Source organism: Pseudomonas sp. VEM90, assembly GCF_054611535.1.
In genome coordinates, this window is the sequence record NZ_JBTRAR010000031.1 from 1 (window position 1) to 57671 (window position 57671).

General features: G+C 63.2%; 47 protein-coding genes and 1 riboswitch (1 of these 48 running past the window's edge). Of the genes, 20 read left to right on the plus strand and 27 right to left on the minus strand.

From position 1 onward, the window contains the following. Positions 1–799 precede the first annotated feature (799 nt). Both ACYCCG_RS23585 and metH read right to left on the minus strand, forming a co-directional pair. Positions 800–1015 (minus strand): DUF2970 domain-containing protein, encoded by a 216-nt coding sequence (locus ACYCCG_RS23585; protein WP_004573790.1) that lies wholly within the window; start codon positions 1013–1015, stop codon positions 800–802. Positions 1016–1126: 111 nt separating this feature from the next. Further along, positions 1127–4834, minus strand: a complete 3708-nt coding sequence (gene metH, locus ACYCCG_RS23590; RefSeq protein ID WP_010953333.1) for a methionine synthase — start codon at positions 4832–4834, stop codon at positions 1127–1129. Between the two features lie 182 nt (positions 4835–5016). Here metH and ACYCCG_RS23595 point away from each other — a divergent pair, with 182 nt between their 5' ends. The 5 genes from ACYCCG_RS23595 (at position 5017) to ACYCCG_RS23615 (ending at position 10477) form a co-directional block, all read left to right on the plus strand. Continuing rightward, positions 5017–7317, plus strand: coding sequence for a fatty acid cis/trans isomerase (locus tag ACYCCG_RS23595; RefSeq protein WP_459671998.1), 2301 nt, complete (start codon positions 5017–5019; stop codon positions 7315–7317). A gap of 194 nt (positions 7318–7511) precedes the next feature. Continuing rightward, positions 7512–8546 (plus strand): acyltransferase family protein, encoded by a 1035-nt coding sequence (locus ACYCCG_RS23600; protein WP_209964938.1) that lies wholly within the window; start codon positions 7512–7514, stop codon positions 8544–8546. A gap of 58 nt (positions 8547–8604) precedes the next feature. Next, positions 8605–9189, plus strand: coding sequence for a Fe-S biogenesis protein NfuA (gene nfuA / locus ACYCCG_RS23605; RefSeq protein ID WP_003250416.1), 585 nt, complete (start codon positions 8605–8607; stop codon positions 9187–9189). Between the two features lie 196 nt (positions 9190–9385). Beyond that, on the plus strand, positions 9386–9994 hold the full coding sequence (locus ACYCCG_RS23610) for an SCO family protein (RefSeq protein ID WP_209964941.1): 609 nt from the start codon (positions 9386–9388) through the stop codon (positions 9992–9994). Next, positions 9995–10477 carry a copper chaperone PCu(A)C gene (locus ACYCCG_RS23615; protein ID WP_209964943.1) on the plus strand — a complete coding sequence of 161 codons (483 nt, stop codon included), beginning with the start codon at positions 9995–9997 and terminating at the stop codon, positions 10475–10477. Between the two features lie 50 nt (positions 10478–10527). On the opposite strand, the gene ACYCCG_RS23620 is transcribed toward ACYCCG_RS23615, so the two are convergent. From ACYCCG_RS23620 to ACYCCG_RS23655, 8 genes are all read right to left on the minus strand, one after another. Then, on the minus strand, positions 10528–10755 hold the full coding sequence (locus tag ACYCCG_RS23620; RefSeq protein WP_016393610.1) for a hypothetical protein: 228 nt from the start codon (positions 10753–10755) through the stop codon (positions 10528–10530). A 267-nt stretch (positions 10756–11022) separates the two neighbouring features. Further along, complete coding sequence (locus ACYCCG_RS23625) at positions 11023–11868, minus strand: AraC family transcriptional regulator (protein ID WP_176683898.1); 846 nt, start codon at positions 11866–11868, stop codon at positions 11023–11025. Then, a complete protein-coding gene (locus tag ACYCCG_RS23630; RefSeq protein WP_020193370.1) occupies positions 11865–12179 on the minus strand; it encodes an AzlD domain-containing protein in 315 nt (104 codons plus the stop codon). The genes ACYCCG_RS23625 and ACYCCG_RS23630 overlap by 4 nt, the downstream gene beginning before the upstream one ends. Continuing rightward, the gene (locus tag ACYCCG_RS23635; RefSeq protein WP_021782839.1) at positions 12176–12868 is read right to left on the minus strand and encodes an AzlC family ABC transporter permease; all 693 of its coding nucleotides are present in this window, start codon (positions 12866–12868) and stop codon (positions 12176–12178) included. The genes ACYCCG_RS23630 and ACYCCG_RS23635 overlap by 4 nt, the downstream gene beginning before the upstream one ends. A gap of 147 nt (positions 12869–13015) precedes the next feature. Next, the gene (locus ACYCCG_RS23640) at positions 13016–13711 is read right to left on the minus strand and encodes a sel1 repeat family protein (protein WP_176683896.1); all 696 of its coding nucleotides are present in this window, start codon (positions 13709–13711) and stop codon (positions 13016–13018) included. 138 nt (positions 13712–13849) lie between these two features. Next, positions 13850–14932 (minus strand): hypothetical protein, encoded by a 1083-nt coding sequence (locus ACYCCG_RS23645; protein ID WP_176683895.1) that lies wholly within the window; start codon positions 14930–14932, stop codon positions 13850–13852. Between the two features lie 39 nt (positions 14933–14971). Next, entirely contained in the window at positions 14972–15598 is a 627-nt protein-coding gene (locus ACYCCG_RS23650) for a LysE family translocator (protein WP_209964947.1), read from the minus strand. A gap of 2 nt (positions 15599–15600) precedes the next feature. After that, a complete protein-coding gene (locus ACYCCG_RS23655) occupies positions 15601–16389 on the minus strand; it encodes a YqcI/YcgG family protein (RefSeq protein ID WP_459671969.1) in 789 nt (262 codons plus the stop codon). A 160-nt stretch (positions 16390–16549) separates the two neighbouring features. Between ACYCCG_RS23655 and ACYCCG_RS23660 the strand changes: the two genes are divergently transcribed. Further along, positions 16550–17470: a LysR substrate-binding domain-containing protein gene (locus tag ACYCCG_RS23660; RefSeq protein ID WP_459671971.1), complete on the plus strand. Its 921-nt coding sequence runs from the start codon at positions 16550–16552 to the stop codon at positions 17468–17470. On the opposite strand, the gene ACYCCG_RS23665 is transcribed toward ACYCCG_RS23660, so the two are convergent. Further along, entirely contained in the window at positions 17451–18347 is an 897-nt protein-coding gene (locus ACYCCG_RS23665; RefSeq protein WP_176683987.1) for a LysR family transcriptional regulator, read from the minus strand. The genes ACYCCG_RS23660 and ACYCCG_RS23665 overlap by 20 nt on opposite strands. 117 nt (positions 18348–18464) lie before the next feature. Between ACYCCG_RS23665 and ACYCCG_RS23670 the strand changes: the two genes are divergently transcribed. From ACYCCG_RS23670 to ACYCCG_RS23705, 8 genes are all read left to right on the plus strand, one after another. After that, complete coding sequence (locus ACYCCG_RS23670; protein ID WP_252459282.1) at positions 18465–19655, plus strand: MFS transporter; 1191 nt, start codon at positions 18465–18467, stop codon at positions 19653–19655. Positions 19656–19721: 66 nt separating this feature from the next. Next, positions 19722–22082: a DNA polymerase II gene (locus tag ACYCCG_RS23675; protein WP_459671974.1), complete on the plus strand. Its 2361-nt coding sequence runs from the start codon at positions 19722–19724 to the stop codon at positions 22080–22082. 78 nt (positions 22083–22160) lie between these two features. Then, the gene (locus ACYCCG_RS23680) at positions 22161–26582 is read left to right on the plus strand and encodes an NEL-type E3 ubiquitin ligase domain-containing protein (RefSeq protein WP_252459284.1); all 4422 of its coding nucleotides are present in this window, start codon (positions 22161–22163) and stop codon (positions 26580–26582) included. A 97-nt stretch (positions 26583–26679) separates the two neighbouring features. Next, positions 26680–31173 carry an NEL-type E3 ubiquitin ligase domain-containing protein gene (locus ACYCCG_RS23685; RefSeq protein WP_459671976.1) on the plus strand — a complete coding sequence of 1498 codons (4494 nt, stop codon included), beginning with the start codon at positions 26680–26682 and terminating at the stop codon, positions 31171–31173. A 227-nt stretch (positions 31174–31400) separates the two neighbouring features. Then, positions 31401–31943: a DUF4174 domain-containing protein gene (locus tag ACYCCG_RS23690; protein ID WP_459671978.1), complete on the plus strand. Its 543-nt coding sequence runs from the start codon at positions 31401–31403 to the stop codon at positions 31941–31943. A gap of 174 nt (positions 31944–32117) precedes the next feature. Next, on the plus strand, positions 32118–32609 hold the full coding sequence (locus ACYCCG_RS23695; protein WP_176683886.1) for an HvfA family oxazolone/thioamide-modified RiPP metallophore: 492 nt from the start codon (positions 32118–32120) through the stop codon (positions 32607–32609). 74 nt (positions 32610–32683) lie between these two features. Then, positions 32684–33517, plus strand: a complete 834-nt coding sequence (locus ACYCCG_RS23700) for an HvfB family MNIO-type RiPP peptide maturase (RefSeq protein ID WP_209964957.1) — start codon at positions 32684–32686, stop codon at positions 33515–33517. Further along, entirely contained in the window at positions 33510–34205 is a 696-nt protein-coding gene (locus tag ACYCCG_RS23705) for an HvfC family RiPP maturation protein (protein WP_339535228.1), read from the plus strand. The genes ACYCCG_RS23700 and ACYCCG_RS23705 overlap by 8 nt, the downstream gene beginning before the upstream one ends. Positions 34206–34238: 33 nt before the next feature. Here the strand turns inward: ACYCCG_RS23705 and ACYCCG_RS23710 are convergent, their stop codons facing one another. The 4 genes from ACYCCG_RS23710 to ACYCCG_RS23725 all read right to left on the minus strand — a co-directional run bounded on the left by ACYCCG_RS23710 (position 34239) and on the right by ACYCCG_RS23725 (position 37552). Beyond that, positions 34239–34727, minus strand: a complete 489-nt coding sequence (locus tag ACYCCG_RS23710) for an HvfX family Cu-binding RiPP maturation protein (protein ID WP_021782826.1) — start codon at positions 34725–34727, stop codon at positions 34239–34241. Between the two features lie 14 nt (positions 34728–34741). Then, on the minus strand, positions 34742–35359 hold the full coding sequence (locus tag ACYCCG_RS23715; RefSeq protein ID WP_209964959.1) for a ferric reductase-like transmembrane domain-containing protein: 618 nt from the start codon (positions 35357–35359) through the stop codon (positions 34742–34744). Positions 35360–35528: 169 nt separating this feature from the next. Next, on the minus strand, positions 35529–36815 hold the full coding sequence (locus ACYCCG_RS23720) for an ATP-binding protein (RefSeq protein WP_209964961.1): 1287 nt from the start codon (positions 36813–36815) through the stop codon (positions 35529–35531). Further along, positions 36812–37552, minus strand: a complete 741-nt coding sequence (locus ACYCCG_RS23725) for a response regulator (RefSeq protein WP_003250463.1) — start codon at positions 37550–37552, stop codon at positions 36812–36814. Before ACYCCG_RS23725 ends, ACYCCG_RS23720 begins: the two co-directional genes overlap by 4 nt. 219 nt (positions 37553–37771) lie before the next feature. On the opposite strand from ACYCCG_RS23725, the gene ACYCCG_RS23730 reads away from it, so the two are divergent. Beyond that, positions 37772–38047, plus strand: coding sequence for a DUF2790 domain-containing protein (locus ACYCCG_RS23730; RefSeq protein WP_004573749.1), 276 nt, complete (start codon positions 37772–37774; stop codon positions 38045–38047). Between the two features lie 10 nt (positions 38048–38057). Beyond that, positions 38058–38573 carry a thioredoxin family protein gene (locus ACYCCG_RS23735; RefSeq protein WP_021782822.1) on the plus strand — a complete coding sequence of 172 codons (516 nt, stop codon included), beginning with the start codon at positions 38058–38060 and terminating at the stop codon, positions 38571–38573. 118 nt (positions 38574–38691) lie between these two features. On the opposite strand, the gene ACYCCG_RS23740 is transcribed toward ACYCCG_RS23735, so the two are convergent. Then, positions 38692–39540: a shikimate dehydrogenase gene (locus tag ACYCCG_RS23740; RefSeq protein ID WP_209964964.1), complete on the minus strand. Its 849-nt coding sequence runs from the start codon at positions 39538–39540 to the stop codon at positions 38692–38694. Then, positions 39537–39986 carry a type II 3-dehydroquinate dehydratase gene (gene aroQ, locus ACYCCG_RS23745; protein WP_003250469.1) on the minus strand — a complete coding sequence of 150 codons (450 nt, stop codon included), beginning with the start codon at positions 39984–39986 and terminating at the stop codon, positions 39537–39539. The genes ACYCCG_RS23740 and aroQ overlap by 4 nt, the downstream gene beginning before the upstream one ends. A gap of 263 nt (positions 39987–40249) precedes the next feature. Here aroQ and ACYCCG_RS23750 point away from each other — a divergent pair, with 263 nt between their 5' ends. Genes ACYCCG_RS23750 through ACYCCG_RS23760 form a run of 3 tightly spaced genes read left to right on the plus strand, consistent with a single transcriptional unit; the run spans position 40250 to position 45873 of the window. Further along, complete coding sequence (locus ACYCCG_RS23750) at positions 40250–41503, plus strand: TolC family protein (RefSeq protein ID WP_339444199.1); 1254 nt, start codon at positions 40250–40252, stop codon at positions 41501–41503. Then, positions 41496–42710, plus strand: coding sequence for an efflux RND transporter periplasmic adaptor subunit (locus tag ACYCCG_RS23755; protein ID WP_339444198.1), 1215 nt, complete (start codon positions 41496–41498; stop codon positions 42708–42710). Before ACYCCG_RS23750 ends, ACYCCG_RS23755 begins: the two co-directional genes overlap by 8 nt. A gap of 16 nt (positions 42711–42726) precedes the next feature. After that, positions 42727–45873 carry an efflux RND transporter permease subunit gene (locus tag ACYCCG_RS23760; RefSeq protein ID WP_459671981.1) on the plus strand — a complete coding sequence of 1049 codons (3147 nt, stop codon included), beginning with the start codon at positions 42727–42729 and terminating at the stop codon, positions 45871–45873. A gap of 32 nt (positions 45874–45905) precedes the next feature. Here ACYCCG_RS23760 and ACYCCG_RS23765 read toward each other — a convergent pair whose 3' ends face one another. The 4 genes from ACYCCG_RS23765 to ACYCCG_RS23780 all read right to left on the minus strand — a co-directional run bounded on the left by ACYCCG_RS23765 (position 45906) and on the right by ACYCCG_RS23780 (position 50470). Next, positions 45906–47243, minus strand: coding sequence for an MFS transporter (locus ACYCCG_RS23765; protein ID WP_021782816.1), 1338 nt, complete (start codon positions 47241–47243; stop codon positions 45906–45908). A 180-nt stretch (positions 47244–47423) separates the two neighbouring features. Beyond that, positions 47424–48200 carry a ParA family protein gene (locus ACYCCG_RS23770; RefSeq protein ID WP_209964969.1) on the minus strand — a complete coding sequence of 259 codons (777 nt, stop codon included), beginning with the start codon at positions 48198–48200 and terminating at the stop codon, positions 47424–47426. A gap of 160 nt (positions 48201–48360) precedes the next feature. After that, on the minus strand, positions 48361–49932 hold the full coding sequence (locus ACYCCG_RS23775) for a sensor domain-containing diguanylate cyclase (protein ID WP_339444193.1): 1572 nt from the start codon (positions 49930–49932) through the stop codon (positions 48361–48363). 58 nt (positions 49933–49990) lie between these two features. After that, on the minus strand, positions 49991–50470 hold the full coding sequence (locus ACYCCG_RS23780; RefSeq protein WP_209964971.1) for a hypothetical protein: 480 nt from the start codon (positions 50468–50470) through the stop codon (positions 49991–49993). Between the two features lie 133 nt (positions 50471–50603). Here ACYCCG_RS23780 and ACYCCG_RS23785 point away from each other — a divergent pair, with 133 nt between their 5' ends. Further along, positions 50604–51101, plus strand: coding sequence for a GNAT family N-acetyltransferase (locus tag ACYCCG_RS23785; RefSeq protein WP_176683872.1), 498 nt, complete (start codon positions 50604–50606; stop codon positions 51099–51101). 156 nt (positions 51102–51257) lie between these two features. On the opposite strand, the gene ACYCCG_RS23790 is transcribed toward ACYCCG_RS23785, so the two are convergent. The 6 genes from ACYCCG_RS23790 to ACYCCG_RS23815 form a co-directional block, all read right to left on the minus strand. After that, the gene (locus ACYCCG_RS23790; RefSeq protein ID WP_209964973.1) at positions 51258–51692 is read right to left on the minus strand and encodes a pseudoazurin; all 435 of its coding nucleotides are present in this window, start codon (positions 51690–51692) and stop codon (positions 51258–51260) included. A gap of 17 nt (positions 51693–51709) precedes the next feature. Continuing rightward, the gene (locus ACYCCG_RS23795) at positions 51710–52498 is read right to left on the minus strand and encodes an ABC transporter ATP-binding protein (RefSeq protein WP_209964976.1); all 789 of its coding nucleotides are present in this window, start codon (positions 52496–52498) and stop codon (positions 51710–51712) included. Continuing rightward, positions 52495–53511 carry a FecCD family ABC transporter permease gene (locus tag ACYCCG_RS23800; protein WP_209964977.1) on the minus strand — a complete coding sequence of 339 codons (1017 nt, stop codon included), beginning with the start codon at positions 53509–53511 and terminating at the stop codon, positions 52495–52497. The genes ACYCCG_RS23795 and ACYCCG_RS23800 overlap by 4 nt, the downstream gene beginning before the upstream one ends. After that, positions 53511–54521 (minus strand): ABC transporter substrate-binding protein, encoded by a 1011-nt coding sequence (locus tag ACYCCG_RS23805; protein ID WP_176683869.1) that lies wholly within the window; start codon positions 54519–54521, stop codon positions 53511–53513. Before ACYCCG_RS23805 ends, ACYCCG_RS23800 begins: the two co-directional genes overlap by 1 nt. A gap of 111 nt (positions 54522–54632) precedes the next feature. Then, positions 54633–54830, minus strand: a riboswitch (cobalamin riboswitch). A 28-nt stretch (positions 54831–54858) separates the two neighbouring features. After that, entirely contained in the window at positions 54859–56025 is a 1167-nt protein-coding gene (locus ACYCCG_RS23810) for a DUF1624 domain-containing protein (protein ID WP_176683868.1), read from the minus strand. A gap of 109 nt (positions 56026–56134) precedes the next feature. Further along, a protein-coding gene (locus tag ACYCCG_RS23815) for a TonB-dependent receptor (protein ID WP_459671983.1) crosses the window boundary here: on the minus strand, positions 56135–57671 show its 3' portion. 590 nt of this gene lie beyond the right edge of the window; only the last 1537 of its 2127 coding nucleotides appear in the window; the start codon falls outside the window, past its right edge — the gene reads right to left on this strand; the stop codon is at positions 56135–56137.

A 57671-nucleotide genomic window follows, 5' to 3' on the forward strand; every position in this document is an offset into this window, starting at 1 on the left:
GGAAGACAGGGAATCGTGTTTCGAACTATGCTTTTTCATGGTCTCGCCCTCGCTGCCGTTGGCTTCTTTGAACACCACCGTGGCACTGTGATGCCTCGGCGGGGGCGAGTCCATCGATTACACAGATTGGTGGTGGACACACATTGGTGATAGGGCGCATGCCGTCGTAGGAGCGGGTTTACCCGCGAAAGGGCCGGCCCTGCTGGCCAATCTCCACCCGCCGTTCACCGTTGCCGCCGCCACCGTATTCGCGGGTAAACCCGCTCCTACACAGATTGGTGGTGGACACACATTGGTGATAGGGCGCAGGCCGTCGTAGGAGCGGGTTTACCCGCGAAAGGGCCGGCCCTGCTGGCCAATTACCACCCGCCGTTCACCGTTGCCGCCGTGACCGTATTCGCGGGTAAACCCGCTCCTACACAGATTGGTGGTGGACACACATCGGGGGTTGGACACAGGCCGCCGTAGGAGCGGGTTCACCCGCGAAAGGGCCGGGCCTGCTGGCCAATTACCACCCGCCGTTCACCGTTGCCGCCGCGACCGTATTCGCGGGTAAACCCGCTCCTACACAGATCGGTGGTGGACACACATCGGGGGTTGGACACAGGCCGCCGTAGGAGCGGGTTCACCCGCGAAAGGGCCGGGCCTGCTGGCCAATTACCACCCGCCGTTCATCGTTGCTGCTGCCACCGTATTCGCGGGTAAACCCGCTCCTACACAGATTGGTGGTGGACACACATCTGGGGTTGGACACAGGCCGTCGTAGGAGCGGGTTTACCCGCGAAGAGGCCAGCACAGGTTAGCGGGTCAGGTGCAGGGCCAACTGCACCAGCCCGATCAATACCGCAATGAACACCAGGGTGAACAGCGCCCCCAGCGCAATGAAGTGGCTGGCCTTGCCGTGGGTGAAGTCGCGTGCGCGGTTTTTGCCGCTTTGCACGCCGAAGGCGGCAGCGAGGATGCTGTGCAGCATCTGCCAGAAGGTCGGGGGTTTGCCCTGGCTGGAATCGTCCATGGTGGCTCCTGGGGAAATCAGAGGCAATCAGGGACAGTGTAGGCAATGGTTGCGAGGTTGCCTGTGCCGGCCTCTTCACGGGTATACCCGCGAAGAAGCCAGCGCAGTCGTTTAGCTGTCATACCCCAGGTTAGGCGCCAGCCAGCGCTCGCTCACGCTGATGTCCTGGCCTTTGCGCGCGCTGTAACGTTCGATCTGGTCCTTGTCGACCTTGCCGACGGCAAAATACTTCGCCTGCGGGTGGGCGAAGTACCAGCCGCTGACCGCCGCCGCCGGGAACATCGCGAAGTGCTCGGTGAGGTATACCCCGCTCGGCCCGGTTTCACCGATGGCAGTGCCATCGAGCAGGCGGAACAGGGTTTCCTTTTCGGTGTGGTCGGGGCAGGCCGGGTAGCCCGGAGCAGGGCGGATGCCGCTGTACTGTTCCTTGATCAGCGCCTCGTTGTCCAGGTGCTCGTCGCGGGCATAGCCCCAGTGCTCTTTACGCACCTGCTCGTGCAGCCATTCGGCACAGGCTTCGGCCAGGCGGTCGGCCAGGGCCTTGACCATGATCGAGCTGTAGTCGTCGCCCTTGTCCTGGTAAGCCTTGGCTACTTCCTCGGCACCGATGCCGGCGGTGGTGATGAAACCACCTACGTAGTCGGTAACGCCGCTGTCTTTCGGTGCGACGAAGTCGGCCAGCGACCAGTTGGGCTTGCCGTCCGGCTTGATGGTCTGCTGGCGCAGGTGGTGCAGGGTGGCCAGTGCCTGGCCGTCTTCGCCGTAGACTTCGATGTCGTCATCGTCCACCTGGTTGGCCGGCCAGAAGCCGAATACCGCGCGGGCGCTGATCAGCTTCTCGTCGATCAGTTTGTCGAGCATCTCGCGGGCATCCTTGTACAGCGCCGTAGCGGCCTCGCCAACCACCTCGTCGGTGAGGATGCGCGGGAACTTGCCGGCCAGGTCCCAGGAGATGAAGAACGGCGTCCAGTCGATGTACTCGGCCAGGGTGCGCAAATCGATGTCCTCCAGCACCTTGACGCCGGTGAAGGAGGGCGCCGTTGGCTGGTAGCCGGCCCAGTCGTACTGCGGCTTGGCGGCGATCGCCTGGGCGTAGCTGAGGCGCTCGGTACGGGCGCTGCGGTTGGCGGTGCGCTCGCGCACGTCCACATATTCCAGGCGGGTCTTCTCGACAAAGCCCGGCTTCAGTTCTTTGGACAGCAATTGGGTGGCCACGCCGACCGCGCGCGAAGCGTCGGTGACGTAGATGACCGCGTCGTTGCTGTACTTGGGCTCGATCTTGACCGCCGTGTGCGCCTTGGAGGTGGTGGCGCCGCCGATCATCAGCGGCAGTTCGAAGCCCTGGCGCTGCATTTCGCGGGCAACGTGGACCATTTCGTCCAGCGACGGGGTAATCAGGCCGGACAGGCCGATGATGTCGCACTTCTGCTCGCGGGCCGTCTGCAGGATCTTCTCCGCCGGCACCATCACGCCAAGGTCGACGATGTCGTATCCGTTACAGCCCAGCACCACGCCGACAATGTTCTTGCCGATGTCGTGCACGTCGCCTTTTACCGTGGCCATCAGGATCTTGCCCTTGGCTTCCGGTTTGTCGCCTTTCTCGGCTTCGATGAACGGGATCAGGTGAGCAACGGCCTGTTTCATCACCCGGGCTGACTTGACCACCTGCGGCAGGAACATCTTGCCCGCACCGAACAGGTCGCCGACCACGTTCATGCCGTTCATCAGCGGGCCTTCGATCACTTCGATGGGGCGCGCGCACTGCTGGCGGCATGCTTCGGTGTCTTCGACGATGAACGCGGTAATGCCTTTTACCAGCGCGTGCTCCAGGCGTTTCTCCACCGGCAGCGAGCGCCACTCTTCGTTTTCCACTTCCTTGGTTGCGCCGCCGCCCTTGTAGTCGTCGGCGATGGCCAGCAGTGCATCGGTGCCATGCGGGGTGCGGTTGAGCACCACATCCTCGACCTTTTCACGCAGTTGGGCCGGGATCTCGTCGTAGATCTCCAGCTGACCGGCGTTGACGATACCCATGGTCAGGCCGTTCTGGATCGCGTGATACAGGAACACCGAGTGGATCGCCTCACGCACCGGGTTGTTGCCACGGAACGAGAACGACACGTTGGACACACCGCCCGAGCTCAGGGCGTGGGGCAGGTGGTCGCGGATATAGGCACAGGCTTCGATGAAGTCGACGGCGTAGTTGTTGTGTTCTTCGATACCGGTGGCGACGGCGAAGATGTTCGGGTCGAAGATGATGTCTTCTGGCGGGAAGCCCACTTCGTTGACCAGGATGTCATAGCTGCGCTGGCAGATTTCCTTCTTGCGCGCTGCAGTGTCGGCCTGGCCGACTTCGTCGAAGGCCATGACCACCACGGCAGCACCATAGCGCTTGCACAGGCGGGCGTGGTGCTTGAACTGCTCGACACCTTCCTTCATGGAAATGGAGTTGACGATGCCCTTGCCCTGGATGCACTTGAGACCGGCTTCGATCACTTCCCACTTGGACGAGTCGATCATGATCGGTACACGCGAGATGTCCGGTTCACCCGCGATCAGGTTGAGGAACCGGACCATGGCCGCCTGGGAGTCGAGCATCCCTTCGTCCATGTTGATGTCGATTACCTGGGCGCCGGCCTCGACCTGTTGCAGGGCGACTTCCAGGGCTTCGGTATAGTTCTCTTCGCGGATCAGCCGGGCGAACTTGGCGGAACCGGTGATATTGGTGCGCTCACCGACGTTGACGAACAGCGACTGGCGGTCGATGGTGAACGGCTCCAGGCCCGACAGGCGGCAGGCCTTGGCGATTTCCGGAATCTCGCGCGGCTTGTACTTGGCCACGGCTTCGGCAATGGCCTGGATGTGCCCCGGCGTGGTACCGCAGCAGCCGCCAATGATGTTGAGGAAGCCGCTGGCAGCGAATTCCTCGACCACCGCAGCCATCTCGGCCGGAGTTTCGTCGTACTCGCCGAAGGCATTCGGCAGGCCGGCATTGGGGTGGGCGGACACATGGGTATCGGCCTTGGTCGCCAGCTCTTCCAGGTACGGGCGCAGGTCCTTGGCGCCCAGGGCGCAGTTCAGGCCCACGGAAATCGGCTTGGCGTGACGCACCGAGTTCCAGAACGCTTCGGTAGTCTGGCCCGACAGGGTACGGCCGGAGGCGTCGGTGATGGTGCCGGAGATCATGATCGGCAGTTCGACGTTGTCGTCCTCGAACACTTGCTGCACGGCGAAGATTGCCGCCTTGGCGTTGAGGGTGTCGAAGATGGTCTCGATCAGGATCAGGTCGGCGCCGCCTTCGATCAGGCCGCGGGTGGCCTCGATGTAGTTTTCTACCAACTCGTCAAAGGTGACGTTGCGGAACCCTGGGTCATTGACGTCCGGGGAAATCGAGCAGGTCCGGCTGGTGGGGCCGAGCACGCCGGCGACGAAGCGCGGCTTGTCCGGCGTCTCCAGGGTCTTGGCATCGGCAACCTGGCGAGCGATGCGCGCGCCTTCGACGTTCAGCTCGTAAACCAGTGACTCCATGCCGTAGTCGGCCTGGGAAATCTGCGTGGCGTTGAAGGTGTTGGTTTCGAGAATATCGGCACCGGCATCCAGGTAGGCCTTCTCGATGGCGGCGATCACGTCCGGGCGGCTGAGCAGCAAAAGGTCGTTGTTTCCCTTCACATCGCTTGGCCAATCGGCAAAACGCGTGCCACGATAGTCGTGTTCCTCTAGACGGTAGCTTTGGATCATAGTACCCATGCCGCCGTCGAGGATCAGGATGCGCTCTTTGAGTGCGTTCTGGAGTGCTTGGAGACGAGCGCTGCGGTCGGACATAGGAACTACCTGGTCGGGCAAATATCAGAAGGTGCCGAATCATAACAAAGCTGCGCGGTTTTTAGGCATGTAGCCCATTTGCATGAAAACTGCTCATGTTGAGCGGGCGCTGACAGCGCAAAGCACCCAGGATGACCAGGCAACAAATCGTGATGGCTTTCAAGAACCAGGACTTTCCGCACATGGTGCATCGTATCCTTGCCGGCGCCTTTGCCCTGCTCATCAGCGGCGCGGCATTCGGGCAGGCCCCCCAGTCGAGCCCGGCTATCTCCTACACCCGGGACATTCAACCGATCTTTACCGAGAAGTGCGTGGCCTGCCACGCCTGCAACGACGCCGCCTGCCAGCTGAAGCTGGAAAGCCCTGAAGGCGCTGTACGCGGGGCCAGCAAGGTCCCGGTGTACCAGGGCGAGCGGAGCAAGGCGGTGCCCACCACGCGGCTTTTCTACGACGCACACAGCGAAGAGCAATGGCGCAAGAAAGGCTTCTACTCGGTGCTCGACAACCAGGGCGGTCAGGCCGCGCTGATGGCGCGCATGCTGGAGTTGGGCCACAAGACCCCGCTTACGCCCAACGCCAAGCTGCCCGAAGAGATCGTCCTGGGCCTGAGCCGCAACAATATGTGCCCGTTGCCCTATGAGTTCGACGCCTATGCCGGTGCACATCCCAAGGAGGGCATGCCGCTGGCGGTGACCGGGCTGACCGACGACGAATACACCACCATGCGCCGCTGGCTGGCGGCCGGTGCGCCGGTGGAGTACCAGCCGATCCAGCCGAGCGCGGCCGAAGCCAGGCAAATCGCAGAGTGGGAAGAACTGTTCAACCGCCCGGGTTCCACCGAGGCGCTGGTGGGTCGCTGGCTGTACGAGCACCTGTTCCTGGCGCACATCTACTTCGTTGGCGGCGAGCAGGGCCACTTCTTCCAGTGGGTGCGCTCGCGCACGCCAAGTGGCAAGCCGGTCGATATCATTGCCACCCGCCGCCCCAACGACCCACCGGGCACGGACTTCTACTACCGGTTGATCTCGGTGCAGGGTGTGATCGTGCACAAGACGCACATCACCTACCCGATGGGGCCGCAGAAACTCAAGCGCGTGAAGCAGCTGTTCTACGCCGGCGATTGGCATGCCACCGCGCTTCCGGGTTACGGCCCGCGCCACCGGTCCAACCCGTTTGAAACCTTCGAAGCGATCCCGGCAGTGGCGCGTTACCAGTTCATGCTGGATAACGCCGAGTACTTCGTGCGCACCTTCATCCGTGGCCCGGTGTGCCGCGGGCAGATTGCCACTGACGTGATCCGCGACAACTTCTGGGCGCTGTTCCAGGAGCCGGCCTTCGATCGCTACATCACCGATGCCGAGTACCGGGGCGAGGCCACGCCGTTGCTGGCCATGCCTGGCCAGATCGATGACGTGGGCAGTGTACTGAGCCTGTGGCACGCCTATCGGGACAAGCGCAACGACTACGAGAAACTGCGCCGTGAAGCCTATGCCGAAATGCCGGCACCGAGATGGTCGACGCTGTGGGCCGGTAACGACAATGCGCTGCTGAGCATCTTCCGCCACTTCGACAGCGCATCGGTGACCAAGGGCCTGGTGGGTGATGTGCCGCTGACCGTGTGGCTGTTCGACTACCCGTTGTTCGAGCGCACGTATTACCAGTTGGCGGTCAACTTCGATGTGTATGGCAACGTTTCGCACCAGTTGCAGACGCGCCTGTACTTCGACCTGATCCGCAATGGTGCCGAGGTCAACTTCCTGCGCCTGATGCCGGCCGACCAGCGCAAGGCGATCCTTGGTGACTGGTACCAGAACAGTGGCAAGGTGAAAATGTGGATGGATTATGAAGACATCGACACCGACACCCCGAGTGGCATCAAGCTCGACCCGCGCAACCCCAAACGCGACTTTGGCCTGAAGCTGCTGCAGCGCACCGGCAGCCTGAATGCCGCGCCGGACCCGATCAATCGCTGCCAGGGCGCGTTCTGCTCACGGCCGCAGATCAGCGAAGAGTTCCGCAATGCCGAGCAGTCGCTCAGCCGGCTGGTGTCGCGCCCGGCGGCCGGGCTGAAGGTGATCAACCAGTTGCCCGAGGCGACCATGCTGCGTATCGAAGGGCAGGACGGCCAGCGTCAGGTGTACAGCCTGCTGCGCAACCGCGCGCACAGCAACGTGGCGTTCCTGCTGGGTGAGGCTTACCGCTACCAGCCGGGGCTGGATACCCTGACCCTGTACCCGGGGGTGCTCACCAGCTACCCGAACTTCATCTTCAACATCCCGACCACGGATGTGCCGGAGTTCGTCGAGGACATGGAGTATGCAAAAGATGACGCGGCGAAGTTCGAGCGCATTGTCATGCGCTGGGGTGTGCGCCGCAGTCACCCGGCGTTCTGGCACTACTTCCACGACCTGAACAGCTATATCAAGGAGACCGAACCGGTCGAGGCGGGCGTGCTGGACATGAACCGCTACGAGAACCTCTGATCGGGTTGGCTGACTTTTCCGAGTACCTTGCGGTCGGAACGGGTGGGTGGTCTTGATCGATTGCAAAGGGGGCTGCTTTGCAGCCCTTCGCGGGTGAACCCGCTCCTACAACAGGTACGGCGCTGCTCTCAAGGCTGGCGCTGGCCTCTGCACTCGATACGGGCCTCAATGCACCGCCTAGCGCAGGGTATTCCATGCTGTATTCGCTTCAGGCACTGCGGGCGTTCGCCGCCTGGGTGGTGGTCTGCCACCATTTCATGCAGATCTTCTTCGACTTCCACGCCACCGGCCCCATCGGCCAACTGCTTGCAGACCGCGGCGCCGTAGGTGTCGACATCTTCTTCGTCATCAGCGGGCTGGTCATCTACCTGTCGACCCGCGACAAAGCCATCGAACCGCGCCAGTTCCTGCTCAATCGGGCGCTGCGCATCGTCCCGGCCTACTGGTTCTACACCGCCCTGATGGCCATGTTGCTGCTGGCATTCAGCCAATGGATGCCACATCAGGCGTTTGCCTGGCCGCACCTGTTCCTGTCGCTGCTGTTCATTCCGGCGGAAAACCCCGGTGGTTATGGCCTGTACCCAACCCTGAACGTGGGCTGGACGCTGAACTTCGAGATGTTCTTCTACCTGCTGTTCGGCCTGGCCTTCCTGGTACGCCAACGGCATCACCTGCTGTTGGTGACTGCCGCACTGTTGCTGGTCAGTGAGGGGCTGGGGCGCATGGGCGTGGTCAGCCGCTTCTACAACAACGACATCATCTACGAGTTTCTGCTGGGCATCGGTGTGGGCGTACTGTATCGCCGCGGACTGATCCGGCAGGGCAGGGTGTTGCCGCTGGCGTTGTTGGGGATGGCGGGCCTGGCGATCTACTATCTGGACGCGTCCCAGCGCTTGCTGTACTGGGGGGTGCCGAGCGCGATGATCGTCCTGGCCTTCGTGGCCATGGAGCCGCTGTTCCAGGGCAATCGGCTGCTCAAGGCCCTTGGCGACTGTTCGTACTCGGTGTACCTGATTCATGTGCTGGTGCTGTATGCCGGTTGGTTCGCCACCCAGCGGCTGCAGCTGAACCCGTTCCTGACATTTGCCCTGTGCGTGCCGTCCATTGGACTAATGTCGTGGTTCAGCTACCAGTGGCTGGAGCGTGGCCTGTACCGGCGAATGCAGGCCTGGCTGACGGCGCAACGGGGGCCGGCCCCGGAATATGCGCTTTCCCGAGTCAATTGCTAGGACTTTGTTCAAAGGCCGGGTTGGCGTACACTTGGCCGCAAGTCTGTGAGGAACCTACATGAGCGCTATAACCATTACCGACGCCGCCCATGACTACCTGGCCGATCTGCTCTCCAAGCAGAATACGCCCGGCATCGGCATTCGCATTTTCATCACCCAGCCGGGCACCCAGTACGCCGAAACGTGCATCGCCTACTGCAAGCCGGGCGAAGAGAAGCCTGACGACACCGCCGTGGGTCTGAAAAGCTTCACCGCGTACCTGGATGCAGTCAGCGTGCCGTTCCTGGAAGACGCGCTGGTCGACTACGCCACCGACCGCATGGGCGGCCAGCTGACCATCAAGGCGCCAAACGCCAAGGTGCCGATGGTCAACGAAGACAGCCCGATCAACGAGCGTATCAACTACTACCTGCAGACCGAGATCAACCCCGGCCTGGCCAGCCATGGTGGCCAGGTGAGCCTGGTGGACGTGGTCGATGACGGCATTGCCGTGCTGCAGTTCGGTGGGGGCTGCCAGGGTTGCGGTCAGGCCGATGTCACCCTGAAGGAAGGTATCGAGCGCACCCTGCTCGAGCGTATTCCGGAGCTGAAGGGCGTGCGCGACGTGACTGACCACAGCCAGAAAGAAAACGCCTACTACTGAGTTGAAGGCGGCTCCCTTAGCAACAAAGTGTTACGGTTTCAACCCCTGCGACAACAGGCCGCAGCCCGTATTCAAAGGGCTGCAGGCCATCCCCGCGTTGGTCGGGTAGAACCCCTCTGGGTGTCATGCCAGAATGCCCCGGTTTTTCGACCGGCCCGTCCCGAGGGCCGGCACCTTCCCTGTAAAGGATGGTTTCATGAATGATCTTTTGACCCGGCGTGCGGTTGTCGCCGGCATGGGCGTTCTCGGGCTTGGCCTGCTGGCAGGCTGCAGCCCGGCCCGGGGGCTCGAGTTCAAGTACGGCAAGAACATGAGCAACGAAATCCTCGGGCGCAAGTTCAGCCTCAAAGACCCGCAAGGTAACGTGCGCACCCTGTCGAGCTTCTACGGCAGCATGCCGATGGTCTTCTTCGGCTTCACCCAGTGCCCGGCCGTCTGCCCGACCACGCTGGCGCGTGCGGCGCAGATTCGCAAGCTGCTGAGGGGCCGCGACCGCGACCTGTTCCAGGTGGTGTTCATCACCCTGGACCCGGAGCGCGACACGCCCGAGGTGCTCGATGCCTACCTCAAGGCCTTCGACCCGACGTTCACCGCGCTGACCGGCACCCCCGAGGAAATTGCCGCTGTGGCCAAGGAGTTCAAGGTGTTCTACGAGAAGGTTCCGGCCGGAGACACCTACACCATTTCTCACTCGTCCACCAGCTACGTCTACGATACACGTGGCACCCTGCGCCTGAGCCTGGGCCATTCCTTGAACGCCAAGGAATGCGCCGAAGATCTGGTCACCCTGATGGAGATCTGCTGAATGTCGATGCAACCGATCAAACGCGGTTTGACTGCCCTGGTACTGATGGGGCTGGCGCTGCCGGCCCTGGCCCAGACCACCGTGAGTGATGCCTGGGTGCGTGCCAGCGTGCCGCACCAGCAGTCTACCGGTGCTTTCATGGTCCTGACTGCCAGCAGCGACAGCAAGCTGGTGGGCGTGGCTTCGCCCGTGGCCAAGACCGTGCAGGTGCACGAGATGACCATGAACGGTGACGTGATGGGCATGCGTGAGGTCAAGGCTGTCGAGTTGCCAGCCGGCAAGGCAGTGACCCTGGACCCGAATGGCCTGCATGTCATGCTGATGGGCCTGCACAATCAGGTGAAGGAAGGGGAGAAAGTGCCACTGACCCTGACCATCGAGGATGCCAAGGGCGCCAAGGAAACCCTGGAAGTTCAGGCACAAGTGCGTGCGCTCAACGCCGAAGCGGGTGGTGGGCATGATCACATGCACATGAACCACTGACAGATCAAAGGGCCGCGTTCAGCGGCCCTTTTCTTTTTCAACTGTGCCTTTCAGCTACGAAAGCGCGGCAGCGGTCTGTCGAGGGTCAGCGACGTCAGGGTCTTTCGAACCTGGGCCTCATCGGCCTCCAGTGCCTTCAGGCTAGCGCGGATCTTGCCGGCGGCGGGCACATCGCCCTGCCGGTCGATCCAGTCGGCAATCTCCTTGCAGGCACTGCTCAGACAGGCCTGGCGCTGGGTCATCAGCGACAGAAGGGTGGTGAGCTCTCTTTCGGACATGGCAGGATCCTCCGTTCAGCCTTGTCAGTGTAGCAGAGGGTTGGCCAGGCCCTTGCGACCTTTACAAGGCGCGCTGCGGCAGCTGCCAGTGGCTGCTCCCGCGGCTCAGTCACAACTCGTTACTTATAAACAGCATGTTTAAAGTTGATGCTCGTTCCGTGCGAGGGATTCAAGGCTCGGGATCTGAAAGTGCCTGTTGAAGTGCTCAACTGCACAATCTGGTAGCTGCTGGCGGGTCTGCATGCTCGAGAGGGCGCTGCCGCCCTTTCACGCGCGTAGGGCAGAGTGAACGCAGGCTTGCCGATACGCCCCCGGGGTCACCCCATAGGCTTGCTTGAACTGCCGGCTCAAATGGCTCTGGTCAGCAAAGCCGAGGTCGAACGCCACTTGCGAAGCGGCCAGGCCGTGCTTCAGCATTTCGCGGGCGCGGGCCAGGCGGCGTTGCTTCAGCCAGGCATGGGGTGGCAGTCCGGTGGCCTGGCGGAACACCCGGGCGAAGTGGAACGGCGACAGGTTGACTGCTGCCGCCAGCGTTTCCAGTGAGGGCGGGTCGGCCAGTTGGCTTTCCAGCAGTTCGCGGGCGCGGGCTACGGCCAGGGGTTCGTGGCCAGGGGCCGAAGGCTCGGCGCACTGCCCGTGCCGCTGGACCAGGGCCAGCACCGCCTGGCGCCAGGCCGTCTGCTGCTGCAAGGCGCTGGCGCTGGCTTCGGACAACTGATGCAGCTGGCTGAAGGCGATGGCCAGGGCCGGGTCATGGATCACGCTGTCCTTGAAGCTGGGCATGCCGTGGCGGCCCAGTTCCAGTTCGTCGAGCACACCGGTCACCCGCTCGTGCTCGGGATAGAAGCCGCGATAACGCCAGCCGGCTTCATGGGCCGTAGCGCCGGTATGCAGTTCGTCGGGGTTGATCAGCACCATGCTGCCGACCGGTGCCAGGTGCTCGCTGCCGCGGTGCCAGAAGCGCTGGGCGCCCGACTCGATCACGGTGAATACATAGCCCTCGTGCACATGCGGGGCAAAGCGCTGCTGATAGTAGCGAGCGTGCAGCATCTCGACGTCGCCAAGGGCTGGCGCCTGCCAGAGGTGTGTCTGCTCGGGCAAGGGCATGCTCATGCCAGCCAGCTGCGCAGAAGGAAGAAGATCAACATGCTCACCAGCATGCTCAGCAATACGCTGCGGGTCAACAGCACCAGGGCGATGGCCACAAGGGAGCCCAGCAGGTAGGGGTTGAGCAGGCTCAGGTTGAGCTGGTGGTCAGCCATGAAGATGATCGGGCCGCAGATGGCGGTGAGCATGCCTGGCACGGCAAAGCCGAGAAACTGCCGGGCATTCGAGCTCAGGCGCAAGGGCAGGCGTGGCTCCAGGAACGCGTAGCGGTTGAGGAACACGATGGCACCCATGGCGAAAATCAGGATCCAGGTCATGCGCGGGCTCCGGCAAATTTCTGGCAGATGAACCCGGCGCTCATGCCCAGCAGGCCTGCGACCACCAGGGCGGTTTCCCAGTGCCAGTAGCTGAACAGCACCGAACAGAACAGCGACACGGCTACGCACACTACGGTGGCCAGGTTGCGCACCAGCGGCGCGATCAGGGCGACGAAAGTGGCGACAATGGAGAAATCAAGGCCGAATTGGTCCAGGTGTGGAATGTTCTGGCCCAGCAGTATGCCGGCCAGGGTGAACAGGTTCCAGGCGATGTAGAAGGTAAGGCCCACCCCCAGGGCATACCAGCGGTTGAATTGCTGCTGGTCGTACTGGCTGGTCAGGGCGAAGAATTCGTCGGTCAGCAGAAAGCCCAGGCCGAGCCGCCAGCGCAAAGGCTGGCTGGACAGCACTGGGCGCATCGACAGGCCATACAGTAGGTGCTGCGAGGTCAGCAGCAGGGTGGTGAGCAGGATAGATGCCAGGTTGGCACCCCCTTTGAGCATGCCAATGGCCACCAACTGCGCGGCACCGGCGAAGACGATGGCTGACAGCCCTTGCCCTTGCCAGGCACTGAGGTTGGCCTCAATGGCCATGGAGCCGGCCAGCAGGCCCCAAGGGGCAACGGCCAGGGACAACGGGATAATAGCAATGGCGCCGTGAAGAAAGGCTTGGCGGGCGATGTGGGGCATGATGGCTGCATTACGGCTACGTGGCAGGCCAGCATGACAGACGGTGCAGGGGATGGCTTGAACGATCTTGCTGACCGACGTGTGTTCGCCCCAACCTCAGTGGCCACCTGACAACAGGGCCGCAAAGCGGCCCCGAATGAGCCTGGGTTATGGGCGGCTGGTCAGCAGCTGGTGCGCCGTTGCGCAGCCATTGATGTCTACGGCTTTCTGCAGCAGGCTCGTGCGGTGCTGTGGGTCGAGGTCGCCAAGCAGGCGGTACACCTCGGCCTGGTAGTCGCGCTGACGCCCCCACAACATTTCCAGGCCTTGTGGCCGGCTGCGGTTGCAGGCCAGGCGTGTGGCCGGTTGCGGGTAGTAGGGGGCGTACACGGTGGCCATGCTGGGGATGGCCTCCAGCGCTGTACGGTACTCGCTGCTGACGTTGTAGGGCCGGCACCAGGTGGCGATGGCTGGCGCCGGCGCGGCAAACCCCTGTTTGAGGCTGGCTTCGAGCAACGGGCAGGCGGCCTCCGGGATTTGCGCGGCGGGCAGGTACGTCATGTAGTACAACGCCAGGCGGTACTGTGCGACCGGGTGGCCAAGCGCTACCGATTTTTTCAGCAGGGCAACCGCTGTCGGCAAGGTGTGAGCCATGGCCTGGCCCTGGCGGCTAAGCTCAGGGTCACGCCCCACTGCTGTGCGCAGCGTGCTGGCAGCGTCGCTCTGGTCATCGGCCTGCTCCAGCAGCGGCAAGGCCTGCCGGTAGAGCAAGTCGGCATGAGGGTCGATGCGTACCTCCAGCGCTTGTGCGGCCAGCGGCATCAGCGCAGCCAATAGCGGGGGCAGGCGCCGCACAAGGCTCACAGGCAAACCCCATGGATGGCCAGGTACGGAAGGACGGCTTCGGTGTTCATGGCGGTCAAGCGTGCGCCTCGGGCAAATCGTAACGACGACGTATTCTAGCCACCCAAGGGGGGTTGCCGAAAGACCACCCGGCAACTGTCAGACGAGCTTGATCGGCGTGACCTTGCGCTGCGCATGTTTTTCCTGGGCCAGCCCAAGCTTGGCGGTGATCACCTTGGCCAAGGCATTGTTGCCCAGATCGTTCAGGTGCAGGCGGTCGATGAACAGGTCGGCGCTGAACACTGGCGAGCTGTCGAGCATGCAGTTCATGTCGTAGCAGGGCACCGGGTCGGCCTGGCTTTTGATGCGGCGGAAAAATGCCGAATGCAACTGTCTGTCGAATGCGCCCTCCAGCAGCCGGTCGAAGTTCGCCGGTTGTTGCTGCAGCGCGGTCAGCATGGCTTGCTCGCCGGCGGGCAGAGTATCCCGGCACCAGGGCAGCAAGGGTTGCAGGATGAAGGTGAGCGTGGCGTGGCTGTCTGCCAGGAGGCGGTCCCATTGGCGCAAGGTACGGCCGATGTTGTCGGCGGCACGGGCCAGTCGTTTTTCCGGGGGCGACAGTGGCCAACTGACCGGAGCTGCGACCACGGGAGGGGCCAGCGCCTGGCCGATGCGCCGCCACAGCGACTGCCGACGGGGTGGTGCGCAGGGCTGCAGGCCTTCGCTGAAACTGTTGAGAAAGGCCTGGTAGGCCTTGGCGTGCTGCGGGTCGTTGGTCCCCGCGAGGACCTCGCGCAGGGCTTCGTGGGCCAGGCTGTTGAGGCCGCTGAGCACCACCACATGGCCGAGCTGGCCAAGGCGGTGCTGGTGGGTCAGGAACATCATCAATTCCTGGCTGGCATTGAGCCCGCAGCCGGCCAGGCTCAGCCACACTTCGCCCGTGAGCATCGACAGGTGCGAGGCCACGGTGTGTTCGTCGGAGCTGGCGCCGATGCCCAGGGCTGTGGAGCCGCCGACCAGCAGGTTGATGCGCGACGCACCACCGTGCTCGGCCGCTGAAAAGCGCTTGCCGGCGCAATGGCTGTAACGCAAGCCAAGGGCATCGGTGTTGATGGTGCCGGAGCGGTAGCCGGTTTCGTGCACATGCAGGGTATAGGGTGCACGGCGACTGCCCAGCAGGAGAAAACGCTGGTAGTCCTGCTGCAGCGGCGAAGGAGACGGGCGCGTGTCAGTCGTGGTCATGGTCTCTCCTTCGCTGATGCCGGGTGCTTAGCAGCAGGTTCAGGCCGCCAGTTCCTTGAGGTTGTACAGCAGGCCGCCGCCGGCGATCAGCAGCAGGGCGACGCCCGAGGCCAGGCTGATGAGGCGGTTGCTGCGCTGCGAAGCGATCTTGCCGATGGCGAAGATGTACAGGCTGAGCACGGCGAAATCGATGGCCACCCACAGTAGCGACAGCACCACCATGCTCTTGCCGAACGATTCGGTGATCTGGATGAACTGCGGGAAGAAAGCGATGAAGAAAATGATGTCTTTCGGGTTGGAAATGCCCACCATGAAGCCTTGCATCAGCCCGCCGCGCCCAGCCTTGGGGGCCTCGCTCGTCGCGTCTGACGCGGGTGCCTGCAGGGCGTCCCTCAGCGTGCCGATGGCAATGTAGCCGATGAACAGGCAGCCCAGCAGGCTCATGGTGCTGAGCCATGCCTTGTCGATGGCGGCGCTGGTGAGGATGATCCAGGCTGCCGCGCCGATCAGCACCAGTGATGCCCAGTTGGTGCCGACGGCGGTGAACATGGCCTTGCGCGAGCCGGAGGCGGCCGCAGTGTTGACGATCAGTGCCACCACCGGGCCGGGAGTGGCGATCAGTAGCAGCACGGTGAGGGCGTAGGTGGCGGTGAGTGCGGTATTCACGGTCAGTTCTCGATCAGTATGTCGGGTGTCGCCTGGTGTGCGGCATGGGCGTGGAACGGGCAGCGTGACGGGTTGAGCGAGCCTGTCTCCTGCAGTTGATACTGCTTCCACTCGTAGTTGTCGGTATCGCCGAAAAAGCCAAGGGTGTCGGGCACAACGCCGTCGTTGTAGTGATGCACGCGTTCGCGAATGCGCTCGCGAATGCGCTTGCCACTCTCGGTGTTGGCGTTGGCCACTTCGTCGAAGTTCTCCCGCGGGTTGATGACGAAGGTGATGTGCTGCCCCAGATTGCGGCTTTTCATCTGCTGGTGGCCGGGGAAGTTCATATTGATGAACAGTGGCATGCCGGCATAGCAGAACGACCAGCCGGTATCGTCGGGATCGGTCGGGATGCTCTGAGGCCAAGGGTGTGGGTCGCGTGCGTGCACGCCGCGCAGTACCTTCCAGGCCAGGGCCTGCTGCTCGGCCAGGCTGCTGCCGGCTGCGGTTTCGAGAAACACCACCAAAGGGCTGCCGATGCGCTGCTTGGGGGCGATCGGTGCGACGGTGCGCACATAATTGGCCAGGCCCTGTGCGATATCATCGGCCAGTTGCTCGGCGCGGGCGAAGAGAATGTGGCAGGTTTCGCCGTTTACCGCCTTGCGGCCGAACAGGCAGGGGAATTCGGGGTTGGCGAGAATACTGCGAAAGTGTTCTATGGTTTTGAACGTCCAGTGTTGCATGTTGTAACCATGTTCAGCGGCGAGCTCCAGCGCATCCAGGCGATAGCAATTTCCATATCCCGTAAACATGATTTCCCCAGGCGTTGATTTAAGTGAACGTTCCAGTCACATGCAGGCAGGATCTTGGTTATGTTTGTTATTTACCTGCATTTTCCGAGACGCTCCTGTCGTTGTAAAACGCGTGGAACTATGACCTACTATTAGTCTTACTCATGCTCGGGACGCCGCCATGTCGGAACGGATTCAGGCCTTGCACGCGTTGCGTGCCTTCGAGGTGGCCTCTCGCTATGGCTCATTCACCCGTGCGGCTGAAGAGCTGGCCCTGACTCAGGGCGCCGTCAGCCACCACATCAAGACCCTCGAAGCCCTGTTCGGCTGCGACCTGTTCGAACGTCGGGGCCCCAAGCTGAGCCTGACCGAGCACGGCCGCCTGCTGGCGCAAGAGCTGAAGGTGGGCTTCAAGATCATCGAAAATGCCTGCGCACTGCTGCGTCAGGATCGCTACGGCCTGCGCCTGAAGGCGCCGTCCACGCTTACGGTGCGCTGGCTGCTGCGGGCGCTGGATGCGTTCAAGAAGGTCGAGGACAACTGCAGCGTGCAGCTATCCAGTGTGTGGATGGATATCGATAGCGTGGACTTCTATTCCGAGCCTTACGACTGCGCCATTCTCCTGGCCAGCGGGCGTTTTTCCGCCGATATCGAGAGCTTCAAGCTGTTCGATGAATGGCTGATCCCGGTATGTCATCCGGATTACATGTCGCAGGTGCAGCCGCAACTGTCCGACCTGCCCCGATGCGAGTTCCTGCACCCGTCACCCGACCGGCGTGACTGGCGGCGTTGGCTGGCGCGAATGGATGCGCTGGACATCAGCATCGACCAGGGGCAGGTGTTCGATACCCTCGACCAGGGCATATCGGCCGCCCAGCAAGGCTTGGGTATTTCAGTGGTCGATCTGGTACTGGCCAGCACCGACCTGGCCGCCGGGCGCCTGGTCACGCCTTTCAAGCATGCCGTGGCCACCGGCGACGGTTACTACATGACCTGGCTCAAGGCCAGCCCAAAAGCGCGGCAGATGCACAAGCTGCGTGACTTCCTGCTCGGCCAGGTACCGCCGCTGGCCTACAAGGACATCAACTACCTGTACGGTTGAACACCCGATCGAGCATGAAATCGATGAATACCCGCAACTTTGGCGGCATCTGCCGCCCGGACGGCCACAGCAGGTAGAAGCTGCCGCGCCGTTCCATGAAGTCGTCGAGGACACTGACCAGTGAGCCATTGCCCAGTTCACGACCCACGTTGAAGTCCGGCAGACAGGTAATGCCGCGGTGGTTCAAGGCAAAGCAGACGCGTGTTTCGACGTGGTTGCAGACCATCGAGATGGGGATGTCATAGGTTTGCTCGGGGTGCTCCTGGCGCAGCGGCCAGGTTTCCAGCTTGCCGTTGCTGGGGAAGCGATAATGCAGGCAGGTATGCGCCGCCAGGTCGCGTGGGTGCAAGGGTGTGCCACGTTCGCGCAGGTACTCGGGCGAGGCTACCAGACGGTGCTGAAAGTGCCCCAGGAATTTGGCGCTGAGCCGAGAGTCCGCCGGCTGCCCGCCGCGCATCACCACATCGAAGCCTTCGCCGACGATATCCACCATGCGGTCGGAGAAGTCCAGGTCCAGTTCAACCTGTGGGTACAGGGCCATGAACTCGGCAAGTGCCGGCATTACCAGTCTGGTCACCTGCGGCATGCTCACCCGCAGGCGCCCGCGTGGGGTTTCGCTGGCCTGCGACAGCTCCTGCTCGGTAGCTTCGATTTCGGCAAGGATGCGCCGGCTGCGTTCGAGGAACATCGTGCCCTCGGCGGTGAGGGTGATGCTGCGCGTGCTGCGGTGGAACAGGCGCACGCCCAGGCGGCTTTCCAGGCGCGCCACGCGCTTGCCCACTGCCGAGGCACTGATCCCCAGTGACTGGCTGGCGGCAACGAAGCTGCGTGTTTCGGCCACCCGATTGAAGACCACGAAGCCGCTGAGGCTGTCCATGTCCCACTCCTGATTACGGACGCTGATGTCCTGGGTTAGCGGCATTGTAACCGTCTTTTTCCGCAATGGCCTGGTCTTGCAGACTGTCCGCCTCGTTTCCCACTCAAGGCGTTTGCAATGTCCCAGACATCTTCCCCACCGTTGCTGGCCGCCAGCAACGAACGTCTGCCCGTTGGCGGGCTGCTGGCGCTGGCCATGACCGGTTTCATCGCCATTCTCAGCGAAACCCTGCCTGCGGGTCTGCTCGACCAGATTGCCGATGGTATGCACATCAGCCAGGCCATGGCTGGGCAATGGGTCACGGCGTATGCCTTGGGCTCGTTACTGACCGCCATCCCGTTGGTGACGTTGACCCAAGGCTGGTATCGGCGCCGGGCGCTGTTGCTGGCGATCATCGGCTTCGTGCTGTTCAACGGGCTGACGGCCTTGTCGAACTCCAACACGCTGACCCTGGTGCTGCGCTTTTTCACGGGGGCTGCGGCCGGCCTGGCATGGGGCCTGATCGCTGGCCATGCCCGGCGCATGGTGCCGGTGCCGTTGCAGGGCCGGGCCATGGCCCTGGCCATGCTCGGGCAGCCGATTGCCTTGTCGCTCGGCTTGCCGATTGCGACCTGGCTGGGGGCGGGGTTGGGCTGGCGTGCGACGTTCGTGGTCGTCACGCTGGTGGCGTCGCTGCTGGTGGTGTGGGTGTTGCGATCCGTACCGGACTACCCGGGGCAGGCTGCCGGCAAGCGCCCGGCGGCCATGCAGGTATTGCGCACGCCAGGGGTGTTGATCGTATTGCTGGTGATCCTCACCTGGATCCTTGGCCATAACATTCTCTACACCTATATCGTGCCGTTGCTGGCGGCAGCCGGCATGGCTGCGGACATTGGCCCTGTGCTGATGGTGTTTGGTCTGTCGGCGCTGGCCGGGATCGGCCTGGTAGGGCTGCTGGTCGACCGGCACCTGCGCAAGCTGGTGTTGCTGAGTCTGGCCGGTTTTGCCTTGGCCACGCTGGCATTGGGGCAGGCATCGTCGTGGCTTGTGTACTTGAGCATCGCCTTGTGGGGAATGACCTATGGTGGTGCCCCGACCCTGCTGCAGACAGCGTGCGCCGACGCCGCAGGCCCGGGTGGTGACGTAGCGCAGTCGATGCTGGTGACGGTGTGGAACTGCGCCATTGCCCTGGGCGGGATCATTGGCGGCTTGCTGCTGGCTGGGGCTGGCGTGGAGTGGTTTGGCGGGGTGGTGCTGATGTTGATCGCCTTGGCCTGGCTGCTGGCCGTGGCCGGGCGCAGGAGCGGTTTTGTGGCGGGGAGGCGCTAAAACACTCATGCCAGGCACGACACAGGTAGAATAACGCCATCTACAGACAATCCAGAGGTCGACGCAGTGGAGTTGCAGCAGGGTTTTGTCCTGACCCGGCACTGGCACGATACGCCGGAAGGCACCTGCGTGGAGTTCTGGCTGGCCACCGATGCCGGGCCGCGGCTGTTGCGGCTGGCGGCGCAGGAGTCGGTGGCTTTCATTCCTCAGGCGCAGGCCGAGCATGCCCGTGTGCTGCTGGCCAACGAAACCGGGACCCAGCTCAAGCCACTGCGTCTGAAGGACTTCGAGCATCGCCCGATGCTCGGCCTCTATACCCGCCAGCATCGCCAATTGATGCAACTGGAGCAGCGTCTGCGTACGGCCGGTATCGACGTGTTCGAGGCCGATATCCGGCCGCCGGAGCGTTACCTCATGGAGCGCTTCATCACGGCGCCGGTGCAGTTCACTGGCCAGCCGGATGCGCAGGGCGTTTACCGGGAAGCCCAGCTCAGGCCGCTGCCAGGCTATCGCCCGGCGCTGCGCCTGGTGTCGCTGGATATCGAGACCAGCGAGCGTGGTGAGCTGTACAGCATCGCGCTGGAGGGCTGTGGCCAGCGCCAGGTGTACATGCTCGGCCCGGCCAACGGCGATGCCAGCGGGCTTGACTTCGACCTGGAGTATTGCGCCGATCGCGCCGCCTTGATTACCCGGCTCAACCAGTGGATGGCCAGGCATGACCCGGACGCGATCATTGGCTGGAACCTGGTGCAGTTCGACCTGCGGCTGCTGCATGAGCACGCCAAGTCGTTGCAGGTGCCACTGGCCCTGGGGCGCAACGGTGCGGTCATGACCCTACGCAGCCATGCCGGTGGCGGCCATGTCTTCGCCGATGCGCCGGGGCGGCTGCTGATCGATGGCATCGAGGCGCTGCGTTCGGCTACCTGGAGTTTTCCCTCGTTCAGCCTGGAGAACGTTGCCCAGACCCTGCTGGGTGAAGGCAAGGCCATCGACACGCCGTACCAACGCATGGACGAAATCAATCGCCGCTTCGCCGAAGACAAACCGGCCCTGGCGCGCTACAACCTGAAGGACTGCGAACTGGTCACGCGCATTTTCGCCCATACCCGGCTGCTCGACTTCCTGCTCGAACGTGCGTCGGTGACGGGGTTGGCCGTGGACCGCAGCGGTGGTTCGGTAGCCGCGTTCTGTCACTTGTACATTCCACAGATGCACCGCCTTGGCTTCGTCGCGCCCAGCCTTGGCAGCCGCCCAGACGAAGCCAGCCCCGGCGGCTTCGTCATGGATTCGCGGCCAGGGCTTTACGACTCGGTGCTGGTGCTGGACTACAAGAGCCTGTACCCGTCGATCATTCGTACCTTTCTGATCGACCCGGTAGGGCTGATCGAAGGCCTGCGTCAGCCTGACGACGCACATTCGGTCGAGGGCTTTCGCGGTGGGCGTTTTTCACGCACACAGCACTGCCTGCCAGCCATCGTCGAACGGGTGTGGCAGGGCAGGGAAGCGGCCAAGCGCGAGGGAAATGCGCCGCTGTCACAGGCCTTGAAGATCATCATGAATGCCTTCTACGGAGTGCTTGGCTCCAGCGGTTGCCGTTTCTTCGACCCGCGCCTGGCGTCGTCGATCACCATGCGCGGCCACCAGATCATGCGCCAGACCAGGTCCCTGATCGAGGCGTGCGGCTACGATGTGATCTACGGGGACACCGACTCCACCTTCGTCTGGCTCAAGGGCGCCCATGCCGAGGCAGACGCGGCGCGCATAGGCCGCGAGCTGGTGGCAAAGGTCAACCAATGGTGGCAAGCCCATCTGCACGAGACCATGAACCTGCAGAGCGCCCTCGAGTTGCAGTTCGAGGTGCATTACCGGCGCTTTCTGATGCCCACCATCCGCGGTACCGACGAAGGCAGCAAGAAGCGCTATGCCGGCCTGGTGCAGCGGCCCGACGGTGCTGAAGAAATGGTTTACAAGGGGCTGGAATCGGTGCGCACCGACTGGTCACCGCTGGCCCGGCAGTTCCAGCAGGAACTCTACGGCCGTGTGTTCCGCAGCGAGCCCTACCGTGATTACGTGCGCGAGTATGTGCGGCGCACGTTGGCGGGCGAGCAGGACGAACTGCTGGTTTATCGCAAGCGCCTGCGTCGCCCGCTGGCCGATTACCAGCGCAACGTGCCGCCGCATGTGCGTGCCGCACGCCTTGCCGACGACTACAACAAGCGTCTGCAGCGCCCTCTGCAGTATCAGCGAGGGGGCTGGATCAGCTATGTGATCACCACCGCCGGGCCTGAACCGCTGGAAAACCTGCAGGCACCGATCGACTACGATCACTACATCAGCCGTCAGCTTTTGCCGGTGGCCGACGCCATCCTGCCCTTTGTCGGCGATGATTTCACGCGCCTTACCGACCATCAGTTACTGCTGTTCTGAACGGGTGGTAGATAGCTAGGCGTCAGCATGACGCAACAGTCTTCAGACTCGGTCCTCCATGTCGTCGCGGAGGCAGAGATGCAGAACAATAGCAGTCAACCATCGGCTGTGGTCGATACCCTTGCCATGGCACAAGCATGCCAGGATCACTACATCGCACAGCGGCTGCCGGCCTGGATGAAGCGGCTGAGCATGGCCGAATTCACCCTGCTGAGCGAGGCGCTGCCTGAACTGCTGGCCTGCCGCGCAGGCTTGTCGTCAGCGCTGGCGCGGCTACGCAACCTGAATGCATTTACCCAGCCCTTGCTGCAGCAGGCGCTCGGTGCCCACGGCGACCTTGACGTCGATCGCCTGTACTTTCGCCAGTGGTACACCTTTCCCTCACACACGATCCATTATGTAACCAGTCGGCTTCCGGTTGTCGGTAGCGACTACTACGACATTCCTCTGCTCGAAGCCGCTTTGAGCAATTTCACCGCGGAACAGCAGCGCGACCAGCCACAGGGCAATTGTCTGGTGAGCGTGCGCGGCGCAGAGCGTCGTGAACTGTCTGCAACGGGCTTCGCCAGGCTGTGTCGAGCGCTGGATCTTGGGCAGAAATACCAGGCGCATCTGGATTCGGTACTCCAGCCCCAAGTCAGGGGATTGCTGACACGCCGGCAACGCTACAGCATGCTGGTGGATGCCCTGCAAGCCAGGGCGCAGGGCGTATTGAGCGCAGACGAACTGCAGTGGGTGGTGGCGCTGTGCACCAAGGACACGCTCGGCAAGCTCGAAGGCGCATCGGTTCGCGTGCGACAGTTGGCGTTGTTCGGCTGCCGCTTGCAGGAGATCGTCGTGCTGGACGTGATCGACGCGGGCGTGTTGTTCAACACCAGCAAGCGCGTGCTGGTCTATGTGCCGGGTGACCCGCGCGGCCCCTGGAGCGTGCGCGGCGACCTGGAAGATTACGCCCGCCGGGTGCTTGGCAAACGCCTGCGCGAAGATGACTACCGGCGTTTCTTCAACCGCTTCGTGCGCCGACGCGATAGCCAGCGATTCTTCTCGGCCGTCAGTGAGCGCCTCGATGACGTGCCCGGCTGGGCAACCCGGGACCTTGATGAGCAGACCTTTGCCTATCGCCTGCCACTGTTCGAACACCTTGCTGACGACTGGATTGCGCGGATCAAGGACGATGCTGCGGTCATCGCCCCGCCCGTGGCCTTGCTTGATCGCGAGGTCCAGGCCGAACACGCCCGCCGTTTGCGTGCTGAAGGCTGGACCCTGTTGGGTGTTGCAGGGTTCTTCGTTCCGGGCATCGGCGCGGTGTTGCTGGGGGTGATGGCCTGGGAACTGCTTGAGCAGACGTTCCAGGCTGTAGGGGACTGGCAGGACAACGAACGCAATGCGGCACTGGCGCACCTGCTGAATGTAGGCAAGGGGCTGCTGGCTGTCGGGGCAACTGTTGCCGTCGTTGCCACGGCCCGGCGCGCCTGGAGCGTGGTGGACAAGCTGGTACCCGCGCAGCTGGAAAACGGTGAGGAAAAACTGTGGAACGCAGACCTCAGCCCCTATCGCTACGAAAGCCCGCCAGACACGGCGGAGCCGGACATGGAGGGTATGCACCGCCTGGGCGAGCGCCGCTGGATCAGCATGGACGGGCACTGGTATGAGATGACCTGGCACGACCACGATGAACAGTGGCAATTGCTCCCTTATCAGGGCTATGCGCCGCCGCTGCGTCACAATGGGGCCGGTGCCTGGCGGCTGTGGTGCGAGCAGCCCGCCGAGTGGGGCGACACACGCCAGTTGTTCCGCCGCCTGGGCGGGCCATTCAGCGACCTTGACGATGCGCAGATCGACCGGTCGCTGGCGATCCATGGCCTTGATGATCAGCATCTGCGAGCTTGGCATGTGTATGGCCGACCGCCGGAGGCAGCGTTGGTCGATACCGTCACGCGCGTGCGGCTCGCTGGCAGGATTGGTACGTTGGTCAACCAGCTGCGCGAGGGCGGTGTAACTGCAGACCCGCAACTGCTGGAGCGGGTCATGCGCCTTCCACAAGCCGTCGGCAAGGACGGAGCAGCGTTAGCCGATGTGGCTTGGATCGGGCGACGAGAACTTCTACAGGCGGTGTACGAAGAGCAGAATCCCGACACGGAAACGGGCCGTCTCTTACGGCAGAATTTTGCCAGCCTGCACCGCTTGGCCGCGGATGAGGTGCTGCGCGATGCCAGCGAGGATGACCTGCAGCTTTTACGTGAGACGGGGCGTGTGCCGTTGCTGATGGCCGAGGCAGCAAGGTTGCAGGTTGCGCGAATCCGAATGGCGCGTGTGTATGAGGCGCTGTGCATCGATACGCCGCAAAACCTCGACCTGGCGCGTGTGGTCCTGAATCTGCTGGTGCATGTGCCGGGGGCTGGCGGGCCGGGGTGGCGATTGTACGACGGTGATGCCAGCGAGCCGTTACTGACGGTCGAGGGATCGACGCAGACGTTTGACTTGCTTCATCGTCATGGGTTGTTCCGCCTGCGTGCCCGAACGCACACGGTTGTCGGTGAGAGGGGCGAGTTGTTCGAGACCTTGGCCGCAGCCTATGACGACGCATCGCAAGCGGCCATCGGCCAAGGCCAGCCCTTTGTGCCTGCGCTGCGCCAGGCGCTGGCCAACGTGGCTTTCGACCAACGCCAGACCGTGGTGAACCTGCTCAGGCTGGAACAGCCGAGCGGCTCGTTTCTCGCGCCGCAACGTCTGGCTGATGGCCGGATTGGTTACCCCATGGCGGGCGGCAGGCTCTGGGGGGCGTCAGGGCGAAACAGGCCAAGGGCGCTTCAGGCCCGGTTGCGAGACCTGTACCCGGCCTTTACCGACGAACAGATCGGGCGCTGGTTGGCCTCAGGTGACGCGCAGGCCAGGTTATCTATGCTGGAGCAGCAATATGGGGTGCTCAAGAGACACTTGACCCAGTGGGCACGCAGTGCCTTGCTGTCACCAGAACTGGCCGCCCGGCGTGAGTTCAGAAAGGGGCTGATCAACTGCTGGCGCTGTCTTGTGCCGGAATTGCAAGGGCAAGCAGCACTGGAGGACGGGCGCTTCATGCTGACCCAGACCATCAGCCGCTTGCGCCAGCTGCCGGTCCTGCCCGCGCAAGTGGGCTTTCCCCACGTCTCGATCCTGGCCTTGCGCGCCATGCGCGTGGAGCACGTTCCGGACGAGTTTCTGCGGGCGTTTCCCAACTTGCGCAACCTGGAAATCACCAACTGCCGACTCACGCGTTTGCCATTGCCTCTGATGCTTGTCCAGAGGCTGGAGGTACTCGACTTGTCTGGTAACCAGATCACGCTCGACCAAGGCCAGGCGTTGGTCTTGGCAGATTGCCGGTCCCTGGTGTACCTGAACCTTTCGGACAACCCGTTGCGCAGGGCATTTTCCGTCCAGGCAATGATCGAGCTGAATGCCCTCTACCTGTCGAACACTCAGTTACCCGAGTGCCCCTACGGGCTGATGGACGCGCCAGAACTGCACACCCTGAACCTCAGCGACAACCGTATTTCTGAACTGCCCGAGGGTTTTCATCAGTCGCAGTTGTGGCGTTCGGGCAGGGTCGAGCTTTCCGGCAATCCGCTGGGGGCAGCATATGACGGGGTTTCAACCTGGCATTTGCTTGAGGCCAGTCGCGTGCCTTACCGGTTGCGCATTCTGGATGCGTTGCCTGGCGAACGTCGAGATGAAATGGCGGCACTGTGGGCCCATCTGGAGGCCGAGGAGCAATCGGAAGAGTTTTTCAATACCCTGTCGATGCTGACAGAATCCGGCGCCTTCAGTTTCTCATCGACGGCATCCGCGTTGGCGGCCCGTGTGTTCGACATGCTCCAGGCGATGTCTGAGCATGATGCCCTCAGGCAAGAGCTGTTCGAGCACGCAGCGGCGACCGGTTGCCAGGATAACGCCACCGCGCGTTTCGCCGACCTGGAACTGCGAGTGATGATATGGCGCACGAGGCACAGCGGATCTGCCCGGCCTGAACGGGCCTTGCTGAAGCTCGGTGCCCGGATGTGGCGGTTGGCGGTGCTTGAGCAAATTGCCGCTGAACATGCTTATCGGGTGGGGGCGGGTGCTGAATCGATCGAATTCGCCTTGGCCTATCGAATCGGCTTGCGCAAGTCTCTGGACTTGCCTGCCCAACCCGATGAAATGCTTTATGCAGGGATCCCTGCCTTGAGTAATCAGGACCTTCTCCTGGCCCGTGAAAGGATCCTGGCGCGACAGACTCGGGAGGGCATTGCTGATTACCTGTCACGCCAGTGGTTCTGGCAGGATTACTTGCGCAAGGCCTCCGCGGTTCGCTTGCAAGTGCCCCAATCCATGCACGCTGAGCTGGAACGGCTGATGGCGCTGGGGAATCGGGACGAGGAAATCGCGCGGCTGCAGATCCGCAATCAGCAACGCGAGCATGCGGTGTTGCTGCAGTTGACGCTGGAGGCGCTGGACCGGAACACGGTGCAGCGTCCGCTCCGCTAGCGGGTTGGCGGTTGTCTGAACGCAGGCATTAGCTATATAGCGCCTGGCGGGGAGCAGGCAACTTAGTCTGGCCTCTTTTCATGAAGAGGCCCCCGCTATGGACACCACTTTGCCGTCAGATGCGCAGGCCGCCATCGATGCCTTCCAGGACGGCATCATCGGCAGGCGCCTGCCACTCTGGTTGCGTCATGCACCCGCTGAGCAACTGCCTGAGATCGGCAGGGCATTGGCAAACAGCCTTCGCTGCTGTGAGCAAGTGAACACGGTGCTGCGAGGTATCGAGGGCATCGACCGTTTCGTCGCATCAGCCCTGGGGAAGGCCCTCGACGAGCGTTATGGGCTTGGCCATAACCCTTACTCGCTCAGGTTTCTGGAAGGCCGCCGGGAAGCTGTGATCAACAGTCAGCCGGTGGGCGCGCACCTGACGGCCGTGGTCTATGAAGAAAAGCCGCTGCTCGAAGTGGCATTGCGCAACTTCACGACCGCGCAGGCACAGGAAGATGGCCAGCCGCGCGGTAACCGATTGCTGCTTCCACGCCACGGTACGGTCAAACCCCCTACGAGCATCGCGTTTGCCGGACTGTGTCGTGAGCTGGACCTGGGTGAGCGCTATCAACGTCATCTGGATGCCATTCTCACGCCCGCTGGCAGTGCCGAACGCCTGGTATCACAGCTTGTCGATGCCACGCGCTACACCATGCTTGTGGACGCCTACAAAGCCAGGCAGGAGGGAGCGCTGGATGCCAGCGAGCTCCATTTGATGGTGGCTGTGTGCGAGAAGGGGGAGCTGCCGCGCTTGGCGGGCGACCTTGTGCTGGCCAGGCAACTGAAGTTGCTGGGCTGCCAGATTGAGCAGGTGACTGTGTTCGTTGTGGTTGAGCAGGGCGTTTTGTTCAACACGACGCGTCGGGTGTTGCTTTACGTGCCTGGGGACCCTTATTCGCCCTGGCGCGCGTTCGAGAGCATCGACAAACTGAACCGCGAACTGGGCCGCCGCTTGCGAGAGAAGGCCTATCAACGTTTCTTCAGCCGCTTCGTGCTGCGGCGTGACAGCCAGGCTTTTTTCGCCCAGGTCGCGGAGCGCTTCGATGACCTGCCGAGCTGGGCCTTTCGCGATCTCGAACCGCGCTTGCAGGCTTACCCGCAGCCGTTGTTCATCAGCCTGGCACGGGCACGTATCCACCAGATCAAGGACGATGCGGCGATGATCGCGGTCCCTGTGGCCAGGCTGGATCGTGAGGTTCAGCGCCAGCATGACCTGCGCCTTGCAGCCGAAGGGTGGGCGCTGCTCAACCTGGCCAGCTTCTTTGTGCCTGGGGTTGGCCTGGCGCTGCTGGCCGTGACGGCCTTTGAACTGCTGGGTGAGGTCTACCATGGCGTCGAGGCCTGGCAGGAAGGCGATCGCCAGGAGGCGCTCGACCATTTGACCCATGTGGCGACAGACCTTGCCCTGCTGGCGACCACGGTAGCCGGGGTGGGTGTGGCTCGACGGGTTTGGGCACGCTCTGCGAAGGTCGATGCCATGGTGCCGGCTCGGCTGGAGGACGGCACTGAGAAACTCTGGCAACAAGACGTGACCCCGTTTCAAAGCCAGGCACCCGTTGCCGCCTCAAGCCCGGACGCCTTGGGTATTCGGCGTCAGGACGGGCTTGCCTGGATCGAAATGGACGGGCATCACTATCGCGTGACAGAGGCGGGTGATGATCAATGGCAGTTGTATCCGGTCGACGGTCATGGACCGTTGCTGCGCCACAATGGCGCAGGTGCCTGGCGGTTGTGGAGCGAGCAACCGGCTCGGTGGACCGACAAATACCGCATGTTCCGGCGTTTGGGCGAACCCTTCAATGGGCTGAATGACGAACAGATCGATCAGGTTCTGCTGTTCCACGGCCTTGATGGCGACGACCTGCGTGGCCTGCATGTACACGCCCAGGCACCGAGCCCCGGGATGATCGACAGCGTGGCGCGGGTCAGGCTTGATCAACGCATCCGCAGCATGATTGGCCGTTTGCGCAGTGGCGAGCCGGTAGAAGATACAACAGTGCTCGATCACGCTCGGCGCCTGCCAGGCGCGAGTGGCCTGACAGATCGGGCATTGGCAGCGTTGGCATGGACGCAGCGCCGAACACTGCTGCAGCACCTTTTCGAAGCCTTGCAGCCCAGCGACACCCCTGGCAGCGCAGTGCTGCGCCGGGTCTTCCCGGGGCTGAGCGCGCGCACTGCGCAAGCACTGGTACAGGCCGCCAGCAGCGTGGATCGCATGCGGCTGCTGTCCAGCGGAAGGGTTGCACTGGGGCTGGCCGAGGCGGCAAGGGGCAGTGTGCTGGCTACCCGCCAGGCTCGCGTATTTGAAGCGTTGTACCTTGATACGCCGCAGCATGCAGACCTGGCACGGGTGGCCTTGGGCATGCTGCGGTATCTACCCGGAGGCGAACAAGGTGTGCGCTGGCGCCTGTACGAAGGCTGCCTGGGCGGGCCGATACTGGCGAAGACCGAGCAAGGGCCGCGGGCGTTCGATCTGGTGCACGTTAACGGTAGGTTTCAACTGCATGGCGGCCAGGGCACGGCGCTGGGTGAGGCAGGTGAGTTGTTTGACGTCATGGCGCCAGCCTATACCGAAGGGCAACGGCAGGCGATGGGGATCGGCGATCCATTCGCGCACAACCTCAGGGTGATGCTGGCGCGCGAAGCGGCACGCCATCGTGATGAGATCAGTCGTTTGCTTGGCGCGGTACGCCCAGGTGCTGTCCGAGGGCCCATGCGCTTGGCCGATGGACGTATTGGCTACCCGTTGGGTGGTGGCGGAGTAAGTGGTTTTGCATCAAGGGGCAGTGCCCTGAGGGCAACGCTGCGCGATCTCTTTCCGTGGTTGAGTGATGAGCAGGTCGAGACCTTCGCCGATGACGCCAGGCGTTCAGGGCATCAGATTGAACACGTACTGGCTGACCTTCGCAATGAGTTCGCGGTGCTTCGCGCCACACTGAATACCTGGGTGGCACGAGGGCAGGGTGACGTCAGGGAAGATCGAGAGGCTTTACGCCAGACGTTGTTCAATTGCTGGCGGCGGTCGGTGGGCGTGGGGGAGCTGCAGATCAATGCACAGGAAAACCTCCACGTCATGTTCTGCAATTTCAGATCGAGCGGCTTGCCCAACATACCCGCACAGGTCTGCTTCAGAGGTGTGACCAGCCTGTCGCTGCTGCACCTTGACCTTCTGGAGGTGCCCAGCAGCCTGCTGCTGGCCTTCCCTAACCTGCAAACCCTCGATCTGGGTGGGAACCTGTTGACGCGCCTTCCGCAGCCGTTGCTGCAGATAGCGCAGCTGCGGCATCTGAGCCTGACCAACAACCGGATCGTCCTGAACATTGCACAAACCGCCACGCTGGCCAGTTGCACGAACCTGCAGTCTCTCGATCTGTCCCACAACCCCCTGGGGAGCAGGTTCACGTTGGCGGGTTTGGCTGAATTGCGTTGGCTGAACTTGCGCGACACACAGATCTCGCAGTTTCCACTGGGCGTGTTCGACAACGCTCAGTTGGTATCCGTTGACTTGCGGGATAACCGGATCAGGCACATTCCAGAGGGTTTCTACCAGTTGCCCGTGTGGCAGCGGCGGCGGTTCCGCTTGAGTGCGAACCCCTTGGGCGAGGCCCAGACGTTACGCTTGCAGGCTTCGTTGAGTAGCGTCGATCCGGCCCTCGACGAGGAGCAAGTGCTTCTGCGGCTGCAGCACGCGCGTGAAGTATGGGGGGATGCCGTGGCCCCGGAGCATCGCGGCTTGATGCTTGCTGCCTGGGACTCGCTGGATTCAGGGCAGGACGCCGAGCGTTTCTTCCGGGTGCTTCGCCAGTTGTTGTTGTCCGAAGACTTTCGTGTCAACGCGCGTGCACTGGGCAATCGGGTCATGGCGGTATTGCAAGCGATGGCCATTACGCCAGCGTTGCGGCAGAACTTGCTGTCAGTGGCCAATGATGAGTGGGGGTGCCAGGACGGTGCAACCTGGTGCTTGAGCAACCTTGAACTGAATTTGCTGGTTTGGCAGGTTGAGCACGCGGCTCAGGGAGAAAGCGAACAAGCCTTGCTAGACCTGGGCAGACGTTTATGGCGCCAGGATGCAGTCGACAGGTTCGCTACCCGATGGGCGCTACAGCATGGCAGGACGCTGGAAGGAAGCGAGGTGGGGTTGGCTTTCAGGGTCGGGCTGAGGGAGCGTCTCGACTTGCCACTGCAGGTGGGAGAAATGAGCTTCCTGGCGATCTCAGGCGTTCTGGATGCGGACCTGGCAGAAGCAGAGGCTGCGGTGCGGGATGCGGAAACGCCGGAAGAGATTGCCCGCTCCATGGTTGACCGTGAATTCTGGCAGGCGCACCTGGAGCGTTCTCATCCTGAACGATTCGCTGCGGTCGACCTGCCGTTCAGAAGGCAACTCGAAAGGGTGCTTGACGACGAAGCGCTGAGCGAAGGGGCCAGGATCGACCAGGCGGATGCCATTCGTGATGCGCAGCGCGCTGCACGCAGAGGGCTGATGCTGGATCTGACGATTCAAGCGATGGAAGTGGGACCCGAGGGGCCATCGATCGATGTGCGTTGACATGCGTTCAGGGCAAGGGCTCGCCTGGCCCTGCCACAGCGGCTTTGGGCTATGCTCAATCAAGCTGACAGTAGTTCTACCAGCGCCGTAGTCTTGGCTTCAGGTGGCTCGGAAATCGACAGTTACTTTTGCACACCCCGCTCTGGAACGAAGTGGTTTAGGCTCCCTGTCGGATTTTTCTCCGTGATCTGTAGTCATTGGTATATCGAGACAATAAGGAGATACGCATGCTTGTCCGGTCACTGACCCTCGCAACCTTGCTTGCTGTTGCCGGCCCCCTGTTTGCCGCAGACAGTGATGCGCCTCTAGCCAAGGAACTGGGCAAGGCCAGACCATTGGTGGTTATCGCTCCCAGCAGTGCCGACCCGACGTTGCGAGGGTTGAACAAGGCGCTCGAGGACCCGGCCACTCAGGCTGCGTTCAAGGAGCGCAACCTTGTCCTGTACAGCGTCGCCAACATGATGGGCAAGCGAGAGGACAAGAACCTCGAGCAGCAGACCACAATGGCCCTGATTCGGGAACTGAAGCTGGGTGCGAGCAAGGGTACCAAGGTGATTCTGGTGGGCAAGGACGGTGAGCGGCACATGCTCAAGGACGACGACAGCGGCGAGGTCATCGACCCGCAGGTGATCTTCAAGGCGGTCGATGAACTGCCTGCCAGTGAAAAGGCACTGGCGGCGCCCGAGCCCGTAGCGGCGACCCCGCAAGGCAAGGCCAAGGACAGCAAGCCGGCCAAGCCCGCAGCCCCGCCCAAACCGCTGGAAGACTGATCACACCTCATGGCCCCAAGGCACCTTGGGGCCAGTTGCCGGGTGTCGTGTATCGCACTGTATCTGCCTGTGCAGCAGACCTACTGCCATACAAAAGCACGCCTGACACGATACATCCCCGACAAACCGCAACGGCCTAATGGCTCCACTATCCAACCCCAGTGGAGCTGCATCATGACTCAAGCAAAAAACACCCTCGGCCTGCTCGGCGCCGCCCTGATCGGCAGCATGGCATTGAGCAGCAGTGCGTTCGCCGTCGAGCCGCTGGCCCAAGGTTACCAGCTGGCTTCGGCCAAAGTGGCCGGCGAGGGCAAGTGCGGTGAAGGCAAGTGCGGCGGCAGCGGCAAGGCTTCCCAAAGCGAAGGCAAGTGCGGTGAGGGTAAATGCGGCGCCGGCGCCAAGGCCGGGGCTGAGGGCAAGTGTGGTGAAGGCAAGTGTGGCGACGCCTCGTTCGCCAAAACCGACAGCAATCACGATGGCAAGGTCTCGCGCGATGAGTTTCTGTCGGTGGCCAAGGACCGTGCCCGTGATTTCGACACGATCGACCGCAACCATGACGGTTTCATCTCCGAGCAGGAAGCGGCGGATCACCTCAAGGCGATTTATCAGGCCAATGGCAAGGCCATGCCTGATGGCTTGTTCAGCCACCTGACCGGCAAGCCCTGACTTTCTACCCCATGAAACGCCACAACGCTCCTCCTGCTGGCCAGGTGGGGCGTTGTGCCTGTTGGAGAGCTTTTATGTTTCCTGCAATGTTGAACATCGGGCTAGGCCTGCGTCGCGGCCTGTTGCCGGAACTGCTGGCCATGGAGGCGGGTGCAGTGGACTTTCTCGAGTGTGCGCCGGAAAACTGGATTGCCGTGGGCGGCGCCTACGGCAAGGGCATGGCCCAGCTGGCGGAGCGCTTTCCTGTCACCTGTCATGGGTTGTCTTTATCGCTGGGTGGCAGCGCGCCGCTGGACCGCCATTTTCTCGAGCAGACCCGGCAGTTTCTTGACCGATACCAGGTGCGACTGTACAGCGAGCACCTGAGCTACTGCAGTGATGACGGGCACCTGTACGACCTGATGCCCATCCCGTTCACCGATGAAGCCGTACGCCATGTGGCTGCGCGCATACGCCAGGCTCAGGAGCAGCTGGAGCGGCGCATTGCCGTGGAGAACATCAGCTACTATGCCGCGCCGTATCAGGCGATGAGCGAACTCGACTTCATCCGGGCGGTGCTTGATGAAGCCGATTGTGACCTGCTGCTGGACGTCAACAACGTCTATGTCAACGCCTGCAACCATGGTTACGACGCCCGGCAATTCCTTGCAGGCCTGCCCCAGGCGCGCGTGGCCGGGATGCACGTTGCCGGGCATTACGATGAAGCGCCGGACCTCAAAGTGGATACCCACGGGGCCGCCGTGAAGGAAGATGTCTGGACGCTGTACGCCACCGCTTGTGCGCGCTTCGGCGTACGGCCGACGGTGCTGGAGCGTGATTTCAACTACCCACCCTTGGCCGAACTGTTGGCCGAGACGGCGCGTATGCGTGCTGTGCAATGCGCTGCCGGAGGGCAAGCAGATGAATGAGACCTTGCGTGCGCAGCTGTATGCCTTCGCCCGTCACTTGCGCGACCCGCAGCGCCATGCCCCGCCGCCCGGCGTCGAGGCCCGCCGCCTGAGGGTTTACCGCGAATTGTTCTATGGCGCCATCGAAGGCTTGCTGGCTGGCAGCTTCCCGGTCATGCGCCAGGCGTTGGGCGAGCAGCGCTGGCATGCGCGAGTAGGTGATTTCTACGCCAGTTACCGTTGCCAGACGCCATTGTTTACCGAAATTGCCGAAACCTTCGTCGACTACTTGCAAGGTGTGGCGCTGGACACCCCTTGGCAGTTGGAACTGGCGCATTATGAGTGGGTCGAGGCGCAGCTGTACCTGAGCGACGCCGAGGACCCGGCGCATGACCCTGATGGTGACCTGCTGGATGGGCAGCCGTTGTTGTCTTGTGTGGCGCGCGTGTTGGCCTATCGTTGGCCGGTGGACAGCATTGGCGTGGACTACCAGCCAACGGCTACCCCGGCGTCGCCAACCTTGCTGCTGGTTTATCGCGATGCCCGGTTGCAGGTGCGCTTTGCCCGGTTGGCCCCTATGGCGTACCGGTTGCTGGTGGAGCAGGGGACTGGAAGAGAGCGGCTGCAGGCATTGGGCGGGGATGTGCAGCAAGGGTTGGCATTGTTGCAGGCATTGCGCGAGCAGGGTGTCATTGTCGGAACCGTTTGAAGGCATTGGGGGCTGCGCAGCAGCCCCCGGTCCTCATCTGCCGAACCGCGTGCCAAGCCAATGATCGAGGCTAAGGCGCCCGGCGCCCTTGAGTAGCAGTGGCAGCAACGCTATCAGGTAGATCAGCGGCAACTTGTAATTGCCGAAGCCCTGGTCGGTAATGGCATAGCCTTGGGCCAGCTCCGCCAGGCCCGACCAGTGCGCCGGCCAGTGCACTGCCGCTATCGCTACAACGGTCACCACCATCAAACCCAATGATGCCAGCCGGGTACCCAAGCCCAGCAACAGCAGCAACGGCAGTACCAACTCGGCCCACATCGACAGCTGCCAGTTCAGCTCTGCGGGCAGCAGGTTGAAGGGGAACGGGAAGCTGGACTGCAGGTCGGCGAACCAGTTGCTGCCGTTGAATTTCTCCAGGCCGGATTCGAAAAACTCCCAGGCCAGAAATACCCGTAATGGCAAGTCGGCGCTCCAGCTGCCGATGCGATCAACGGTGGTCAGGGTACGGGTCAAGGTCGTCATGTGCGGTGCTCTCTTCAGGCAAGGGCGCGGGTGCTGCGGCGTTGTTTACGGGCCACTTTGGCGGTGAGCTTGACGGCGATGGCGCTGAACATCAGGGCGAACGCCAGCGGGTACCAGCCCCCCATGGGGATGCGTTTGTAGAACGACAGGCAGAACACTCCAGCCAGTGCCCACATGCCGCTGCTGTGCAGCGCTTGCCAGGCACGACCGCCCAACAGCCGCATGGGGGCCTTGAACGAGGTGGCGGTGAGCAGCAGCAAGAACAGGTAGCCGACCGTACCGGGCAGGCTGGACGTGAGCGTGCGGCCTGCCCAGAACAGTTCGGGGAATTGCTGGGCGTAGCGATAAATCAGCACGCCATGCACGGTGTGGGAGAACGCGAATGCCAACCCCAGGTAGCGTCGCTCCTGAAGGATGCGGCGGCTTGAGGTGCCAGGCAGCAAGGTCACCAGCGACGAGGCCAGGAACGCCAGCAAGAACAGTGCGAACGAGCTGCGTGCGGTGGCACGAATGGCACTGCGTAAGCCGTCCGGGTCAGGTTGGCTGGCCAGGACCACGGCGCTCATCGCCAGGGTCAGGCCGGCAAGGGTGGCGAACAGCTTCCAGCCGGAGGGCAAGGTGAAGGCTTTCATGAGGGTCTCCCGGGGTGTGGTTGTGTGACCGGGAGTGTCTCGAGGCGGGGTATCTGCAGTGTGTCAGGGGGATGCAGTTGTGTATCTGTTTGTAGAGGCGACCTCGCTTTTTACAGGAGCGGCCCGATCGAGATCCAAGGCCGTTCCTGCCAACGATCGCAGATGCACTTCAGGTGAGTTCGATCTGCGCGCACAATCCGCCCTGTTCGCGGTTGCTCAATGTCAGCCGCCCCCCCATGGCCTGGATCAGCTGGTGGGCAATGGCCAGTCCCAGGCCGGTGCCACCCGTGCTGCGATTGCGTGAGCCTTCCACCCGGTAGAACGGCTTGAGCACTTCATCCAGCTCGTCACCGGGTATCCCTGGCCCGTTGTCGAGCACGCGGATGATGGTGGTACTGCCCTCGCGGGACACTTGCAGCTCGGCAGCACCTGCAAACTTCAGGGCGTTGTCGACCAGGTTCACCAGTACCCGACGCAGCGCATGCGGGCGGGTTTCCAGCAGGGTACCGCTGTTGCCGTGGCGTTCGACCTGGGCGCCGCTGTCCTGGTAGTCGAATACCAGGCTGTCGAGAAAGGCATCAAGGTTGACCCGGCATGTCGCTTCGGTGCTGCTGTCCATGCTGCGGGCATAAGCCACGCCTTCGCGCACCAAGTGTTCCATTTCATCCAGGTCGTTCCAGAACTTGTCCCTTTCGACCCCCTCATCCATCACTTCGACCCGCAACTTCATGCGAGTGATCGGTGTTTGCAGGTCGTGGGAAATGGCCGCCAGCAACTGCATGCGTTCCTTGAGGTGGGCAGCAATGCGTGCCTGCAGGGCGTTGAAGGCCACGGCAGCGTAGCGCACTTCGCGCGGGCCGCTTTCATCCAGTTGCACACCGGGCTGGTCCGGGTCGAGGTTGTCCACTGCCTGGGCCAGACGGGTTAGCGGGCCGATGGCCAGGCGTACGGCCAGCCAAGTGCACAGCAACAGCACAGCGAGCTGAATCAGCAGCACCACGGGCAACCAACGGGCTACCGGGACTGGTGTTGGCGTTACGTCGATGGTCAGGGGCGCGCCGTCGGCCAGGTTCAGGTGTGCCTGGAAATGCGCATTGGGCCCAGGGATTTCCAGAAAGGTCAGGCGGTAGTCGCTGCCAATGGCCTTGACGATCGACGCGGCGGCCATCGGTGGGTCACTGCTCGGCATCGCTTCGCCGGCCAGGCCTTGGTCGAGGCGATAGCGATAGGTGCGCCGTTCCAGGCGCGGCAGCCAGGCGGCACGCTCGGCTGCGGGCAGGCGGTCAAGGATGGCAACCGAGGTCGCCACGTCCTGCTCGAGGTTGCTGAGCATCATCGAGCGGCTGCTGATATAGCGCTCATAGGCCTGCAGGCCAAACGACAGACCATAGGCCAACACCAGGCCGGTGAAGAAGATCAGTGCCAGGCGCGAGGCCAGGGTGCGTGGCCATTTCATGAGGGGGACTCGAGCAGTTGCACCGGCAGCGAGAACACGTAGCCCTCGCTGCGCACGGTCTTGATGCAGCTAGGCTCGCGGGCATCGTCACCCAGGCGCTGGCGCAGGCGGCTGACCAGCAAGTCGATGGAGCGGTCGAAGATGTCGGCTTCGCGGCCCTGGGTCAGGTTAAGCAACTGTTCGCGGCTGAGCACCCGCTGCGGGTGGTCGAGGAACACCCGCAGCAGGCGGTATTCGGCGCCGCTCAGGGCCACCAGGGTGCCTTCGCTGTCGAGCAGGTGGCGCGCGGTGGTGTCCAGGCGCCATTGACCGAAACCCAGCAGGCGGCTGCTTTCACTGATGGTCAGGTTGGGTGGCAGCATGCGTGTGCGGCGCAGCACGGCGTTGATGCGGGCGAGCAGTTCGCGGGCCGAGAACGGTTTGGTCAGGTAATCGTCGGCGCCCATTTCCAGGCCGATGATGCGGTCGGTTTCGTCATTGCGGGCGGTCAGCATCAACACCGGCGTGTTGCGGTGCTTGCCGGCGCGCAGCTCGCGGCACAGCAGCAGACCGTCGTCGCCGGGCATCATGATGTCGAGCACGATCAGGTCGACGCTGTTGGCTTCGAGAAAGGCGCGCATCTGCCGGCCGTCGGCAACGATGCTGGTGCGCAGGCCGTTCTTCTTCAGGTAATTGCCGACCAGTTCGCGGATCTCGCGGTCGTCGTCGACGATCAGGATGTGATCGACGTGTTCCATGCGCTGGGTTCCTGTGCAAAGGGGGTTGGGCGCAGTGTACCGAGCGCGTTCGCCCTTGCCTGCGGGAGTTTGTATTGCAGTGTATCTGGCACGGGCAGGGATACAGCAGGAAGCACATCACAACGTTGGGCGACACATGCGCGATACCTGGCAGGCGTGAAATGGCTCTCGACCGGGGAGCAACACTCCCCAACCCCAAGAGTTACCAGGAGAGATGCCATGAACGTCAAGACTATCGCCAGCGCCAGCCTGTTCGCCGTGCTCAGCTTCGGCGCTATCGCTGCCCAGGCCGCCACTGCCCCGATGCAGGATGGCGGGGTCATGCAGTACCGCTACGGTGAGCCTCTGGATGTGAAGAAAGTGCTGTCGGTGCAGGATGATCAGAGCAACGCGTGTGGCCTGGTGAATACCCGAATGGACTACCTTGACTCCCATGGCCAGCGGCAGAGCGTGCAGTACCGCACCTACGCCACGGGCGGTTGCCATGACAACTGATCGCCGCCGGATGCTCAAGGCTGGCGGTTTTGCGCTGGCGCTGATGGGGCTTGGATTGGCTGGGCACCTGAAGGCCCGCGACAGCTACGGCGCCATGCCGTCGCTGTCCGGCGCCAGCCAGTGGTTGAATTCGGCGCCTCTGGATGCTCCGGGGCTCAAGGGCAAGGTGGTGCTGGTGGACTTCTGGACCTGGGACTGCATCAACTGCCGGCGCAGCCTGCCGCATGTGAATGAGTGGGCGCGGCGCTATGCCGATCAAGGGCTGGTGGTGGTAGGAGTGCACACACCCGAGTACGACTACGAGCATGATGTCGGCACTTTGCGGAGCAAGGTTGCCCGGTTGGGTATCGGGTATCCGGTGGCGGTAGATAACGACTACAAGGTGTGGAATGCCTGGGGCAACCAGTTCTGGCCGGCGCATTACTTTGTCGACCGCAAGGGGCAGGTGCGCCATGTGCACTTTGGCGAGGGGGATTATGGCGGGCAGGAACAGGTGATACAGGCTTTGCTGGATGAAAAAGAGTGAATCTCCTGTACCGGCCTCTTCGCGGGCATGCCCGCTCCCACAGGGAGCGTGCAATCAGTAACGTTTGCGCAGTACCTGTGGGAGCGGGCGTGCCCGCGAAGAAGCCAACACTTTTCTATCAGGTGAAACTGGCAAAGTGCGCCTGCATCCGCGCCGCATCCGCCTGCCGCCCGCTGAACAGCTCGAATGCCTTCACCGCCTGGAACACCGCCATGTTGCTGCCATCCAGCGTGCGGCAGCCCAGTGCCCGGGCTGCGCGCAGCAGTTCGGTCTCCAGCGGGAAGTAGATAATCTCGGCCACCCACAGGCGGGGATGCAGCAACTCCACCGGCAGTGGCGTGCCCGGTAGCTTGGCCATGCCCACTGGCGTGGTGTTGACCAGCCCGTCCGCCTCGGCCAGGGCTGTGGCCAAGTCGGTGCCAAGCACGGCGCGCCCTGCGCCGAAATGGCCGTTCAGGTTATCCACCAGCGCCTGCGCACGGGCTGCGTCCACTTCGAACAGCACCAGCCGCTCTACCCCTTCACCCAGCAGGGCGTGGGCCACGGCCGAGCCAGCGCCACCGGCACCCATCTGCACCACCTGGCGCCGTGCCACACCGGGCAGGCCACGGCGCAAGCCTTCGGCAAAGCCCAGGCAGTCTGTGTTGTGGCCGACGCGCTTGCCGTCCTTGAGCACCACGGTGTTTACTGCGCCGATACCACGGGCCTCGTCGGAGAGTTCGTCGAGCAACGGCAGGATAGCCTGCTTGAACGGGTAGGTAATGTTCAGCCCGGTGAAACCGGTATGTTGCGCGGCTTCGAGCAGGCCGGGCAGGGCGCTGTCGTCCAGTTGCAGCTGGTCGGCGTCGATCAGCCGGTACAGATAGCGCAGGGCCTGGGCGTCGCCTTCGTGTTCGTGCAGGGCCGGCGTACGTGACAGTTGGATGCCGCGGCCGATCAGGCCGGCGAGGATGGCTTGCTGGCTCATGCCGCACGCTCCTGCAACAACTCGGCGAAGTGGCTCAGCGCCATGCGGTAGCCGTGGCTGCCCAGGCCGCAGATGACACCGACGGCGATGGACGATACGAACGACAAGTGACGGAACGGCTCGCGTTTGTGCACGTTGGACAGGTGCACCTCGATCACCGGCAGTTCGCTGGCCACCAGGGCATCGCGGATGGCGACCGAGGTGTGCGTCCAGGCGCCGGGGTTGATCACGATGCCGGCGCAGCGGCCACGGGCGGCGTGGATCCAGTCGATCAGTTCGCCTTCGTGGTTGGTTTGGCGAAACTCGATTTCCAGGCCGTGGGCGTGGGCAGTGTCGGCACATCCCTGAGCCAGGTCAGCGAGGGTTTCGTGGCCGTACTGGGCAGGCTCGCGGGTGCCCAGCATGTTCAGGTTGGGGCCGTTGAGCACGAGAATAAGGGGCTTCATGACGGGCATCGCTTTGTTGTTGTTGAATGCACGTAGTTTTGTACTGACTGGTTAGTTCCGTCAATTGGACAAGATCGTCGCACCGGGAAAGTGGGCGATTATCGAACTTCTTGGGCGTTCACCGTCCTGTGCCCAGCAGCACAAGGCTGCGCCTGCAAAGGCCCGCAGTGCGTCATTACAAAATTGTAATCTTGCCGCCACCGCCCCGATAACCGGCCCTTTCTACAGTCCCTCGCCAATGCTTCGCCGAGAGGACCTGTGTCGTGCCCATCCCCCGCAAGATCGCCTTGCTCTGTCTGTTGCTGGCCAGTGCCACCGGCGCCCAGGCCAGCCAGGCGCTGAGCCTGCCCCAGGCGCTTACCGCCGCTTTCGCCCAGAACCCGGAGCTGGCTGCAGCCGGCCGTGAAATTGGCATTGCCGATGGCGAACGGCGCCAGGCCGGGTTGATCCCCAACCCGGAGCTGGCCTGGGAGGTCGAGGACACCCGTCGCGACACCAGCACCACCACCGTCACCCTCAGCCAGCCGCTGGAACTGGGCGGGAAACGCGGCGCGCGTCTCGCCGTGGCGGGGGCCGGCCAGGCCATTGCCCAGCTCGACCTGGAGCGCCAGCGCAACGCCCTGCGGGCCGATGTGGTGCAGGCTTTCCACGCTGGCGTGCGTGCGCAGACCGCGCTGGAGCTGGCGCAGCAGTCGCAGGTATTGACTGAACGCGGCCTGCGGGTGGTGCAAGGGCGGGTTACGGCAGGCCAGTCATCACCGGTGGAGGCCACCCGTGCCCAGGTGCAACTGGCCCAGGCCCAGACCGAAGTGCGCCGCGCGAAAACCCAGCGCAGCGTGGCCTACCAGGCCTTGGCCCGGCTGATGGGCAGCCCGCTGGCAAGCTTCGACCGGTTACAGGCGGCCAACCTTTCGCCAGGCATCGCGCCGGGTGCCGACACCTTGCTTGAACAGGTCGAACAGACCGTCGAATGGCGCCTGGCCGCTGCCCAGGTCGAGCGCGGCGATGCGTCCCTGGGTTCGGAGAAAGCCCAGCGTATCCCCAACCTCACCGTCAGCCTTGGCAGCCAGTACAGCCGCGAAGACCGGGAGCGGGTGAACGTGGTTGGCCTGTCCATGCCGTTGCCGCTGTTCGACCGCAACCGGGGCAATGTCCTGGCGGCTGCGCGCCGTGCCGACCAGGCGCGCGACCTGCGCAATGCCGTGGAGCTGCGTCTGCGCAGTGAAACCCGTAGCGCCATCAGCCAGTGGGAGACGGCGATGCAGGACGTTGAAGCCTATGACCGCACCATCCTGCCGGCTGCGCAGCAGGCCGTGGACACCGCCACCCGCGGTTTTGAAATGGGCAAGTTCGCGTTCCTCGATGTACTCGACGCCCAGCGCACGCTGATCGAGGCGCGCGGGCTGTACCTCCAGGCGCTGGCCTCGGCGACCGATGCCCGCGCACACGTGGAGCGGATCTACGGCGATCTCGATGGCCTGAGCAACAAACCCGATAGCAGGAGCAACCATGACTAACCCACGCAAGCTAGCCCTTCTGGCCACCGCCATTGCGGCGCTTGGCCTCGCTGGCCTGGCCTGGACCGGTACCCTCGGCCAGGCGTCCAAGGCTCAAGCCCCCCATGACGACCATGGTCAAGACAGCCACGGCCACGCTGCAGAGCAGGCCGCCGAAGGCCATGCAGAGGAGGGGCATGGCGAAGAAGAAGGCCAGTTGCACCTGTCTATCGCCCAGATCGAAACGGCTGGCGTGCAACTGGCTGCCGCTGGCCCCCGTGAGTTGGGCACCGCCATTAGCTTCCCGGGTGAGATCCGCTTTGACGAGGACCGCACCGCACATGTGGTACCCCGCGTGCCGGGTGTGGTCGAAGCGGTGCAAGCCGAGCTGGGCCAGGCGGTCAGGCGCGGCCAGGTACTGGCGGTGATTGCCAGCCAGCAGATCTCCGACCTGCGCAGCGAACAGCAGGCCGCCCAGCGTCGTCTGGAACTGGCGCGATTGACCTTTCAGCGGGAGCAACAGCTGTGGCAGGAGCGAATCAGCGCCGAGCAGGATTACCTGCAGGCGCGCCAGGCCCTGCAGGAGGCCGAGATCGCTCTGGCCAACGCTCGGCAGAAGGTCGCGGCGGTGGGCCCGGCCGGTGCCGGCAACCGCTATGAACTGCGCGCACCCTTCGATGCGGTCGTCGTGGAAAAGCACCTGACCGTGGGGGAGGTGGTCGACGCGACCAGCAACGCGTTCACCCTGTCCGACCTGAGCCGGGTGTGGGCGACCTTCGCCGTGGCCCCTCGTGACCTGGACAAGGTGGTAACCGGCCGCGATGTCACGGTCAGTGCGCCGGACCTGGGCGCCCAGGTCCAGGGCAAGGTCAATTACGTCGGCAGCCTGCTCGGCGAGCAGAACCGCGCCGCCACTGTGCGCGCCACACTGGCCAACCCCAATGGCGCCTGGCGCCCCGGGCTGTTCGTCAATGTGGCGGTCAGCGTCGACCGCTTCGATGCCGCCGTGGCGGTGCCGGAAAGCGCCCTGCAAACCTGGGAGGCGCAGACCGTGGTGTTCGCCCGCACTGCGGAAGGCTTCGAGGCGCGCCCGGTGAAGACTGGCCGTCGCGATGCTGGCCAGGTGGAAATCACCAGCGGCCTGGCCGCCGGTACTCAGGTTGCGGCCGCCGGCAGCTTTGTCCTCAAGTCGGAACTGGGCAAGGGCTCGGCCGAGCACAGCCACTGATCACGGGGACACCTGCATGTTCGAACGCCTGATTCAATTTGCCATCGAGCAGCGCCTGGTGGTGATGCTGGCCGTGGTCCTGATGGCCGCGGTGGGTATCCACAGCTACCAGAAACTGCCGATCGATGCTGTGCCGGACATCACTAACGTCCAGGTGCAGATCAACACCGCCGCCCCCGGCTATTCGCCGCTGGAGACCGAGCAGCGCATCACCTTTGCCATCGAAACCGCCATGGCCGGCCTGCCAGGGCTCAAGCAGACCCGCTCGCTGTCGCGCTCTGGCCTGTCGCAAGTCACGGTCATTTTCGATGATGACACCGATATCTTCTTCGCCCGCCAACTGGTCAACGAGCGCCTGCAGGTGGCCCGCGAGCAATTGCCTGAGGGCATCGAGGCGAGCATGGGGCCGATCTCCACCGGGTTGGGGGAAATTTTCCTGTGGACGGTGGAAGCCCAGGAGGGGGCGCTCAAGGAAGACGGCACACCGTACACCCCAACCGACCTGCGAGTGATTCAGGACTGGATCATCAAGCCGCAGCTTCGCAATGTGCCGGGTGTGGCCGAGGTCAACAGCATCGGTGGCCATGCCAAACAATACCTGATTGCACCAGAGCCCAAGCGCCTGGCGGCCTACAAGCTCACCCTCAACGACCTGATTGCAGCGCTGGAACGCAATAACGCCAACATTGGCGCTGGCTATATCGAGCGCAATGGCGAGCAGTTGCTGATTCGCGCACCCGGCCAGGTGGCCTCGGCCGAAGACATCGCCAACATCGTTATTTCCAGCGTCGACGGCACGCCGATCCGCGTCAGCCATGTCGCCCAGGTTGGCCTTGGCGAAGAGCTGCGCTCGGGGGCTGCCACCGAAAACGGTCGGGAAGTTGTGTTGGGCACGGTGTTCATGCTGATTGGCGAGAACAGCCGTACGGTGTCGCAGGCGGTCGCTGCAAAACTGGTCGAGATCAATCGCAACCTGCCCAAGGGCGTGGTTGCAGTCACGGTGTACGACCGCACCCACCTGGTGGAGAAAGCCATCGCCACGGTGAAGAAGAACCTGATCGAAGGTGCAATCCTGGTGATTGCCGTGCTGTTCCTGTTCCTCGGCAACATCCGTGCTGCGCTGATCACGGCCATGGTTATCCCGCTGTCGATGCTATTCACCTTTACCGGCATGTTCAGCAACAAAGTCAGTGCCAACCTGATGAGCCTGGGCGCGCTGGACTTCGGCATCATCGTCGACGGCGCCGTGGTGATCGTGGAAAACGCCATCCGTCGCCTGGCCCATGCCCAGCAGCGCCACGGTCGCATGCTGACCCGCACCGAACGGTTCCATGAGGTGTTTGCCGCCGCCCGCGAAGCACGCCGGCCGCTGATCTATGGGCAGTTGATCATCATGGTGGTGTACCTGCCGATCTTTGCCTTGACCGGGGTCGAGGGCAAGATGTTCCACCCCATGGCCTTCACCGTGGTCATGGCCCTGTTGGGTGCGATGATCCTCTCGGTCACGTTCGTACCGGCGGCCATTGCCCTGTTCGTCACCGGCAAGGTCAAGGAGGAGGAAGGCCTGGTGATGCGTACGGCACGTCAGCGCTATGCCCCAGTGCTGGCCTGGGTGCTGGGCCGGCGCAAACTGGCGTTTGCTGCTGCCGCTGCCCTGGTGCTGCTGTCCGGCGTGATGGCCAGCCGCATGGGCAGCGAGTTCATCCCCAGCCTCAGCGAGGGCGACTTCGCCCTGCAGGCCCTGCGTGTGCCGGGCACCAGCCTGTCGCAGTCGGTGGACATGCAGCAGCGCCTGGAGCAGGCGATCATGGCCCAGGTGCCCGAGGTGGAGCGGGTGTTTGCCCGCACCGGTACTGCCGAGATTGCCTCCGACCCGATGCCGCCGAACATTTCCGATGCCTACGTGATGCTGCGCCCACGCGAACAATGGGTTGACCCTGGCAAGCCACGGGATGAACTGATCGCCCAGGTGCAACGCGCTGCTGCCAGTGTGCCGGGCAGCAACTACGAGCTGTCGCAGCCCATTCAGTTGCGCTTCAACGAGCTGATTTCCGGGGTGCGCAGTGATGTGGCGGTGAAGCTGTTCGGTGACGATATGGAGGTGCTCAACCGCACTGCCGCGCAGATCGCCACCAGTCTGCAAGGGGTGCCAGGCGCGTCCGAGGTGAAAGTGGAGCAGACCACGGGCCTGCCGGTACTGACCATCGACATCGACCGTGACAAGGCCGCCCGTCATGGCCTGAATGTGGGTGATGTGCAGGATGCCATCGCCATTGCCGTGGGTGGCCGCACCGCCGGTACGCTGTATGAGGGCGACCGCCGTTTCGACATGGTCGTGCGCCTGTCGGAGACCTTGCGTACCGATGTCGACGGGTTGGCCAGCCTGCTGATTCCCGTACCGGCCAGTGCTGCTGAGGGGGCCGGGCAAATCGGTTTCATCCCGCTGTCGCAGGTAGCCACGTTGAACCTGCAACTGGGCCCGAATCAGGTGAGCCGCGAGGATGGCAAGCGCGTGGTGGTGGTCAGTGCCAATGTGCGTGGACGTGACCTGGGCTCGTTTGTGCAAGAGGCCGAGCAGACCCTGATCGGCCAGGTGCAGGTGCCACCGGGGTACTGGACGCGTTGGGGAGGCCAGTTCGAGCAGTTGCAGTCGGCGGCCGAGCGCTTGCAGGTGGTGGTGCCGGTGGCCTTGCTGCTGGTCATGGCGCTGTTGCTGATGATGTTCAACAACCTCAGGGATGGCCTGCTGGTGTTCACCGGCATCCCCTTTGCCCTGACCGGCGGGGTGCTGGCGCTGTGGGCGCGTGATATTCCGCTGTCCATCTCTGCCGGGGTCGGGTTCATTGCACTGTCGGGAGTGGCAGTGCTGAACGGGCTGGTGATGATTGCCTTTATCCGCGGGCTGCGCGAGGAAGGGCGCACGCTGCGGGCGGCGGTCGAGGAGGGTGCGCTGACCCGATTGCGGCCGGTACTGATGACGGCGCTGGTGGCCTCGCTGGGGTTCATTCCGATGGCCTTGGCCACCGGGACCGGTGCGGAGGTGCAACGGCCACTGGCAACGGTGGTGATTGGCGGGATCTTGTCCTCTACAGCGCTGACGTTGCTGGTGTTGCCGGCGTTGTATCAGTGGGCGTATCGGCGGGAAGAGCAGCAGGAAGGCTGAGCAGTTGGGGCTGCAAGGCAGCCCCGGAAATTTCAGACGGTGTTTCGGGTTCCGGCCCGCACACCGTCCATGCTCATGTCCTCATGCAAAGAAATCCGCGAAGTTTCCGGCAACGCCAAGCCGCCTACCAACGCCACCAGCGCAATCACCACCAGGTAGAACGCCGGTGCCAGGCTGCTGCCGGTTTGGCCGATGAGCCAGGTTGCTACCAGCGGCGCAGTACCGCCAAATAGCGTGTAGGCCACGTTGTAGGTAATCGCCGAAGCGGTGTAGCGGGTACGGGTAGGGAAGCTTTCAGACAGCAATGCCGCGGTAACCACACCACTGCACAGTGCCCCCACCGCTAGCAGGATCACCCCCAGCAACGCACCCGACATCGAGCCAGAGCTGGCCAGCCAGTACGCCGGGAACACGCTAAGCATCATCCACAGGCAGGTAAAACCGATGGTCTTGCGCCGCCCCACCCGGTCCGAAAATGCACCGGCCAGCGGGCAGCCGACGGCGGCGAACAGCAGGGCCACGGTGGTCACCAGCAGTGACTGCGCACGGGTCAGGTTGCCGACCAGTTGCAGGTAGGTGGCGAAGTAGGTGGTGAACATGTAGAACGACAACGCGGTCAGCGAAATGAACGCCCCCAGGTTGCGAATGACCCGGCCATGGTGGCGCAGGGTTTCCTTCAGCGGTGAGTGCTCGTGCTCCTTGCCCTGGGCGACGGCTTCGCGGAACGCCGGGGTTTCCTCCATGCGCCAGCGCAGGTACAGGCCGACCAGGCCCAGCGGTGCGGCAATCAGGAACGGAATGCGCCAGCCCCAGGCATTCATCGCCTCGGTCGACAGGCTGGCCTCCAGGCCATAAGCGATCACCGCTGCGCAGGCAAAGGCGGAAAAGGTCGACACAGGTACGAAGCTGCCATAAAAGGCGCGCTTGTCGTCAGGCGCGTGCTCCATCAGGTAGGCGCAGGCCCCGGCATATTCGCCACCGGCAGAAAACCCCTGCAGGCAGCGGGCCAGGGTCAGCAGCGCCGGGGCTGCCAGGCCGATGCTGGCGTAGGTCGGCAGCAGGCCGATCAACGTGGTGGAGCCGGCCATCAGCAGGATGGTCAGCGACAGGATGCGCTTGCGACCCAGTCGGTCGCCCAAGGCACCGAAGACGATGCCGCCCAAGGGGCGCAGGGCGAAGGCCACGGCGAACACCGCGAAGGTTTTGAGCAAGGCCACGCTGGCGTCTTCGCTGGCAAAGAACTGGCTGGCGATCAGCGTGGCGAGAAAGCCGTACACGGCGAAGTCGAACCATTCGACGAAGTTGCCGATGGCCGAAGCGGCTATCACCCTGCGCAGGGTGGCGGGGGATACCTCATGATGTGCGGACATGCGGGAGCTCTCCGGTTTCCTTTGGCAGCCATGATGAAAGTGGCGCGGTAGGGCCGCGCCATCGTTATTGTGCTTGCCAGTAGATAGCCGGGCGCTGCAAGGCGCTTTGTCGAGGGCGACCTCGGTATACCTGATTCAACCGATGCAGCAGGTTACAGCCGGAGTGGCTCAAAAGGCCTGTCAGGCCGCACGCTCAAGCACATCCAGCAAATCGACAAATTCCAGGGCCAGTTTATGCCGTGGCGCCAAATGCACCAATGGCACCGAGGCATGGTGCGATTCACGCATCTTGATCGAACTGCTCAGGTACACCGGCAGCACCGGCAGGCCTTCGCTGCGCAGTTGATCGACCAGGGTCTGGTGCAGTGCGGTGCGGCCGGCGAACTGATTGACCACCACACCTTCCACCTGCAGCGCGGGGTTGTGGTCCTGGCGCAGTTCTTCGACTTCGGCCATGACACAGTGCAGGGCCTGGCGCGAGAAACTGTCGCAGTCGAACGGAATCAACAGACGCTCGGCCGCCACCAGCGCGCTGAAGGTGTAGAAGTTCAGTGCGGGCGGGGTGTCGATGTAGATCCGCTCGTAGTCCTCGCCCAGCGCCACCAGCAACTTGCGCAGCTTGTTGATCTTGAACTTGCTCTCCAGCTTGCTTTGCAGGTCGCTGAGGTCAGGGCTGGCGGTGACCAGGTGCAGGTTGCTGTAGCGGGTTTCGGTGATTGCCACGCGGTGCTTCTTGCCGGCGGCAGTAACCGGCGACAAGGTCTGGCGGAAGAAGTCGGCGATGCCGGCAGGAATGGTGTCGTTGGCCAGCCCGGTCAGGTAGAAGGTGGCATTGGCCTGTGGGTCGAGGTCGACCAGCAAGGTCCGGTAGCCCTCGGCGGCACTGGCTGCGGCGAGGTTGCAGGCAATGCTGGATTTGCCGACGCCACCTTTCTGATTGAAAACCACACGACGCATGAGACGCTCATCCATGAAGTGAAAATGTCAGGTCGAGGTCAATCCTATGACTGAAACGCTGCAGTTTTATGACAGGAATTGTTACAAGCCACCGATTCATCGTTGCCTGTATCGGCATTTTCACGGGCAAGCCCGCCGCCATGGTTACAACACAAGGCGTTCAGGCAAAAGCGACCCGGTTGCGCCCCTCTTGCTTGGCCTGGTAAAGCGCCCGGTCAGCCTCGCCCAATGCGTTCATGGGCTCGCCGTGCGTCTCGCCATCCCAGTGCGTCACCCCCAGCGAAATTGTCACTGCCCCCACCGGTTCCACCGGCATATCCTGTACGGTCACACGCAACCGTTCAGCCACCGCGGCCGCCACGTTCAGGGGGGCCCCAGGCAGCAATATCAGGAACTCCTCGCCGCCGGTCCGACACAACAGGTCGCCCTCGCGGCAACAACGGCGCATGAGCTCCGCCAGGTGGCGCAGCACCTGGTCGCCCACTTCGTGTCCATGGCTGTCATTTACCCGTTTGAAATGGTCGATATCCAGCGCAATGACTGCAAACTCCCGGTTTTCAGCTTCCAGTAACGACAGGCTGAATTCCAGGCTGCGGCGGTTGCCCAGGCCGGTCAGCGGGTCGGTCTGGGCGTCCCGATTGAGCCGGCCGATGCGCTCTTGCAGCAAGTTCAGGCCGAACAGTAACGCGCGTTTGAGCTCTGCCGCCTCAAAGTACCAGGCCCGCACATGATGCAAATGTTCGGCGGTACCGGCGCGGTCCATCGTGCGGGCACTTGCGGCCAGTTTCCACAGCGGCCGGGCGATGGTGCGGGCCAGCCACCACAGCAGCAGGCTGCCAACCAGCGCCAAGGGCGCCGAACTGGCGACCACGTTCAGCACCAGATGGTTCAGCGGCGTCACCGTCTGCGCCAATGGCTGCTGCGCTACAACGCCCCAGCCGGCGCTGGGCACAGTGGCGAAGCCGGCGAGCATTTCCACGCCCAGGCTATTGGTCAGCTGCCGGGTACCGCTGTCCAGTCTCCCCAGCTGGTCGACCAGCGCATTGCCCTCCACCACCGTGCCTACCCGTTCGCTATTGGGGTGGTACAGCAGGCGTCGTTTGCGGTCGACCACATACAGGTACGAACCGTTCTTGTAGAAATGCTCACCCAGCAGGCTGTTGAGGATGTTGTGTTCACGCAGGTACAGGCTGCCACCCACATACCCCAGGTAGCGGCCGTTGTCGTCGAAAATGGGTTGCGACAGCACCACCATCAGGTTGTCGGCCGCCGACAGATAGGGTGTGGAAACCAGTGGACGGCGTTCGTGCAGGGCTTCCTGAGCACCGGGCGACTGCACGTGGGTGCCGAGCAGGTGGCGTAGCGGGGCGGGGGATACCGCCAGCAGTACACCGTTGGCATCGATCACGAAGGTGGAGTTGAAGGCCATGCTCTGGCCCAGTACGCGGTCGGTTTCCACCTGCAGCGCTGCGGTGTCGCTCAACTGCCGGCTTTGTACGCCGGCGCTGAACATCAGTTGCTGCAAGGCGTTGCCAATGAAGGTGTCGGTAATGCTGGCCAGCTTTCTCGCATACACCCGATTGGCTTCCAGGGCATTGTCGATCAGTAGCTGGCGCTGCACCCGATAGCTGGCGAAATAGCTGGCGCACAGCATGACCACTGCGGTCAGGGCGCAGAGCACCAGAATGAGTGTACGTAGATCCAGGCGCAATCCGTGCTTGGTATGTGGCAATCCTGACCTCTGTGATCGTAAAGGGCTGCTGAACGGAAGTTACCTTGGCGGGCAGCGCTCAAGAGCCTGCCTTGTCCAGCGCATCAAGCTCATCTTCCACCTGTTGCATGCGCTGCTCGACCAAGGCCTGCACGTTCACATCGCGGGCGGTTTCGCGCATCAGGGCGGTGAGTTTTTCGCTCAAGCGTTTGCCGGCTTCGGTGTCTTCCAGGGCGCGAGCTTTGGCGGGGTCCTGGGTGGCGGCGACGATGGTTGCGAACTCGGCGTCGCTGAAGTTCTTTTCGCTGTACAGGCGGAACAGGTCCCGGCGTTGGTCCTCGACGGTGAGGTGCTTGCGCAGTACGTCCTGGATGGTCGCTTGCGACAACTGCGGGTGAGTGCGGCCCAGCAGCGCGGACATGCGCTCGATGTTGTGCGTGTAGGCGTCCTGCAGCGGCAGCTGGGCGAGGATCTGTTCTTCACGGGAGGGCTTCTGGTCGCAGGCGGTGAGTGCAGCAGCCAGCAACAGGGGTAACAGCAACTTCGGGAGGCGAGGCATGGTATGGCCTGGTCGGGCAGTGAAGGCTGCCGATTATACCGATGTCCGCCTTGCCGCGACGAGCCCTGTGATTTGCCTTGAGCGGCACGCTGCGGTAGAACCGTACGCTCCCAACCACACTGGCAACCGCCCAATGCCGAACTGGACCTTGCAACCCGTGGCGCGTGACGCCATTGCCGAAGTGCTGGCGTTTGTCGACAGTGCCCGCCGCGCGCTTTTTCCGATGCTCGCCAATGCACCCTTGCCGCGTGACCTGGCGCAGTTCGCTGACACTTACCTGGACGGCGCGGGCTGTTTTCTGGAAGCCCGTGAGGGTGGGCGGCTGGTCGCGGTGATAGGTTACTTGCCCTATGACCATCGCTTTGCCCAGCTTGATTACCGCGCTGAGCGGGTAGTCGAGGTGGTGCGGCTGTTCGTGTTGCCGGCCTACCGCAGGCATGGGCTGGCGGCTGCCTTGTTTGGCGCCTTGCGCGAACGGGCGATGCAAGCCGGCTTCGACTGCCTTTACTTGCATACTCATCCGTTTCTGCCGGGTGCCATCGCGTTCTGGGAGCGGCAAGGGTTTACGTTGGTGGATGTGGAGCAAGACCCGGTGTGGCAGACCACGCACATGCAGTTGCGATTACGCTGACCGCTGGGAACGTGCCTGTTGGCGATGAAGATCACGCCGCGCGTCACTGGATCGAACACGTTGCGGTTGAGAAGCTTCCAGTTGCCATCCTCGGTAAAGCCATTGCTTTGCAAGTGGGCGACGCCGGCCAGGGCGTGAGCGACCCGAATAGCTGGCTCATTGCCCAGCTTCGAGCTTTTGCAACTGTGCGGCAAAGCGGGCTTTGGCCCGCGCCGGCAAGCTGGTCGGCAATTCGGCGGCAGGCGCGTCACCGACCTGGATCACCATGACCATGCCCATGGCCACGTGCGGAATGCATTGGATACCGTACACGCCCGGCACGCTGAAGGTGTGCTCGAACGGCTGGTTCAGCCTGCTCTTGAACGGCTCGGCCCCGGTGGGTAGCAGGCCCGCCACGCTGGCGGCATTATGCCCGTTCTGGGTCGGCAGGAAGCGAACGCTGTCGCCGGGTGCAATGCGCAAGTGGTCGGGCTCGTAGACCATGGCACCGTCGCTGCCACGGTTGAGCATTTTCACTTCATGCACTTCGGCCAGTGCGGTCGGGGCATGCAGGGTGCTGGCGAGCAGCAGGGCGACAGGGCGCAACAGCATGGGCAGGGCTACCTGGTTCAGGGGGCGCGAAAGCGCAGGATGCGCGCGCCGTCGAAAGGGTCGGTGAGGTAGTGGGCGTGGACGCCGAAGGTGCTCAGCAGGCGCTTGGCGGTAAGCACTTCGAAGGGTTTGCCAAGGGCGACCAGGCGGCCCTTGTCGATGACCGCGACACGGTCGCAGGTCAGTGCCTGGTTGAGGTCATGCAGCGCTACCAAGGTGGTAACCGGCAGCGCCTGCACTTGTTGCAGCAGGCTCAGCTGATGCTGGATGTCCAGGTGGTTGGTCGGCTCGTCCAGCAGCAGCACCTGCGGCCGTTGGGCCAGCGCGCGGGCGATGTGTACACGCTGGCGCTCGCCACCGGACAGCGACCCCCACAGGCGCGTGCGCAGGTGCAGGGCGTCGAGGTCGGCCAGGGCTTGCTCGACGATGGCGCAGTCTTGCCGGGAGAACGGTGCCAGGGCCGAGAGCCACGGCGTGCGGCCCAAGGCAACCGCGTCGAACACACTGATCGCATCGAGGGTGTCGGCCTGTTGCTCGACCAGCGCCAGCGCTTGGGCAACACGGCGGCGGGGCATCTGTGCCAGTGGCTCACCCATGAGCTGCACGCTGCCGCAGGCCGGTTTGCGCAGCCCTGCCAGCAACTTCAGTAGCGAGGATTTGCCCGAGCCGTTAGGGCCGACGATGCCCAGGGTTTCACCGGCGACAACGCTGAGGTCGATATCGCTGAGCACGGTATTGCCGGCCAGTTGCAGCCCCAGCCCATGGCAGGCCAGCGGGGGGATGCGAACAGTTGTCATGGCTGTCATGGTCGCCCCCGACGGCTGACCAGAATCAGCGCGAATACCGGGGCACCGATCAGCGCCGTAACCACGCCCACCGGGATCACCTGGCCGGTGATCAGTGTGCGCGAAAGAATATCTGCCGCAATCAGGAACAGTGCACCGCCCAGTGCGCTGGCGGGCAACAGACGGCTGTGCCCGGGGCCGAGCAGAAGGCGCAGGGCATGGGGTATAACCAGCCCGACAAAACCGATGGCGCCGACAATGGACACCATCACAGCCGTCACCAGCGCTGCACAACTGATCAGCAGCAACTGGGTGCGCCGCACCGGGATGCCCAGCGAGGCGGCCGAATCGGCGCCGAAGGTGAAGGCATCCAGCGCACGGCGATGCCACAGGCACACCAGCAAGCCGAAAATCGCCACCGGCACAGCCAGCCACACCGAAGGCCAGCGCACGCCGCTCAGGTTGCCCAGCAGCCAGAACAGGATACCGCGCGCCTGCTCGGCGGTGGCCGACTTGGTGATCAGGAAGGCGGTCAGTGCATTGAACAGTTGCGAGCCGGCGATACCGGCAAGGATCACTTGGGCATTGTTGCTGCTGGGGCCGGCCGCGCGGGCCAGCACCAGTACCAAGGCGAATGCGGCCACGGCACCGATGAAAGCCCCTGCGGACATGCTTAATGCCAGGCTACCCAGGCCCAGCAGGCCGACGAGTACCGCGCCGGTCGAGGCACCGGCAGACAGCCCCAGCAAGTAGGGCTCGGCCAGTGGGTTGCGCAACATCGCCTGCAGGATGACACCGCAGGTGGCCAGCCCGGCGCCACAAGCGGCTGCGACCAGGGTGCGGGTCAGGCGGTAGTTCCAGACGATGCCGGCGTCGATCGGGTCCACCGGGTAGGCAGCTTGCCACAGGTGGTTGGCCAGCACCTGGCCGACCACGCTGGGCGACAGGTTGGTTTCGCCGATGGCGGTGCCGGCCAGCAGGGCGGCCAACAGGGCGCCCAAGGCAACCGCGATGCAGGGTAACAGGCGGATCATCACGGGGCTGCTTTACCGCTGGCGAAGGCCGTGGAGAGCGTCTGCACGCCCCGGAACAGGCGGATGCCGGCCTGCATGGCGTCGGCGTCGAGGATAATGATGCGGTCGTGCTTTACCGCGTCCATGTTGCGGGTTACTGGATCACTGCGCAGGAATTCGAGCTTTTTCTGGTAGTCGTCGGCGGGGAAACGGCGGCGGTCCATGCGTGCGATGATCAGCCAGGTCGGATTGGCCTTGGCCAGGGTTTCCCAGCCAACGCTTGGCCATTCTTCGCTGGACTCGACCACGTTGCGCACACCGAGGGTGCGCAACATGAAGTCGGCGACACCCTGGCGGCCGGCCACATAGGGGTCGATGTCCAGGTCGGCGCTGGAGAACCAGAACAGCGCCGAAGTTGCCGACAGGTCCTTGCCGGCCAGTTGTGCCCTGGCGCTGTCGAGGCGCCCTTGCAACTCGGCGTTCAGTGCTGCGCCGCGGTCCTGAACGTCGAAGATCTCGGCCAGTTGGCTGACGCTCTTGTAGATGCTGTCTACCTGGAACGCTTGCAGGCGGGTGCCGTCTGCACCGACTAGGTTGTCCTTGCCCTCGCAGTCCGATGGCAGCACGTAGGTGGGGATCTTCAGTTCATCGAACTGCTCGCGGGTGGCGACCACGCCCTGGGCACCGACCATCCATTCGAACTGCACCGCGACCAGCTGCGGGCGCTTGCCGACCACCGCCTCGAAGCTGGGGTCGTTGTCGGCCAGGCGCGGCACCTTGGCGTTCACCGCCTGGTATTCCGGCAATACGTTGTTGAACCACAGCGACGTGCCCGCCAGCTTGTCACCCAGCCCCAAGGCATAGAGCAGCTCGGTTCCGGCCTGGCCGATGGTGACGGCGCGCTGCGGTGCCTGGGCAAAAGTCTGCGGCTTGCCGCAGTTGTCGACCGTCAGCGGGTAGTGGGTGGCAGCGGCCTGGGCCAGGCCGGTGAGGCCTAGGCCCGCGAGCAGGGTGGCGAAACGGGGCAGCATGCTGGGCGATCTCCTATCGGACAGTTCTGGTGAGGAACGCACGGACAGGCATCGCCAAGCCCCAGCGGGTGGCTGGGGCAACACGGATGGCCAATCCCGGACACCCCGCCGGTTGGTGAATGAAGGCCGGCAGGTCTCCTGACTGGTGCGTCACGGCCCGGCTCCCGCCTTCCCGGGCGGTAGGCCCAGTGGCATCGATGGAGCAGGCTCGGCACCTACAGTTGCGGGGGCAGTTCCGATTGGCCTGTATTGGCAGGCCTGGGATTCCCTGTTAGTTCCATGGTGGAAACCGGCGGCCCGCATGGTAGACCATCGCGTCGCCAGGTGAAAACGCTTTTCAGAAGTACTTCAGCCAACGGATGTCGCGGCGACGCTGCTTCAGACGGGCGAACCCGCGCACTGGCAGGTACAGCGAAACCGCCAGCAGCACCGCGCCCAGCCACACCGCTGCAATACCGTCGAAACCGAAGTAGTCGCCATGGTTGAGCCCGAACAGCGCCACACAGGCCAGGTACAGCAGCTTCAGCACATACAGGTGCAGCAGATAGAAGAACATCGGTGCCGCACCGAACACTGCCAGTGCAGTGATCCAGCGCGCCTGGCCGGCCCGTTCGAACGTGCGCAACAACAACAGGCCGCAGCCCAGGGTCAGGGTCAGGAACAGAAGCGACGGTGGGTATTTGGTGATGTTGAAGAAGCTCATCAGGGTTTGCGTGAAGGTTGGGTAACCGCTCCACGGTGCCTCACCGTAACCGTTGAACATGCGCAGCAGGATAAAGCCAAGCAGCGCGAGCAAACCGGCCACCAGCAGGTGTTGCTGGCGTTGTCCGGCATCGCTGCCGCGACCGAACCAGGGCCCCAGGCCGTAGCCCAGGGCGATGACGCCGATCCACGGCAGCACCGGGTACGACGTGCGCAGGTGCAGGTTCTCGGAAAACGCCAGCCAGCCACGATCATGCAGGATTGCCCACGGCACATGCAGGGCTGACTCTACGCCGAAGTGCACGCCGTCGAGCAGGTTGTGGCCGGCGACGATGATGGCGCCCAGGGCGAGCAGGGCGGCGCGTGGCAGCCACACCAGCAGCGACAGGGCGATCATGCTGACGCCGATGGCCCAGATCACTTGCAGGTAGATCACGCTGGGGGGCAACTGGAAGGTCCAGGCGAAGTTGACCAGGGTGAACTCCAGCAACACCAGGAACAGCCCGCGTTTGAACAGGAAAGCCGAGACGTCGCCACGGCCCTGATGCTTCTCGCCATACAGCCAGGCCGATAGGCCGGTCAGCAGGACGAACACAGGCGCACACAGGTGGGCGAGGGTGCGGCTGAAGAACAGCACCGGTTCCGTGGTGTCGATGGCCATGGGGTCGCTGACCTGGCGGTGCAGGAGGAAAGTCTCGCGGACATGGTCCAGGAGCATGAACAGGATCACCAGGCCACGCAGGGCGTCGATGCTCTGCAGCCGCTGGGTGATCAGAGTGGGCGTGGCGATTGCGCTTGTCATGGGTGAACGCTAATAGTAATGAATGTCATATAAAACGTTATCTTATAACTAGCCGGTGACGGGTTGGTAGCGGTTTTTGTGCTATCCGTGCCGTGAAGAGGTATTCAGGTCAGAAGCTGTAATCCACCGTCGCGAAGTACGACCGCGGCATCCCCATCAACCACTGCTGCCCGCTGAACGCCGACTGCACATACTCGCGATCGAACAGGTTGTTCAACTGCAACCCCAACTTCACATCCGGCAACACCTGCCAGGCGATGTTGGCATCGACCACGGTGTAGCCGGGGGCGCTTTGGGTATTGGCGGTATCGGCATAACGCTCATCCACATAACGCGCCCCCAAGCCGGCCTCTACCTGCTGGCCGAAGCCTTTGCTCAACCAAAGGTTGGCGGTACGGCGTGGCACGTTGGCTGGCCGGTTGCCTGCGCGGTCCTGTGGCAGGCCGCCGACCATTTCGTCGAAGTCGTCGTACTTGGCGCGTACCAGCGATGCATTGGCCGACACCTGCCACTGATGGGCCAGGGCCAGCTCCAGCGTCGCTTCCAGGCCATCGGAGGTCTGCTGCCCGGCTTGTTGCTTCTCGTGCGTGATCGGGTCGTCGACCAGCAGTTTTTTCTTGACGATGTGGTAGGCGGCAAGCGTCCATTCGCCACGCCCCTCCCAAAAGCGCTGCTTGATGCCGGCCTCGGTCTGCTTCGCCTCGGTCAGGTCATAGTGCATCTGTGCGGGGCTGAGGCTGATGAGGTTGTTGACCCCGTCCTCGCTGGTTGAGTACTGGCCGTACAACGACAGGTCGTCGTTGAGTGCAAACACCAGCCCGACACGCCAGTTGCCACCTTGCAGGCTACGATCGCTGCGGCTGTCGTTGGTCAAGTTATTGCGGTCGATGTGGTTCTGGTCGCGACGCACGCCGGTAACCAACGACAGGCGATCGCTCAATTGCAGGCGGTTTTCGGCAAACAGGGCAAAGGTATGGGTGGTCGAGAGCGTTTGCGGCCGCAACGGCGAGGCGCTATGGAACCCGCCGGGCTGTGGCTGCCACGGGTCGACGTAGTCGCCGCCGACATCGTTGTAGGGTGAATTGCTGTCGACGTTGAAGCGCACCTTGTTGTACTCGGCACCGAGCACGGTCTTGCTGGCCAGGCCGAACAGGGTGTGGTCGAAGGTGAAGGTCTGGCGGTCACCGAACTGTTCCTGGTTGTGCTTGATCTCCAGGTAGCTGCCGCGCAGCAGCTGCTGACGCCCGCTGTCCCAGCTGTAGTCCTCGGCGTTGCGCCAGTGACGGCGGCTTTTGATGTAGTACAGCTGGTTGCTGGCGCTGATCTGGTCGTTCAGCGCCCAGTCGGTTGTCAGCCGGGTCCATTCATCAACGTACTGCTGCACGTCGTTCTGTACGTTGTAGTTCTTTTTGCGCAGGCTGCTGCGGTAGTGGCCGTCGATCAGCGGGGTGCCGTAGTAGTTGGCAGGTTGTGCATCGCCGCGATCATGGGCCAGCGTGAAGCTGAGGTCGTCACTGGCATCGAAACGCAGTGCGGCACTCAGGGCCAGGCTACGTGAAGCGGTGCGGTCGACCCAGCCATTGCCGGCCTGCTGGTTCAGCGTCAGGCGGTAGCTCAGGCGCTCGCTGAGGCTACCGCCGCTGTCC

Bases quoted from the DNA above. Each gene is read 5' to 3' on its own strand.
- ACYCCG_RS23660 (WP_459671971.1), top strand. From the start codon at position 16,550: ATGTCGGAACGGATTCAGGCCTTGCACGCGTTGCGTGCCTTCGAGGTG.
- ACYCCG_RS23795 (WP_209964976.1), bottom strand. From the start codon at position 52,498: ATGACAGCCATGACAACTGTTCGCATCCCCCCGCTGGCCTGCCATGGG.
- ACYCCG_RS23785 (WP_176683872.1), top strand. From the start codon at position 50,604: ATGCCGAACTGGACCTTGCAACCCGTGGCGCGTGACGCCATTGCCGAA.
- ACYCCG_RS23765 (WP_021782816.1), bottom strand. From the start codon at position 47,243: ATGTCCGCACATCATGAGGTATCCCCCGCCACCCTGCGCAGGGTGATA.
- ACYCCG_RS23790 (WP_209964973.1), bottom strand. From the start codon at position 51,692: ATGCTGTTGCGCCCTGTCGCCCTGCTGCTCGCCAGCACCCTGCATGCC.
- ACYCCG_RS23740 (WP_209964964.1), bottom strand. From the start codon at position 39,540: ATGAGCCAGCAAGCCATCCTCGCCGGCCTGATCGGCCGCGGCATCCAA.
- ACYCCG_RS23695 (WP_176683886.1), top strand. From the start codon at position 32,118: ATGACTCAAGCAAAAAACACCCTCGGCCTGCTCGGCGCCGCCCTGATC.
- ACYCCG_RS23620 (WP_016393610.1), bottom strand. From the start codon at position 10,755: ATGTCCGAAAGAGAGCTCACCACCCTTCTGTCGCTGATGACCCAGCGC.
- ACYCCG_RS23585 (WP_004573790.1), bottom strand. From the start codon at position 1,015: ATGGACGATTCCAGCCAGGGCAAACCCCCGACCTTCTGGCAGATGCTG.
- ACYCCG_RS23770 (WP_209964969.1), bottom strand. From the start codon at position 48,200: ATGCGTCGTGTGGTTTTCAATCAGAAAGGTGGCGTCGGCAAATCCAGC.
- ACYCCG_RS23810 (WP_176683868.1), bottom strand. From the start codon at position 56,025: ATGACAAGCGCAATCGCCACGCCCACTCTGATCACCCAGCGGCTGCAG.
- ACYCCG_RS23645 (WP_176683895.1), bottom strand. From the start codon at position 14,932: ATGACCACGACTGACACGCGCCCGTCTCCTTCGCCGCTGCAGCAGGAC.
- aroQ (WP_003250469.1), bottom strand. From the start codon at position 39,986: ATGAAGCCCCTTATTCTCGTGCTCAACGGCCCCAACCTGAACATGCTG.
- ACYCCG_RS23725 (WP_003250463.1), bottom strand. From the start codon at position 37,552: ATGGAACACGTCGATCACATCCTGATCGTCGACGACGACCGCGAGATC.
- ACYCCG_RS23625 (WP_176683898.1), bottom strand. From the start codon at position 11,868: ATGAGCATGCCCTTGCCCGAGCAGACACACCTCTGGCAGGCGCCAGCC.
- ACYCCG_RS23710 (WP_021782826.1), bottom strand. From the start codon at position 34,727: ATGACGACCTTGACCCGTACCCTGACCACCGTTGATCGCATCGGCAGC.
- metH (WP_010953333.1), bottom strand. From the start codon at position 4,834: ATGTCCGACCGCAGCGCTCGTCTCCAAGCACTCCAGAACGCACTCAAA.
- ACYCCG_RS23610 (WP_209964941.1), top strand. From the start codon at position 9,386: ATGAATGATCTTTTGACCCGGCGTGCGGTTGTCGCCGGCATGGGCGTT.
- ACYCCG_RS23595 (WP_459671998.1), top strand. From the start codon at position 5,017: ATGGTGCATCGTATCCTTGCCGGCGCCTTTGCCCTGCTCATCAGCGGC.
- ACYCCG_RS23665 (WP_176683987.1), bottom strand. From the start codon at position 18,347: ATGGACAGCCTCAGCGGCTTCGTGGTCTTCAATCGGGTGGCCGAAACA.
- ACYCCG_RS23715 (WP_209964959.1), bottom strand. From the start codon at position 35,359: ATGAAAGCCTTCACCTTGCCCTCCGGCTGGAAGCTGTTCGCCACCCTT.
- ACYCCG_RS23780 (WP_209964971.1), bottom strand. From the start codon at position 50,470: ATGCCTCGCCTCCCGAAGTTGCTGTTACCCCTGTTGCTGGCTGCTGCA.
- ACYCCG_RS23600 (WP_209964938.1), top strand. From the start codon at position 7,512: ATGCTGTATTCGCTTCAGGCACTGCGGGCGTTCGCCGCCTGGGTGGTG.
- ACYCCG_RS23730 (WP_004573749.1), top strand. From the start codon at position 37,772: ATGAACGTCAAGACTATCGCCAGCGCCAGCCTGTTCGCCGTGCTCAGC.
- nfuA (WP_003250416.1), top strand. From the start codon at position 8,605: ATGAGCGCTATAACCATTACCGACGCCGCCCATGACTACCTGGCCGAT.
- ACYCCG_RS23680 (WP_252459284.1), top strand. From the start codon at position 22,161: ATGCAGAACAATAGCAGTCAACCATCGGCTGTGGTCGATACCCTTGCC.
- ACYCCG_RS23670 (WP_252459282.1), top strand. From the start codon at position 18,465: ATGTCCCAGACATCTTCCCCACCGTTGCTGGCCGCCAGCAACGAACGT.
- ACYCCG_RS23755 (WP_339444198.1), top strand. From the start codon at position 41,496: ATGACTAACCCACGCAAGCTAGCCCTTCTGGCCACCGCCATTGCGGCG.
- ACYCCG_RS23800 (WP_209964977.1), bottom strand. From the start codon at position 53,511: ATGATCCGCCTGTTACCCTGCATCGCGGTTGCCTTGGGCGCCCTGTTG.
- ACYCCG_RS23760 (WP_459671981.1), top strand. From the start codon at position 42,727: ATGTTCGAACGCCTGATTCAATTTGCCATCGAGCAGCGCCTGGTGGTG.
- ACYCCG_RS23685 (WP_459671976.1), top strand. From the start codon at position 26,680: ATGGACACCACTTTGCCGTCAGATGCGCAGGCCGCCATCGATGCCTTC.
- ACYCCG_RS23720 (WP_209964961.1), bottom strand. From the start codon at position 36,815: ATGAAATGGCCACGCACCCTGGCCTCGCGCCTGGCACTGATCTTCTTC.
- ACYCCG_RS23655 (WP_459671969.1), bottom strand. From the start codon at position 16,389: ATGTTTACGGGATATGGAAATTGCTATCGCCTGGATGCGCTGGAGCTC.
- ACYCCG_RS23735 (WP_021782822.1), top strand. From the start codon at position 38,058: ATGCTCAAGGCTGGCGGTTTTGCGCTGGCGCTGATGGGGCTTGGATTG.
- ACYCCG_RS23630 (WP_020193370.1), bottom strand. From the start codon at position 12,179: ATGACCTGGATCCTGATTTTCGCCATGGGTGCCATCGTGTTCCTCAAC.
- ACYCCG_RS23690 (WP_459671978.1), top strand. From the start codon at position 31,401: ATGCTTGTCCGGTCACTGACCCTCGCAACCTTGCTTGCTGTTGCCGGC.
- ACYCCG_RS23615 (WP_209964943.1), top strand. From the start codon at position 9,995: ATGTCGATGCAACCGATCAAACGCGGTTTGACTGCCCTGGTACTGATG.
- ACYCCG_RS23700 (WP_209964957.1), top strand. From the start codon at position 32,684: ATGTTTCCTGCAATGTTGAACATCGGGCTAGGCCTGCGTCGCGGCCTG.
- ACYCCG_RS23805 (WP_176683869.1), bottom strand. From the start codon at position 54,521: ATGCTGCCCCGTTTCGCCACCCTGCTCGCGGGCCTAGGCCTCACCGGC.
- ACYCCG_RS23635 (WP_021782839.1), bottom strand. From the start codon at position 12,868: ATGCCCCACATCGCCCGCCAAGCCTTTCTTCACGGCGCCATTGCTATT.
- ACYCCG_RS23705 (WP_339535228.1), top strand. From the start codon at position 33,510: ATGAATGAGACCTTGCGTGCGCAGCTGTATGCCTTCGCCCGTCACTTG.